Genomic DNA, 57,671 nt, shown 5'->3' on the forward strand with positions numbered 1-57,671 from the left:
CGCTCATGGTCTGTTCACCGCTGTTGGCGCCGGGCGCCAGCAGGCTGTCGAGCATGGAGAAGGCGCCGTTCATGCTCGGCGAGACGAGGATGTCGGTGATGCCATTGGCGTAATACACCGTGCGCCGCTCATTGGGGCGCGTGACCCAGTCCACCGCCTTGGGCTTGGGCAGGCTGTAGAAATAGGTGGTGGGCACGTCGAGGGCATGGCTGATGGCGGTGAGGTCGGCCACGGTTGGGCGTGACAGGCCGCGTTCAACCTGGGACAGAAAGCCCACGGAGCGCTCGATCTTTTGCGCCAGCTGCACAAGGGTGAGTTTCTTGTGTTTGCGCAGGTCGTGGATCAGGGCGGCGAGGGTGGCGAGTTCTTCTTGTTGGTTCATGAAATTAATGTCGATAAAATTCATGAAAAATTACAGGATAAATTTCATGCGGGCAACAAGTACCAGGGATCAATACCATCCTGTGGCGAGCAGGCTTGTCCTGCGTTGGGCTGGGCAGCAGCCCCAAAACCAGGCGCTGAGCCGTATCAGGTACACCGCGTTTTGCTGGATTGGGGGCGCTTCGCACCCCAACGCAGGACAAGCCTGCTCGCCACAACAAGCCTGCTCGCCACAGGGAATCTGCGTTTAACTGAACGGTATCAGGGCTGGGCTTGCCGCAAGAACATGGCCTGAATGATTCCACGCGGCTGAGGTCCGAATCTAGGTACGCGTCATTAATTGAAGGAGTACCCCCATGAAGTCCAGATCCCTAGTTGCCTGTGTTCTCGTTGCTGCAAGCCTGTCCACCGCCAGCTTTGTCGCCCAGGCCGGTGATACCCCCCAGGAAACCGTGCAGCCTTCCAGCATCAATGCCCGTGACTTGAAAGAGGGCGACCGTGCGCCGGATATCCTTATGCGCAAGGAGTCGGCCATAAAAGACTGGGAAAAACGTGGCCTCAAGAACCCAGGTGAAGACAACCAGTGGGCAAAGGCAGCCGACAAGTATGTGCTGCTCAAGACCACCAACGGCACCATTCTTGAGATCACCCCAGCGAAGAAATAATCGCGCGCAGCGTTCTGCATCAAGGTAACCGGCCGGCAGGGTCGCGTTACCTTCGTACAGATGAGGGGGTTTATCGTCGGGAGAGGGGGGGTTATCGGGGCGTGAGTGAGGGCCAATCGTCCAGCGTGAGCTTGCCCACGTTGTTGCTTTGCAGTTCGTAACGCAACTCTTCAACCATCCTGGCCACTTCCTCCGGGGTGTGCAGCCGGTTGGTGGTAATCCCGGTGACCACCAGGTCCACGCGGCCGGTTTCGGCGTCGTAGACCTTGAGCGTCAGAGACGCATCCCGGCACAGGGTGAACTCACAGGTTAACGGCAACAGGCCTTCCTCGATGCAATTGCGCAATTGAGAGACGGTGAGCATGCAGTTTCCTTCAGGGCATTCAATGCGGTCCCTTCAAGGTTATTGATCGCGCCCCTGCGCCAGAAGGCGAATTCGCACTAGTAGCACTAGTGCATTTGCATGCCTAAGGCTTGTTTTTCAGGCGCAATTCTCCGGCAAACAGCCCGCGCTCACGGGCCCAGACGATCGCCGCGCTGCGGCTGTGTACCCCCAGTTTGGAATACACCGTGGCCACGTGGTTGCGCACCGTGTTGGGTGCCAGCTTCAGGCGCGAGGCGATTTCCTTGTCGGCCAGGCCTTCGCAGATCAGCCCCAGCACATCGCGTTCGCGCGCGGTGAGGTCGGTGAAGGCCACGTTCGGCTGATTGGGACTGTTGACGCTTTTGGCGTTGGCCAGCTTCTCGATCAGGGTCTGACTGAACCACGAGGCATCCTGCATGACCTCTTCGATGGCCGCCACCAGTTCCAGCTCCGAGCGTTTGCGTTCAGTGATGTTCATCAATACCAGCAGGTAGCAGGGCACGTTTTCGATACTCACGGTGTCGGCGGACACCACGCAGTCGATCACTTCATTGCCCTTTTTGCGCACTTTCAACTCTTGCCCGTCGAGGTTGCCGGCTTTTTCCAAGGTGGCGAACAACTGCGCGCCGGCCGAGGCGCTGTCGATAAAGTCGATCTCTTCTATGGCTTTGCCGATCAGCTCTTCGCTGATGTAGCCGGTGATGTTCATGAACGCTTCGTTGACGTCCACCACCTGGCGGTTGTCGGCGTTGCACACCAGTGTCGGCACGGGCGTGAGGCGGAAGGATTTGGCGAAGCGTTCCTCGCTCTGGCGCAGGGCGATTTCTGCCTTGCGCCGTGGCTCCAGGTCCATGAAGGAAAACAGCATGCAGTCTTCCTCGTTCATGTCCAGCGGCTGCCCGGCGACGACTACCAGTTTGCTGCCGCCTTCGGGCAGTTTGAGTTCGGCCTGCATCTGCGGGATGGTCGCGCCTTCCCCCAGGCGTTGGATCGCCAGGTCCTTGCGCTCGGCCTGCTCCAGCACGTCCAGTTCATACACGGACTTGCCGATGACCTGGTCGCGGGTGTAGCCGGTCATTTCCAGAAAGCCCTGGTTGACCTTGATGTAGCGCAGGTCGCTCAGGCGGCAGATCACGGCGGGCGCCGGGTTGGCGTTGAAGGTTTTTTCGAAGCGCTGCTCGGCGCTGGCCCACTCGGTGGCGTCGCTGAGAATCAGCACCAGCAGTTCCGGCTCACCCTTGGCATCGGCGATCACCAGGCTGCGCAGGCGGTGCACCCAGGTTTTGTCCGGGTCGGCGGTGGACGTGACTTCGACCACCACGTCGCTGAATTCATCGCCTGCGGCGGCGCGGGCGAGGGGGTAGTTGTCCGCCTGCAGCGGGTGATTGTTTCGATAGCGCAGGGCAAAGCGTTCGGCGTATTGCAGGCCGTCGCTACCCAGCCCCATCACATCGCTGACGCCGTGCATGACCAATGCGGCTTCGTTGGCCCACAGAATGGTTTGGTCGACCTCGGCCAGGATCACGCCATCGGACAATCCCGAGATGATCTGCTGCAATTGGCGGCGGTTGGTTTCTTTGGCAAGAACGTCCTGTGTCATGGGCTCTCCGATGTTTAAGTGCATGAAACTACGACAGGGGAGGTTCGCGAACGTGCAGAAAAAATCATCCCGTGCAGGTGCGAATGCACCAGTCAATCTAGTGCAGATGGGCCGGGACTGAACGTATGTCGTTTCGCCACACTCACAACATCAAGGCACATTGCCTTGCTCCTATAACCTGTGAAGGACCTCTTGTATGACCACTGTCTATGAAACCAACCGTTCGTTGTTTCGCGTGTCCTGGAGCTCGGTATTGGCCGGTAGTGCAATTGCACTGGTGACCTATCTGGTCTTGAGCGTGCTCGGCACCGCAATCGGCGCCAGCGCCGTCAACCCGATGGAAGCGGGTAATCCGCTGAGTGGTTTCGGCACCGGTGCCGGGATCTGGCTGTTTGTTTCGACGCTGGTGGCCATCGCTGTTGGCGCATTCGTGGCCGGGCGTACCGCGCCGGATCGCGGCGGTCTGCACGGCGTGCTGACCTGGACCCTCACCACCCTGTTCACCACCTGGTTGCTGGCAGGCCTGGCCTCGAGCGTGGTCGGCACCGCTGGCAATGTAGTGGGCAAAGGCCTGTCGGCTGCCGGTAGCGGTATCGCCGCCGCCGCACCGGGCATCGGTGACAGCATCAAGCAGCAACTGAACGAGCAAGGCATCCAACTGGACTGGAATAGCCTGCAGGGTCAACTCGATACCTTGCTCAAGCAAACCGGCAAGCCTGAGTTGGACCCGTCCAACGTCGAGCAGAAAACCGACCAGGCCGCCGCTGATGGCAAGCAGTCTGCAACCGATGCCGCGAACAATCCTGCCCAGGCAGGCGATGAGTTGAAGCAGTGGTTCGAACGCGTCAAAGCGTCGGGCGAACCTGCACTGAACGCTGCCGACAAGGAAGCACTGGTCAATATCGTTGCCGCGCGCACTGGCAAGAGCAAGGCAGAAGCCACCCAGATCGTCGACAACTATGCCCAGGCTTATCAGCAAGCCATGCAGAAGGTTGAGCAGTTGAAGCAGCAAGCCGAACAGAAAGCTCGCGAAGCCGGTGAAGTGGCCGCCAAGCAACTGTCGCGCGCTGCCTGGAGCACCTTGGCGATGCTGTTGCTGGGCGCTGCCTTGAGCTTCTTCGTGGGCCGTTTCGCGCTGACCAGCCGTCGCGTGCCACTGGCCTGATCCAGCCAGCGCCCGCTCCACGTTTGTGGCGCGGGCGCTGGAGGCGCGATGAGCAGTCGGCATTCGCGTCAATGAGTGCGTAAAATGGGCGCCTTTCGCATATCACGCAAAGGTGCCCCTTGAGCGCAGGCAAAGCTGCCGGACTGTTGGTCCTCACCTCCCTACTGGCCGCGTGCGGCACTTCACCGCCGCGCAGTCCCAACGACCTGTGTGCCATCTTTCGCGAAAAGGACGACTGGTACGACGCCGCCAAGGTCACGCAAAAGCGCTGGGGCGTGCCCATCGAAATACCGTTCGCCATCATGTATCAGGAGTCGGGCTTTCGCCACGACGCCAAGACCCCGCGTAAATACCTGCTGTGGATCATCCCCTGGGGCCGCGTCTCCACCGCGTCCGGCTACTCCCAGGCCAAGGATGAAGTGTGGAACGACTACCGCAAAAGCACCGGCCGCAGCGGCGCCGATCGTGAAGACTTCGACGATGCCATCGACTTCGTCGGCTGGTACATGGACAAGACCTACACCATCAATGGCGTCTACAAATACGACGCCTACGGCCAATACTTGAACTACCACGAAGGGTGGGGCGGCTACCGTCAGCGCACCTACGCGGGCAAGCCGTGGCTGCTGCCGGTGGCGGGCAAGGTGCAGGCGCGTTCGCAGATGTATGCGCGACAGTACGCCGGGTGCAAGGATGACCTGGGGCGGGGGTGGTGGAGCCGATTCTGGCGGTGGTTATAGGCGGATGGCTTGATCGTTCCCACGCCGGTGCTGGCGTACTCGTCACACGTATTCGTCAATGAGGACCCCATGAACAACGACCAATTGCAGATTACCGACACACGACCGGGCACCGGCAAAGCCGTGGTCAAGGGCGCGCTGATCACTACCCAATACACCGGCACCCTGGAAGACGGCACGGTGTTCGATTCGTCCTGGCAGCGGGGCAAGCCATTCCAGTGCGTCATCGGCACCGGGCGTGTGATCAAGGGCTGGGACCAGGGCCTGATGGGCATGCAGGTGGGCGGCGTGCGCACCTTGTTCGTGCCTGCGCATCTGGCGTATGGCGAACGGTCGATGGGCGCGCACATCAAGCCCAACAGCAACCTGCGCTTTGAGATCGAGTTGCTGGAAGTGTTGACGCGCGACGATTGAGGTCGGTTGGCTGTGACAGCGGTTGTGGCGAGCAGGCTTGTCCTGCGTTGGGCTGCGAAGCGCCCCCAATCCAGCAAAACGCGGTGTACCTGACACCGCTCAGCGCCTGGTTTTGGGGCTGCTGCGCAGCCCAACGCAGGACAAGCCTGCTCGCCACAGGGAATCTGCGCTTAACTGAACGGCATTGGGACAAGCCTGCTCGCCACAGAGGTCTGCGGTTGATGTCGGATTCGGTGGTGCTGTCTTTACATTTCGTTTAACCAGCCCACCAGCGGCACCACCAGGAGCGTACTCAGTGCCATTGAAATCACATTGCCAATATACGGATGAAAATGTGTCGGCAATCGCGCTGCAATTGCACAGGCCAATGGCGGTGCGATCAGCGCGCCCAACAGCGCGCTGGAGCCGATGACCATCCAGCTGCCGCCATGGGTCAACACGGCCGCGGGCACTACCGATACCAGTGGTACATAGGTGGGGAACCAGCCGCGCTTGATCCACTGCTGCCTCCAGATCAGCACGCCCAGCGACGATGTCAGGGCTTGCGCGCCAAGCAGTGGCAGAACCAGGCCCGAGCCATAGGCCGGGCTGACTGGGTTCAGTGCATAAGCCAGCAACACGCCCGCAATCAGCCCAAGGCTGGCCCACTCATTGCCGAAGAACGGCGCTTCGGAAAAATCCGCCAATACCCGACGCGCGCTCCAGACCACGCCGTAGGTGGGCGGTTTGGCAGGGGTTGGTCGGGTCGGCGCGAGGTAGTCCGAGCGCACCAGCGAGGGCAGGTGACGGCAAAGTACAAACGCCACCACACTGCCCAGCGCCATGCCCAGCACGTTGCCGATCACCGCGGGCAGGCCCAGCGGCACACACATGAAGTTCACGATCAACAGGCACATCGGCGTTACCAGTAATGCTCCCATTACCGCCCCATTGATCGTCACTTTCCAGCCGCCGCCAAACATCAGCACCATGGCGGCCGGTAATGAAACAAACGCTGCGAATGTCGGTTGCCACGTCTGCGCCGTGACGCTCCAGCCCCATAGAAGATTGCTCAGCAGCAGGCCGAGCAGTGAGCTGGTCACCAGCCAGGGCCATACTCCGCTGCCGTAGCAAATCGAAAAGCCTTGCCAGGCCTTATCGCGCGTACTTGCCCACCAGGCCAGGTACGCGCCGGCCAGCAGGCCAAGGGAGGCCAGCTCATGCTTGTAGAAGGCGACTTCACTGATATCTCCCAGCACCCAGCGTAGCCAGGCAATCGGGTGAGGAAGGCTTTGCGTCATATCGCTGTAGTCTGGCCACGAGCCGCCGTAGCGGATGGCGACCCATAGCACGAGCAATGCGCTGATGAAAAACAGGCTGAGCGCCACGGTATCGGCCCGTAAGCGAGCGGCCCTGGACTTGGTTGATAACGTCTCCATGCTGTGCCCTCCGATCAGCGTGGAAGGGCAGGGTGTTGGGCATACCCGAGCATCTGACCGTAGAGGTCGCAGCGTCGGTCGCGCTGCAGGTCATTGAGGCTGTTCCAGATCGGCGCACTGCGGGCGCTGGTGATATCGATGTCGGCAAACAGTATTTCCTGGCGATTGGCCGAGGCTATGGCACCGATCGGCCAGCCATTGGTGCCGGCAATCAGCGAGCAGCCGAGGTAACGGGCGTCCCGTTCTTCGCCAATGCGGCTGGCGGCCGCGATAAATACGTTATTGACATGGGCGGCTGTCATCGTCAGGTACGACGCCATGCATTTGCCCGCCTCATCGAACAGCGGCGGCGGGGTCCACACTCAGTTGTTCAGGCTGCAAATGATGTCGGCGCCTTGCTGGCTGAGAATACGCGGCACCTCGGGAAACCAGATATCCCAGCAGATCAGCAAGCCGATGCGTCCGATGGGCGTTTCAAATACGGGAAAGCCCGTATTGCCTGGGGTGAACCACAGCTTTTCCCTGTTCCATAAATGGGCTTTGCGGTATTTACCGATGAACCCATCCGGGCCAAGCAGCACCGCAGTATTGAACAGCTGCGTACCGTCTATTTCGCTCAATCCGGCGACCAGATACACCTGATATCGACTGGCAAAATCCATCCAGGCCTTGACACTGGCACCTTCCGGGACTGCCTCGGCGTGATCGAAGGCGTCCTGGCGGCTGGTGAAGAAATAGCCACAATTGGACAGCTCTGGCAGCACAATCAGATTGGCGCCACCATTGGCGGCTTCGGTGGCCAACGTCAGGGTCTGACGCAGGTTGTTGGCGTGGTTGGCGGTGCCGACCTGGGGGGCAAACTGGATCACTGCTACGCGGGCGGGGCTTGCTGCTTCGCTCATGGGTGTTGCCTCTTATTGTTATACAACCGGAATGGTTGGGCGTTTATAAGAGGCGACAATGTGTTTATATAAAAGTCAGACAATTCCTATCGAGTTGTGGCTCGTTTCTTTCGATTTAACGCTCAACCCGATACTCAGGATAATCCTGCAGGGTGAAGCCGCCGTTGAAGGACGCTTGGGTCTTTGCGCATAGGTTGATCACCGTGTCTATCGCCCCCCTGAAGCACGGCTCCGTCCAGCCAGCATCTACCGAAAACGACTCACCGCACAGGTAGAGCCCTGAAGCGTGCGAGTAATCCCTGTTGTATTTCATCAGGCTCACCGCATCGTAGTAAGTGCCCGCGCGATAAAGCTTTGCGCAGCCAAGTGAGTGCTTGTCGTTCATCCAGCGCTGAACGACAGCCTGTTCACGCGCTATATAAGGAGAAATTTTTTGTTTTATGTTGGTCGATTTCAGAAGGATTCTGTCCAGCTCATCTATGCACTTTTCAACCAGCTCTTCATCGCTGAAAAATAATAATTTCGTGGCGTCGTCTTCCCAGGTGTAGCTGAGTAAAATGCAATCATAAGTGTAGTTGTTGTTATAGCGGTAAGTGTATATATCGTGTATCAGGCTGTCGGTTACGATGGTTTGCGGGATAGTTGTATTCTGCGAAAGAAATGATTTTTTAAGCGGCGCATAAACCTTGCAGCTGGTTTCCCAGTGAGCCGTTTTGTAGGCTGATATTATTTCGAAGGGAAGCATTTTCTGATTGAAATTTTCAAGTGTTATTTGTGTTTCTATTAGCCAGGAGGGCAGTGTCATGACGGCGGAGTCAACGTCGATGAATTCTTTTTTCACCCTCTCTGGATCGGCGACGTTCCAATCGTAGTAAACCCGTATTTTTCCGCTGTTCAACTTTTTTAGTTTTGTCACTGAGCTGCTGGTCAGTAAGCCTTGCCGATGGTCGATCAAATGCTCGTACAGCGATTGCCGAGTCTCGCCAGGCTTTATGAACAGTAATGATTCTGCCAGGGCCCCAAGGCCGATATAGCTGGGTTTACTGAACGGCAGGCCTCTTGAATCGACGGTCTTCAAGGCATTCAAATAAGGGGAATCTTTCGCGGTGCCGTCCTCATTCACGCGACCATGGATCAGCTGTAGATGACTGCTGAAACCGAATATTGCGGTGCGAAGCGGGTAAAGCGAACAGACGTCGTAAAACGCTCCCCAGCTGCCATCACCAATACCGATGGCATAAAAAATTGCCGACTCCTGAGCGTTCATACCCATCCCGCCAAAGTTGCCGGGGTCACCTTGCCTCCATGTATCGATGGCGGGCATTTTCACCAAATCCCGGAATGAAATACCTTCATATTTTTTGACAATGGCAGCCCACATGTCATCCCAGCGTTCTGCGCCATAATGCTCGGACACTGTTAAGGTCATGCGCTCAGCAAACATTTTCCATTTTGCGAAAACCGTGCTTAAGGCTGTTCCAGGGGGCGGTGTTTTTCCATCGGTGTTCTTCCATATAAGGAGGGTTGGCTCGTCACACCCTTCAACGCTGCCTTCCCTGAGGTAGATGCCCGTTGATCGAACTGCCGGGCTGCCCGGATTTGGGAAGTCTGAATGCACTAATTCGAAGGCGTCAGCGTAATAGGCCATGAGCGAGCGACCCTTTTTAGGGGGGGCATCTGAGGTGTTGAAGAATGGCATTCTCATTGCCCCCATTTCAAACGGGGGACGGCCATAGGTGCGTGTGTTGTTTTTCCCAAAAGCGGTAAGGTGTCTGCCGCCGATGCGTTGGGATTTTTCAATCACAGTGATGTTCGTAAAACCGCATCGATGTAATTCTCGTGCGGTTGTCAGACCGGTGATGCCTGCACCGATGATGCAGATTTTATGTTGAGTGTCCGTTGCTTGAGCGACACCGTTTTCCTGCTCTACCAAGGCGCGATAGTCAAAGCACAAATCCGGCGGGCCCGGGAAGGTTGCTCGCCACTTATTATCTGCGGAGCGTTTTTTTCGATGGGACTGCGAGGCGATGTCTGCTGGGTAATTGAAGTTGGAGCCGATGGTCATTCTGATATTCCCTGTTCAGTAGTGAGTCGCTGCTGAAGGGTGAGGGCGGGCGCTGCTGGACGGGAATAAGCCGGGAATGATTGTTGGATAGGGAATGTCGTGTTCTCGCGTAGGTCTTGCCAATGCTCTTCAGTTAAGCGCGGATTCCCTGTGGCGAGCAGGCTTGCCCTGCGTTGGGCTGCGCAGCAGCCCCATAACCAGGCGCCAGCCGTATCAGGTACACCGCGTTTTGCTGGATTGGGGGCGCTTCGCACCCCAACGCGGGGCAAGCCCGCTCGCCACAGCGCCAGGTCGGGGAGTCAGCGAGGGCTTTCATTGATCAGGGGCTTGAAAATCGGTTCCTGAACCCATCCTGAAGAATCTTCGTATTCACCCATTCGACACTTTTCTGCGGTTTACTCTGCTGGCACCGGGGCGTAAGCTTCGCGCGTTTTCATCAATAGCGGAGACCCTAAGTGGGTACTTGTTCGAGTGACAGTTGTCGGCCGGTCTTGTTAACCGGCACGTACTTGGCAAGGTAACGCGCATTCTTTTTCGATGCCGTTGTCTCGCCAAAAAAGCGAGAAGCGGCATCCCGGTAGCGGCCAGTTCTGGTCGTGCCTCGATCCTCTCTCATCGACGCTGACCAGCCACCCATTACCGTGGGAGGCTACGGACGCGCCTGCCTGTTACGGCAGGCGGGCCACGTCTGTCTGTGCCTGTGATACGGGCGCGGTGCAGAGGGCAGTACCTGCACGACGGGTTTTTACCTCGCGCAGGAGTAACACCATGAAACTCACTCTGCTCAAAGAGTTCTTCGCAGGCTTTCTGCGGACCCGCCATATCGCCCGGCATTTTCGCCGCCTGGCCATGCTCGAAACCGTGACCGACGCCAGCGTCAGCCGTGAAGTCCCGCCGACCCTGGCGCAAACCCTGGTGGCCGCCGCCAACAGTGACGCCGCGCAATTGCTCGGCACGCTGGGCAGCCATGCCGAAGGCCTGAGCAGCCAGGACGCCGACGCTCTGCGCGTGCAATACGGCCTCAATGAAGTCGAGCATGAGCAGCCGCTGCCATGGTGGGTGCATCTGTGGCACTGCTACAAAAACCCGTTCAACCTGCTGCTGACCCTGCTGGCGGTGATCTCGTGGCTGACCGAGGACATGAAAGCCGCCACGGTGATCTTCTCCATGGTGGTGCTCTCGACCCTGCTGCGCTTCTGGCAGGAGGCCAAGTCGAACAAGGCCGCTGACGCGCTCAAGGCAATGGTGAGCAATACCGCGACTGTGCTGCGCCGAGACGCCCCCAAGCGTATTGAACTGCCGATCAAGCAACTGGTGCCGGGCGACCTTATCGTGCTGTCGGCCGGCGACATGATCCCGGCCGACTGCCGCGTGCTCACGGCCAAGGACCTGTTCGTCAGCCAGGCGGCGATGACCGGTGAATCGATGCCGGTGGAGAAGTTCGTGCAGCAGCAGGACGCCGCGACGCGCAATCCGCTGGACCTGGAAAACATCCTGTTCATGGGCACCAACGTGGTGTCCGGCGCCGCCACCGCTGTGATCCTGGCGACCGGCAACAGCACCTATTTTGGCGCGCTGGCCCAACGCGTGACGGCGACCGACCGTGCTACCACATCGTTCCAGCATGGCGTGAACAAGGTCAGCTGGCTGCTGATCCGCTTCATGTTCGTGATGGCGCCGGCGGTGCTGTTCATCAATGGTTTCACTAAGGGCGACTGGACCGAAGCGCTGTTGTTCGCGCTGTCGATTGCCGTGGGACTGACCCCGGAAATGCTGCCGATGATCGTCACCTCCACCCTGGCCAAAGGGGCGGTGTTTCTGTCGCGCAAGAAGGTCATCGTCAAGCGCCTGGATGCGATCCAGAACTTCGGCGCCATGGACGTGCTGTGCACCGACAAGACCGGCACGCTCACCCAGGACAAGATTTTCCTGGCGCGCCATGTTGATGTGTGGGGCCAGGATTCCGACGACGTACTGGAAATGGCCTACCTCAACAGCTACTACCAGACCGGCCTGAAAAACCTGCTGGACGTGGCGGTGCTGGAGCACGTCGACGTGCACCGCGAGTTGAACGTGGGCACGGCCTTCCACAAGGTCGATGAAATTCCGTTCGACTTCAATCGCCGGCGCATGTCGGTGGTGGTCGCCGAGCAAGGCTTGCCGCACCTGTTGATCTGCAAGGGCGCCGTGGAGGAGATCCTGTCGGTGTGCACCAGTGTGCGTCACGGTGAGGTTAACGAAGCGCTGACCGACGAGCTGCTGGCACGCATTCGGCAGGTGACTGCGGCATTCAACGAAGAAGGCCTGCGTGTGGTGGCGGTTGCCGCGCAACCGATGGCGTCGGGTCGCGATACCTACAGCCTGGCGGATGAAAGCAACCTGACCCTGATCGGTTATGTCGCGTTCCTCGATCCACCCAAGGAAAGCACAGCGCCTGCGCTGAAGGCGCTCAAGGCCCACGGCGTCGCGGTCAAAGTGCTCACCGGTGACAACGAATTGGTCACCGCCAAGATCTGCCGCGAAGTGGGCCTGGAACAGCAAGGCCTGCTGATGGGCAATGACATCGAAGACATGACCGACGCCGAGCTGGCCAAGGCGGTTGAAACCACCAATGTATTTGCCCGGCTCACACCCAGCCACAAGGAGCGCATCGTGCGCCTGCTCAAGGCCAACGGGCATGTGGTCGGGTTCATGGGCGACGGCATCAATGACGCGCCGGCGCTGCGTACCGCCGATATCGGGATTTCGGTGGACAGCGCGGTGGACATTGCCAAGGAAGCGGCCGACATCATTCTGCTGGAAAAGAGCCTGATGATCCTCGAGGAGGGCGTGCTCGAAGGCCGTCGTACCTTCGCCAACATGCTCAAGTACATCAAGATGACCGCCAGTTCCAACTTCGGCAACGTGTTCTCGGTGCTGGTGGCCAGCGCGTTTATCCCGTTCCTGCCGATGCTGCCCATGCACCTGCTGGTACAGAACCTGCTCTACGATATTTCGCAGATCGCAATTCCGTTCGATAACGTCGACGAGGAAATGCTCGCCAAACCGCAACGCTGGCAGCCGGGGGACGTGGGGCGTTTCATGCTGTTCTTCGGGCCGATCAGTTCGATCTTCGACATCACCACGTTCGCCCTCATGTGGTACGTGTTCGATGCCAACACACCGGATCACCAGACCCTGTTCCAGTCCGGCTGGTTCGTGGTGGGGTTGCTGACCCAGACGCTGATCGTGCACATGATCCGTACCCCGAAAATTCCGTTCCTGCAAAGCCGTGCGGCGATGCCGTTGATGGTGATGACCGTGGTGATCATGGCAGTGGGGATTTTCCTGCCGATGGGGCCGTTGGCACATTACTTCAAGCTGCAGGCGCTTCCGTCGCTGTACTTCGTGTTCCTGCCGGTGATTCTGCTGGCGTACATGGCGCTGACCCAGGCAGTGAAGGGCTATTACATCCGCAAGTTTGGCTGGCAGTAAGACTTTATTGGCAGCACTGCCTGCCCCTGTGGGAGTTCGTTCTCACCGGGGCAGGGCGGTTTCAATCTGTGGCTGCAGACAGGGAGATTTTTTATGCAGGCAATCCATAACATCAACCTCGACTCGCTGATCGATACCCTGGTCAGTCTGACGGCGGCGTTCATCTTCGGCGGCCTGATTGGCTTTGAACGCCAGTACCGCCAGCGTACGGCGGGCCTGCGTACCAATGTGCTGGTGGCGGTGGGTGCGGCGATTTTTGTCGACATGGCCAGCCGGCTTGGTGGTGCGCAGGCGGCGGTGCGCGTGGTTGCCTATGTGGTCTCGGGCATCGGCTTTCTCGGGGCCGGCGTGATCATGCGCGAAGAAGGCAATGTGCGCGGGCTCAACACGGCGGCCACGCTGTGGGGCTCGGCCGCGGTGGGCGCCTGTGCCGGCGCCGACCTGATCCTGGAAGCGCTGTTGGGAACCCTGTTCGTGCTGGCAGCCAATACCTTGCTGCGGCCGATCGTCAATAACATCAACCGCCAACCGTTGGATGTGGTGTCCGCCGAGGTGACCAATATCCTCTACGTGATCGCGCGACGCAGCCAGCAACAGGCGGTGATGGTGTTGCTGGAAGCCGAGCTGGCGCGCTGCAACTACCCGGCCAGTGACATCGATGTGCGGCCATTCGGCAGCGAGGAAGTGGAGATCGAGGCCACCCTGGCCGCGACCTCGGTGGACGGTGACGAGCTGGACGCGCTGGTGGCGCGTATTTCCGGCTCGACCCTGGTGGTGCAGGCGTTCTGGAGCCCGAGTACCACCGACTGACGGGGCGCGCGCAACGCGCGTTCAGATTGCCACCTCATCAGGCGTTGCGAGGATAAGTCCTACGCCTGGTCAGGAATATCCCTTCGATCCAGGCGTTATTACGTTGCTAAGGTTGCGCCCTCACTGCTATCCGGCAGCGAAGATTCGGCTGTGCATATCCGAAAATGCTTTCAATCGAAGGGACCAGGCTTGACCCCGTGTTGAGTATGCGCAGTGCCGCTGGTCGGGACTGTCATTTCTCACAGGTACCTGCGTCCCGTGTGATGTGTGAGTGTACTTGCGTCTCAGGGGAGTGTTATGAGTAAAGCGTTAATCGTTGATGATCACCCGTTTATCCGCCAAACCGTCCGGTTCCTGCTCAAGCAGGAAGGCTTTACCGAAATCGACGAGGCGGGCAATGGCGCGGACGCGGTACAAAAGGCTCGGGAAGGTCGTCCGGACTTGATGATCCTCGACCTGGCCATTCCGAAACTGGGTGGGCTGGAGGTGATCAGTCGGGTCAAGGCACTGGGCTTGCCGTGCAAGATGCTGGTATTGACCGCATCCCTTGCGGAGTTTTTTTCTGCCCGCTGCATGCGCGCCGGCGCCATGGGGTTTGTGGCCAAGACCGGTGAGTTGGACGAGCTGCAAAAGGCAATCAAGGCTGTGATGTCCAATTACAGCTGCTTTCCCAGCTTGTCGAGCAGTTCGGTACGGCGTGACGACTTGCAATCCACCGAGCTGCAACTGGTGGAGTCGCTGTCGGATCGCGAGCTGGAAGTTTTGCGCATGCTCGCGCTGGGGCTGGGCAACAACCAGATTGCCGAGCAGATGCTGTTGAGCCACAAGACTATCAGTACCTACAAAACGCGCCTCAAGGAGAAGCTGCGTATGTCATCGGTGGTGCACATTGCAAAATTCGCCCAGCGCAATCAACTGATTTGACTGCCCATGAGGTTCGTCAGGATTCGCCCCTTTATCATGACCCTGTTGGTGGGTTGGCCGCCAATAGCGGCGACGGCAGCTGACGAACCACCCCCCCTGCGCTTGTTGGCGCATTCCAGTTTTCATGGTCCATCCCCGGTATTGAAAGAATCTGACTGGCGCTGGCTGCGTGAGCGGCGCACGTTGCTGATGGGAATTTCCGCCCCCGATTACGCCCCGTTTGACCTGACAAACAACAACGGTGAGTTCCAGGGGATCACTGCTGATTTTGCGGCGCTGATCAGCCAGGCCCTGAACGTGACCATCGAGGTCCGATCCTACGAAACCCGCGATGAAGTGATTGAAGCCCTCAAGCAGGGCACCGTGGACTTCATTGGTTCCGCCAATGGCTATGAAGCTGCAGACCCGCAACTGGTGATGTCGCGCGCCTACGCCAACGACCAGCCGACCCTGGTCACCCGCACGGGTGAGAGCCAGGCGATGAGCAGCGATCTTGCGGGAAAGCGCGTGGCGATGCTTTATCACTACTTGCCTCCCGAGAGGGTGCGCGGTTTTTACCCCGATGCGCGGTTGGAGCTGTTTTCCTCGACGTTCGAGGCGATCGGCGCGGTGGCGTTCGGCCGCGCCGATGTGTACCTGGGGGATGCCATCAGCACCAATTACCTGATCAATCGCAACCACTTGAACAACGTGCGCATGGCGGACTTTTCCACCCTGGAAGTCAACCCGTTTGCCTTTGCTCTGACGCGGGACAACAAGCAGTTGCTGCCGATTATCAACGCAGCGCTGGCGGCGATACCGGCCAGTGAACAAATGGAGATCCTGCGCCGCTGGAGTGGCGGTAACCTGGGGATCGTCGGCGCCGAGCGATTGCAATTGAGTGCCAGTGAGCAGCGTTGGCTGGAGAAAAATCCACGGGTCAAGATCGCGGTGCCCGAGCAGTTCATGCCGCTGTCCCTGATCGATGATCAGGGACAGTTCGAAGGGTTGAGCGCCGAGTTGCTGTCCCGTATCAGCTTGCGCACCGGGCTGAAATTCGATGCGGTGCCGGGCCGCTCGATACCGCGCCAGATCGACCAGGTGAGCGCGGGCGGGGCGGACATGCTGGCGGTGGTGACGCCCAGTGTCGAGGGTGCCGAAAAGGTGCGTTTCACCCGGCCCTACCTGACCAACCCGCTGGTGCTGGTGACCCGTGGCGAAGAGCGCAGCCCGCTGACGTTGGAGGACATGGTGGGTAAACGGCTGGCGCTGATCGGCGGCAGTGGCCTGCACGATACGATTGCACAGAATTTCCCGGGGATTCGGTTCGTGGACGTCGAAAATCCGGAACAGGCGCTGGCGCTGGTGGCCAATGGCGGCGCAGAGGGCGCGGTCAACTCGCTGCTCAGTGCGCGCTTTATGATCGCCCGGTCTTACCGCGACAGTTTGCGCGTCACCAGCACAATCGGCTCGGACCCGGTGCGTATCGCCTTTGGGGTCAACCGCAGCCAGTTGGAGCTGTTTTCGATCCTCGATAAAGCGCTGCTGAGTATCACGCCGCAGGAAATGGATGAAATCATCAGCCACTGGCGCAACGAGGTCATCATCGAGGACAGTTACTGGCTGCGTCATCGCAATGTGATCATGCAGGGATTTGGCCTGGCCGCGCTGCTGCTGGTGATCACCCTGGGCTGGGCGATTTATCTGCGCAGCCTCATCCGCAAGCGTGTGCAGGCCGAGCGTGCCTTGAGCGACCAGATGCGCTTTATGAGCGTATTGATCGACGGCACGCCGCACCCGATTTACGTGCGTGATCGCCAGGGACGATTGATGGCGTGCAACAACGCGTACCTGGATGTGTTCGGCTTCAGGCTCGAAGAGGTGATCGGCAAGACCGCCGTGGAAACTGACACCGGCAACCCGCCTCAGGCGCAACTGTTCCATGAGGATTACATGCGCCTGATGGCCAGCGGCGTACCGCAGATTCAAGACAGAATCCTCAAGGTGCCGGGCGACAAGGTCCTGACCATTTACCAATGGATGCTGCCGTACCGCGATGGCGATGACAATGTGGTGGGCATGATTGCCGGCTGGGTGGATGTAAGCGAACGGCAGCGCTTGCTCGGTCAGTTGCAGGAGGCCAAGGAAGATGCGGACGCCGCCAACCGTGCCAAGACCACGTTTCTGGCGACCATGAGTCACGAGATTCGCACGCCCATGAACGCGGTGATTGGCATGATTGAGCTGGCCCTGGCGAACGCCGAGCAGGGCCGCCCCGACCGCGATGCCCTGCAGGTGGCGTCGGTGGCATCACGCGGCATGCTGGAGTTGATCGGCGATATTCTGGACATTGCGAGAATCGAGTCCGGGCATCTTTCGCTGGCGCAGGAGCCCGCCAACGTGCATGAACTGCTGCTGTCAGTGGCGCGGGTGTTCGAAGGGCTTGCGCGCTCCAAGGGGCTGGCGCTGCAGGTGGAATTGGATCCGTTGATGGATTGCCCGGTGCTGGTTGATCCGTTGCGCTTTAAACAGGTGGTCTCCAACCTGTTGAGCAACGCGATCAAGTTCACGTCTCAGGGCCTGGTGCGGTTGGGAGGAAGCGTTTCGCCGGCCTGCGATGCAGACCAACTGGAGTTCAAGTTGTGGGTCGAAGACGCCGGTATCGGTATCAGCGCAGAAGACCAGCAGCGGCTGTTCAACCCATTTATCCAAGGCAGCAACAGCGAGCAGTCGCCGCGCAGTGGGTCCGGGCTGGGGCTGGTGATCAGTCGCAACCTGTGTGAAATGATGGGGGGCAAACTGCACCTGAGCAGCGTGCTCGGCAAGGGCACGCGGGTGGACTTGCTCGTGACGCTGGCCCGTACCGCGATATCGCCCGCCGAGCACCCGGCGATGGTCGCGCGCGCGCAACCGTTTCGGGCATTGGACATTCTGGTGGTGGATGACTATCCGGCCAACCGCGCGCTGCTGGCGCGGCAATTGAGCTTTCTGGGGCATCGGATCAGCACTGCCGAGGAAGGCAACCAAGGGTTCGAGCTGTGGAAAGCCGCGCCCCCGGATGTGGTCATCACCGATTGCAACATGCCGCTCAAGAACGGTTACGCACTGGCGCGTGATATTCGTGCGTATGAACGCGAACACGGCCGGGCGCCATGCCTGCTGCTTGGGTTTACCGCCAATGCGCAACCTGAAGAAACCGAACGCTGTCGCCAGGCCGGCATGGACGGTTGCCTGTTCAAGCCGGCGGGCCTCGAAGACTTGCGGTCGGCGTTGGCCACGCTCACCGATCAACCGTCGGCTGCTGAACCGGACCTCGTGGTGGATCTGAGCGCTCTGGTCTCGCTGACCGGGGATGATCGCGCCGCGCTTCTGGAACTTCTGGCACCGTTGCTCGACAGCCTGCAGGCTGACCGCGCGCTGCTTTCGATGCTGCACACTGAGCGCGACTTTCACGCATTGCATGATCTGGCTCACCGCGTCAAAGGCGGCGCGCGCATGGTCAGGGCCCAGGTGCTGATCGCGCACTGCGACACGTTGGAGACGGCTTGCCTGAGCCAGGAGCGCAGCGCCCTGGATGCGGCCGTACAGGCGGTAGGCGTGGCGATTGACGATCTGTACCGAGGCTTGAGTGGTTATTGCAATCAGCCTTGACGGCGTTTGATGGCCATTCGGTAAGTTTGGGACAACTCCTACGCGAAGGGGGAACAAGCCTGATTTTGTCTGCGGGATATGTCTGGAAAATGGGCGCTGCTCACTGACGAGCTCCGCCTGCGCAGGTACCCGACATGCCGAATAAAGCACTGACCATCCTGATTGCCGATGAACAGCACCTGCAACGACTGCACATCGAGAAAATGCTCAATCAGTTGGGGTATCACCGCATCCTGCCGGTGCAAACCTTCGAAGAAGTCCAGATCCTGACGGCCATTCCGGCCGAGCCCTTCGATGTATTGATCATCAATGCAGGGCTGGCGGCCCAGGCGAGGGGGCCGCACCCCCAGGCCCGTCATGTGTTGGTGTACGACCATCTGGACGTGGCATCAGCCGCCGGCACCACGCCGACATTGCTGGTTCGTTTGCCGGGTGCGCCGGACACGGTCAATCTCGAACACTTCATGGACATCATTGACCCGCCCGGCGCCTCTCGGGGCCTGCGGGTGTTGCCGTGGCTGCGGGAGTTGTCCCGCAAGCCGGCTGCCTGAGTTCAGTCCCACTCGGGTGCGATGCTCTTGGGGCTGGTCAAGCGATGGCCCCGTTCCAGGTTGGCAATTTGCGCCATGTCGTCCGCGCTCAAGGTCAACTGCAGGGCTTTCAGGTTGCTCTCCAGGTTGGCGCGCTTGGTTGACGATGGAATCACCGCATGGCCCAGTTGCATGGCCCATGCCAAAGCGACCTGCGCCGGGGTGGCTTGATGGCGTTCGGCTATTTGCTCGAGTACCGGGTCCTTGAGCACTTCGCCATAGGCCAGGGTCATGTACGAGGTGATCTGGATATCGTTGGCGTGGGCGAATTCCACCACCTTGCGGTTTTGCAGGTAGGGGTGCAGCTCGATCTGGTTGGTGGCGATATTTTCCGCGCCCACGGCGGCAATCGCCTGTTTCATCAGGTCGACCGTGAAGTTGGAGATGCCGATCTGGCGCGTCAGGCCCAGGCGCTTGGCTTCCAGCAGCTGGCCCATGAACTCGGCGAAGGGCACCTGGTTTTCCGGTGACGGCCAGTGGATCAGCGTCAGGTCCAGGTAATCGGTTTTGAGTTTGCGCAGGCTTTCCTGCAGGCTGGGAATCAAGTGGCCCTGGGCGAAGTTGGACACCCAGATCTTGCTGGTGATGAACAGCTCGTCACGCGGCACGCCGCTGTCGGCAATGGCTTGGCCAACCTCGGCTTCATTCTCGTAGATCTGCGCGGTGTCGATGGCGCGGTAGCCCAGTTCCAGACCAGTGCTGACCGAGTCGATCACCACCTGGCCTTTCAAACGGAAGGTGCCGAGGCCGAAGGCAGGGACTTTTTGGGTAGGGAGGGACATTAGAGACTCCTGAACGGGTGTGGACAATGGAGTCGAGTATCCGCGCGTCGTTCCGTTGGAAAAACCGCCGATGCCGCAAAGGACTGTTGAGCGAGCGTCACGAATGGTGGGGCGGCTCGATCAACGGCAGGAGGGGCAAGCCCCTCCTGCACTTCGATCTTTGTCGATCAGGCGAGTGTGCGGGGTACCCGCAAGCGCTCGGCCGCATTGCGCAGCAACTGCTCGGTGGCGGTCCAGCCCAGGCAGCCGTCGGTGACCGAGACGCCGTATTTCATCGACGCGCTCAACGGCTGGCAGCCCTCGAACAAATGGCTTTCGAGCATCATGCCGATCAGCGACGTGTCGCCCTGCAAGCGTTGCTCCAGCACCTCGTTGAACACGGCCGGCTGACGCAGCGGGTCCTTGCCGCTGTTGGCATGGCTGCAATCGACCATGATCCGCGCGGCCACCTTGGCGTTGGCGAGGTCTCGCTTTACCTGTTGCACATTCTGCGCATCGTAGTTCGGCCCGCGGTGACCGCCGCGCAACACCAGATGGGTGTCGGGGTTGCCCGGCGTCTGGATGATCGCCGGGTGGCCCTGGCTGTCCACACCGAAGTGGCGATGAGGGTGGGCGGCTGAACGCATCGCGTCACAGGCAATGGCGACGCCGCCGTCGGTGCCATTCTTGAAACCCACGGGCATGCCCAGGCCGCTGGCCATTTCGCGATGGATCTGCGATTCGGTGGTGCGCGCTCCAATTGCGACCCAACTGAGCAGGTCATCGAAGTAGCCGGCCGCCATGGGCTGCAGTAGCTCGGTCGCGACCGGCAGGCCCAGGCGCAGCATCTCGCGCATCAGCTCGCGCGACAGCGTGAGGCCGGCCGCCATGTCATCGCTGCCGTCCAGATGCGGGTCATAGGCCAGGCCTTTCCAGCCGATGGTGGTGCGGGGTTTCTCGACGTAGGCGCGGATCACCAGCAGCATCTGATCGCTGACATCCAGCGCAAGCTTCTTCAGGTTGCGGGCGTATTCCATGGCCGATTCCGGATCGTGGATCGAACAAGGGCCGACAATCACCAGCAAGCGTGAGTCTTCGCCATTGAGGATGGCGCGCACGGCTTGGCGATGGGCGTGGATCTGTTCATTCAGGAACGGGCTGAGGGGCAACTGGTGCTTGAGCTCAAGTGCGCTGGGCAGGCGTCGGATCAGGGTTTCATTGGCGCAGGTCAAGGCGTGGAGGGGCAGGGCGGCGACGGAGGAGTTCATATTCAGGGCTTCCTGGGCAAGCGGCGGGCTATTCCCGCGCACTTGGCCTACTGGGGTGTTCGACAATTGGCCGGATTGGCTACGTGTGTGGATTTGCCACCAGCGGGTGACCGATCGGAGGCGGCAGGCTGTCCCGAGCGGAGCTGGCTAAATCGCCATGCAGTGCAAGTGTCGTAACGGTAATAAGTGGCGTGGTTCATGGCTTGATTCCTTGTGTGTGCTTGCAAAGTTGGTAAGGGCTGAAAAAACAAAACCCCCGGTCGGGGAGCCGACCGGGGGTTAGATTTCTCTGGCAGGCGACCCCTTGAACAGTGGGCGCCGATTTCAGGTATCAGGCGCGCCAGTGGCTGAACCAATACCCAAAATAAAAGCTGACCCGTGCGCTCAAACCGTTCACGCGGGCAGCCACGACCGAGCGCTGGGCGCTGGCGGCAGGGCAGACCTGAATGTGGGTGAGTGGCAGCATGGTTGCTCTCCAGAATGATGGTGCCGAGCTTACTAGAGGCGCCCCGACAGATTCAATCAGTAATTTCTATTGCCCGTAGGTACTTACGGCTATGGGGTGAGTGCCGATATGCTGGTCACCTGTTGATGATTGATCGGATGCGACCATGACTGTCCTTACTCTTGCTGCTGCTCAATTCATTTCCGTTGCTGGCGATGTGCCCGAGAATATCCAACGGCATGTGGCTTTCATGCGCGAGGCGGCTGAACAAGGCGTGCAATTGCTGGTATTTCCCGAACTGTCGTTGACCGGATATGAGCCTTCGTTGGCGGCCGGACTGGCAATTGCTCCGGAAGACGCATTGCTGTCACCGTTGCGCGAAATGGCGCGTGAACTTCAGATAACGGCGGTGGTGGGCATGCCGATTCGATTGACCCCGCATGGAGGTGTGTTGATCGGCGCGCTGGTGCTGGGCGCTGATGGGGGCCTTGCGCTCTACACCAAGCAGCACCTACACCCAGGCGAAGATGTGGCTTTTGTTGCAGGGCAGGGTGGTGCCGCTCTGGAACGGGGGAACGACCGAGTCGCGCTGGCGGTATGCGCAGACTTTTCCCACGCCAGTCATCCGCTTGCTGCAGCGCAGTCAGGCGCCAATGTATATGCCGCCAGTGTGCTGATCAGCGAAAGAGGGTACGCGGGTGACAGTGCTCTGCTTCAGGGCTATGCCCGCAAATACAAACTGCTGGTGTTGATGGCCAACCATGGCGGCCCTTCGGGTGGCTGGGCCTGTGCCGGGCGCAGCGCAGTCTGGATAGCGGATGGCAGCTTACTGGCGGCTGCGACTGGCATCGGCGAGGCACTGGTAATTGCCCATCGCGATGGCGCCCAGTGGACTGGCCGTGTGGTGGCGCTGTAAATGGCCTTTTATCTCCGAGCAGCCACGCAGCAGGATTTGGCCTTTGCCCGCACGCTGACCCACGAAGCCATGAGCGATTACTACCAGCAATACGGCTTGCTGTGGTCTGACAGAGGCTTCGATACGGCTTGGGCCGACCGGGAAAACTGGCTCATTTGCCGGGACGCCGATGTTCTGGGTTTTATCAGCCTGAGCCGCGATAGCCGAGCGCTCTATATCCGCGAGCTGCATATGACCGAGGGCTGTCGCGGGCTGGGTGCGGGAAGCTGGGTGCTGCAACAGATGGCGTTAAAAGCGCAGGCGTCAGGTCTGTTGCGGTTGACCGTGTTCAAGACCAACCCGGCGAGCAGGCTCTATCAGCGCATGGGCTTCAGCATTGTCGGTGAGGAGAATTGTTTCTGGCGAATGGAGCAGGTCTGCAGCGCAAGCTAACCATGCGTCAAATTCTAATAAGCGCATACTGGCCTCAGGAGCCGACTTCCTGATCTTCGTTCTGGCCATCAGCCTCAGCAAGGATGATCCCTTCCTTCATGCCCAAAAGGACCGCTACCTTATGGGCTTCTCCACGCCGCCCTTTTTTGCGCCCAGCGAGCACTTGATAGGTGGTTGCCGGGTCCACGCCATGTTCGCGGGCGAAGGCTTGCACAGACTTTCCTTGATGTTCCAGCCAGGCCTTGGCTTGTGCAGCAGTGCGGATTCCGGGCATAGTTTAAAACCGTTCAAGTTTGTTTAACGAAGAGATGAGTGTGTCACCTCTTGGGGTGTGCCAGATTAGGATAATACATCCAAATGAGTGGAATCGGTTCGCGTTTAAGGCAAGAAAGAGAGCGACTTGGCCTGTCGCAAAAAATTTTTGGTGAAATCGGCGGCGTGGAGGCCAATGCACAAGGCAAATATGAGAGTGGCGGTCGAGCACCCAAGGCCGACTATCTGTCTCGTGTGGCCGAAAAAGGCGTAGATGTGCTGTACGTGCTTACTGGCATCGCGACGCCGATTCAACTGGAAAACCTGAGTCACATTGAGGAAAAAGTGCTGGGCGACTACCGCGCGATGTTGAAGGAGGACCAGGATGCGATCCGCCGCCTCACGTCTACCCTGGCCGAGCACTCCATTGCAGTGAAAGGTAAATCCAGGCCGCCGATTCAGGATTCCTGACTGTTTACCCAGAAAATGCGCCGTTCGTCATGAGACGAACGGACCTGCTGCACCAAAAAATCATCTATGACACGAGCAACTAGGTCTGTGCCTTGGTTTTTTGCTAAGGTGTCCAGCAATGTATAAAGACCATTTCGCGAGGTGTCTGCTTGATTAGGGTGCTAGTAGTCGATGACCATGATCTCGTTCGTACAGGCATTACACGAATGCTGGCTGACATCGACGGCCTGCAAGTAGTTGGTCAGGCCGAGTCAGGAGAAGAATCCCTGATCAAGGCGCGGGAGTTGAAACCCGATGTGGTGTTGATGGACGTCAAGATGCCCGGAATCGGCGGGCTTGGCGCCACCACCAAACTGCTGCGCAGCCATCCGGACATCAAGGTCGTGGTGGTCACCGTGTGCGAGGAAGATCCGTTTCCCACCCGCCTGTTGCAGGCCGGTGCCGCCGGTTACCTGACCAAGGGCGCAGGCTTGGCTGAAATGGTACAGGCCATTCGCCTGGTCTTTGCCGGGCAACGCTATATCAGCCCGCAGATTGCCCAGCAGTTGGCCATCAAGTCTTTTCAGCCCACCAGTGATTCGCCCTTCGATGCGCTCTCGGAGCGGGAAATCCAGATTGCCCTGATGATCGTCGGCTGCCAGAAGGTACAGACGATTTCGGACAAGCTGTGCCTCTCACCCAAGACCGTCAACACCTACCGTTATCGCATTTTCGAGAAGCTCGCCATCAGCAGTGATGTTGAATTGACCCTGCTTGCGGTGCGTCACGGCATGGTGGACGCCAGCGCCTGACATGACCACACCGTTTGATGCCAGTGCCTTCCTCTCGACCTGCAGTGGCCGCCCCGGCGTGTACCGCATGTTCGACAGCGAGGCGCGCCTGCTGTATGTGGGCAAAGCCAAGAACCTGAAGAACCGTCTGTCGAGTTATTTTCGCAAGACCGGCCTGGCGACCAAGACCGCCGCGCTGGTGGCGCGTATCGCCCAGGTCGAAACCACCATTACCGCCAATGAAACCGAGGCGCTACTGCTTGAGCAGACGCTAATCAAGGAATGGCGGCCGCCCTACAACATCCTGCTGCGTGACGATAAATCCTACCCCTACGTATTTTTATCCGACGGCGCCTTTCCGCGCCTGAGCATTCACCGTGGGGCCAAGAAGCAAAAGGGCAAGTACTTCGGGCCCTATCCCAGCGCCGGCGCAATTCGTGAAAGCCTGAGCCTCTTGCAAAAGACCTTTTTTGTGCGCCAGTGCGAAGACAGTTTTTACAGGAACCGTACCCGGCCGTGCCTGCAATTTCAGATCAAGCGTTGCAAGGCGCCTTGTGTGAGCCTGGTCGAGCCTGCGGAATACGCTGAGGATGTGCGCCACTCAGTGATGTTCCTCGAAGGGCGCAGCAATGCCCTCACCGATGAACTCTCCGGCGCCATGGAGCAGGCGGCCAGCACCCTGGATTTTGAGAAGGCCGCGGAACTGCGCGACCAGATTTCGCTGTTGCGTCGCGTGCAGGACCAGCAAAGCATGGAAGGTGGCACCGGCGATGTCGATGTGATCGCCGCCTTCGTCAACCCCGGCGGCGCTTGTGTGCACTTAATCAACGTTCGCGGTGGCCGGGTGCTGGGCAGCAAGAACTTCTTTCCGCAAACCGGTATCGACGAAGACGTGGCCGAAGTCATGGCCGCATTTCTGGGCCAGTATTACGTGAGCAGCCCCGAGCGGGATCTGCCCTCGGAGCTGATCGTCAACGTGGTGCACGAAGACTTCCCCACGCTGATCGAAGCAATTCACGAGCTGCGCGGTCGCGAGCTGGACATCAGCCACCGCGTACGCGGCACCCGTGCCCGCTGGCAGCAATTGGCTGTGACCAACGCCGAACAGGCACTCAGCGCGCGCCTTGCCAATCGACAGCACGTCGCCGCACGGTTTGAAGCGCTGGCCGAAGTGCTCAAGCTCGAGGAACCACCGCAGCGCCTGGAATGCTACGACATCAGTCACTCCAGCGGCGAAGCCACCGTGGCCTCTTGCGTGGTCTTCGGGCCGGAAGGGCCGATCAAATCCGATTATCGACGCTACAACATTGAAGGCGTGACGGCCGGCGATGACTACGCAGCCATGCACCAGGCCCTCATGCGCCGCTTCAGCAAGTTGAAGGAAGGCGAGGGCAAGCTGCCTGATATCCTCTTGGTGGACGGCGGCAAGGGCCAGCTGTCCATGGCCCGCGATGTGCTCAACGAACTGGCGGTGCCGGACCTGATTCTGCTCGGTGTAGCGAAGGGGACGACGCGCAAGGCCGGTTTCGAGACGCTGTACTTGAATGACGCCGCCCACGAGTTCACCTTGAAGGGCGATTCACCAGCACTGCATCTGATTCAGCAGATCCGCGACGAAGCCCACCGATTCGCCATTACCGGCCACCGCGCTCGTCGCGGTAAAACCCGGCGAACCTCAACCCTGGAAGGGGTGGCAGGGGTAGGTCCGACGCGCCGACGCGACCTGCTTAAACATTTTGGTGGCTTGCAGGAGCTGTCCCGTGCCAGCATTGACGAAATAGCCAAAGCACCCGGTATCAGTAAAAAGCTCGCTGAGCTGATTTATGCAAACCTGCACAGCGAATAGAATGCCTTTCCACCTCGTAGCCAGTTGTGCCGATGAATATCCCTAATCTGATCACCGTACTACGCGTCCTGCTTATCCCGATTTTCATTTTATTGTTCTATTTGCCCTACGAATGGAGCTATGCGGCATCGAGTTCCGTGTTCGCTTTCGCCGCCGCCACCGACTGGCTCGACGGCTACCTGGCCCGTCGGCTGGAGCAGAGCACGCCGTTCGGCGCGTTTCTCGACCCTGTGGCCGACAAGCTCATGGTAGCCGTTGCCCTGGTATTGCTGGTGCAGGAACACGGCAACCTGTGGCTGACGCTGCCGGCTGCGGTCATCATCGGTCGCGAGATCGTGGTATCGGCCCTGCGCGAGTGGATGGCCGAAATCGGCGCCCGCGCTCATGTTGCCGTTTCCAATATGGGCAAGTGGAAAACCGCTGCCCAGATGCTTGCGCTGGTCATCCTGCTCGCCAACCCGTCGGACTTCTCCTTCTGGGTTCTGACAGGCTACGCCTTGCTGCTGATCGCCGCCGGTCTGACCCTGTGGTCCATGCTCCAATACCTGCGCGCCGCCTGGCCGCATCTGCGCACTACCGTCGAAAAGAAATAAAACTTTTTTGAATCAAGGTGTTGACGATCGCCGAGGATTCTATAGAATGCGCGTCACCAAGCGGGAATAGCTCAGTTGGTAGAGCACGACCTTGCCAAGGTCGGGGTCGCGAGTTCGAGTCTCGTTTCCCGCTCCATATATCGATCTACAGAGTTCCATGGAAGTCTGTAAGTCATTGAAAATAGACGCTTCGGCGTCTTTTTTCGTTCCGCCAGCATCCACCGGAAGCCACGGGTATCCGGACGTTTTTAGTCCAGAATCTAGTCCATGAACATGGCGGGCTTCGAGATCGGATTGTTGCAGGAGCCCGACGAGTCATTTGCTGAACATCTAGCCCTGAATTTCACCTTCAGGAGGCTAGAAGCATGGCTCTTTCAGATGCTGCCGTCCGGCAGGCCAAGCCCACCGGCAAAGACTACACCCTCGGCGATATTGACGGCCTGTCCCTGGCGGTGACGGCCTCGGGCGGGCGTTCGTGGCACTTCCGTTATTGCTGGGGCGGCAAACAAAAGCGCATGTCGTTGGGCACCTATCCGCAAGTCAGCTTGCGTGAGGCGCGGATCTGATGGGTTACGGAATGTTTATTCTTTCAAGGTGTTTGTGGCATCCAGGAAAATGCTGGTGGGCATTTACAGGCGCGATGCTCAGTCATAGAGCGGTTTGTATGCTTGTCCTACGCGCAGTGAAGGAATTTTCTGAATCTTTATGGAGGGGCGTTTTGTTCAATTGGTTTTCCAGGAGGCACTGGAGGTTGATCGTTGTGGTAATGCGGGAAAAGCGCTGTGAGCCATGGGCGCCATGGCGGACGATAGCGGTCTCATGAACACGATGAAGCGCTGCAGCCGCTGGCTGAGAACACCAATCCCGCGTCGGCGATGGTCAAGATAACGCTCACCGCCGACTCTCGAAATTCGCGCGTAACAGCTTCGTACTCAAATCCTCCCAGTGCTCGACGAAGGCTGCCCGAGCCGTCTCGAAATCCCGGCTGCGCAAGCACTCTATCAAGTGCTCGTGGTCGGCGACGATATCCTTGGGGTCTTCATAGCAGGGTTGTTGCAGCACCAGCAGCAATTCGATTTCGCTCTCCAGCATGGCGTAGCTTCGCTGCAATCGCGGGCTGCCGCTGGCACGGATAATTGCCCGGTGAAAGTCGCCATCGGCCATTACCACTTCTGAACGGGGTGCATCCGCCGAGGTTTGCCGCAACTTTTCCACGGCATCCAGTGCGTCGGGTGGGATCACGCCGCTCAGAATAATCATGCGCACCGCTTCGGTTTCCAGCACTCCCCGCAACCTGGCGATGTCCACGATTTCGTTTGGCCCGAACTCGGGTATGCAAAAGCCGCGATGCGGTACCTTCAGCAGCAAGCCGAATGACACAAGCAACTGGGCAGCGCTGCGGAACGTGTTGCGGGCGACTTCGTATTCCTCCGCCATTTTGATGTCCCGCAGAAACTCACCTGGCTCGAAATCACCGTTCAGGATCCTGGCTTTGAGCTTGGCAGCCAACACCTCTACCGCCGACAGGGTGGCGGTGGACGTTTCGATGTGCGTGTTAAGAAAATTCATTTTATGCAAGACCAGGGTGGAGGCTCGGCTGAAGGCGATTCTAATACGTGATGGGGATAGCGCACCAGTGAGGTCATGGGCGGATCGGATAATTGTTCAACAATTACTAAATCCATAAAAATATTAATTTAATTATTTCTGTTTAAATACAATTAGTTATAGGTTTTGCGAGTCGTTATTTCAGGGCATTCGTATTTTTACCCCTTTAAAATTAAAAAGTTGTAGCACAATATTGCTCCATCGAAGGCTGCTGCACATCGCCTTCCAAGGCCTGGAGTTCAGCGATGCAAAAGATGCGAAAGGGTGTGGATACGGACGGCCTTGCGGCATTGCAGAGCGATCTGGCGGCCCCTTTTACCCCGATTTCGTTAGAGGAGGGCGGCCGGATTCTGCAGGATCATTTCGGGATCAACGCCGCTCTGACGCGCTTTTCGACCGAAAAAGACGACACATTCCGCTGTGACACGGCTGACGGAACATCCTGCGTTCTTAAAATCTCCAACCCCCGGGAAGTGCCGGTTGAGCTCTCGCTGCAAATCGAAGTCATGCGTCACATAGGGTATGTGGCTCCTGAGCTTCCGGTTCCCAGGGTGCATCAGTCGTTGCAGGGGGAGTACCTGACGCCCATTGCGGCGGCCAATGGCGATGTCCGGCACGTGAGGCTGATGAGTTTTCTGCCGGGCATGCCCCTGGATAAAACCTGTGCGAACGCTGAAGTTCGCGAGCACATCGGCGAAATGCTTGCACGCCTCAGGTTGGCCACTGCCGGCTTTGCCCACCCGGGCGAGTCGCGAACAGTGTGCTGGGATGTTCAGCATCTGGGCACGCTTGAGCCCTTGATGCGCTACGTGCCCGAGCTCGCGCTTCGGCAGTTGCTGGGAAACGCACTCAATCGGTTCCTGGACATCGAGGGCCTGATTGGCGGTTGTCGCAAGCAGGTGCTGCATAACGACTTCAATGCCTCAAACATCGTCATTGATCCGCACAACCCGAAGTCTGTCAGCGGCATTATCGATTTCGGTGACACCGTCAAAACGGCCATTGCCATTGATGTTTCCACCGCAATGATGAACCAGCTGGGCGTGGTGGGCGCAGGCAACGACGTGGATATCTTCGCCCCGGCAAACGATGTGCTGAGAGGGTATCTGCGTGTCGCCGATCTGACCGCCGAAGAACTCTCCCTTATCCCCCATCTGGTCATGGCGCGCCTGGTCACCAGGGCGTTACTGACGACCTGGAGATCGCAGCTTTTTCCGCACAACAGCGCCTACATCCTCAGGAATGCTGCGCCAGGCCTGGCTCAGCTTGACTGGATACTTCGCCATTCACCGTCACACCTGTCAGAGCTTCTGCTGTCCTTCGCCGATTGATTCGTCCTTGTGAGTGAGGATTCAAATGAGTAATTCAAAAATCGAGGCTGTCCGTGGTGATATGCCCAATGGCTTCAACCCGGCCCATACCGAACACCTGGACGCTGCGGCGCGTGAGCATATACAGCGGCGCTCCAACCTGCTGGGGCCGGGCTATCGGTTGTTCTATAACGAGCCGGTAGGCGTTGTCCGCGCCAAGGGTGCCTACCTTTACGACAAGGACGGTAACGAGTACCTGGACGCCTACAATAATGTGGTGTCGGTAGGGCATTGCCATCCGCGCGTTGTCGCTGCAATCACCCAGCAAATGACGACCTTGTGCAGCCACACCCGGTACATGCAGGAAGGGATTCTTGATTATGCCGAGCAGCTGCGCGCTACCGCAGGCGGCGAGATGGCGGCCGACGGTCAGATGATGTTTACCTGCAGCGGTTCGGAAGCCAACGATCTGGCCATCCGCATTGCACGCCATCACACCGGGCATACCGGGGTCATCGTCACCTCCGAGGCGTACCACGGCAATTCGGCAACAGTGGCCGCCTTTTCGCCGTCGCTGGGGGCCAATGCCAAACTCGACCCCTATGTGCGACGCGTGCCCGCACCGGATTCCTACCGTATCCCGCGTGAAGCATTGGGTCGTTATATGGCCGACCAGGTCAGTGCACAGATTCAGGATATTCAGCGCCATGGCGGCGGGGTCGCTGCCTTCATTGCCGACTGCCTGTTTTCGTCCGATGGCCTGTTCTGTGACCCGGTGGACGTGTTCGGGCCGATTGCCGACGTGGTGCGCAAGGCCGGCGGCCTGTTTATCGCCGATGAGGTTCAGTCGGGATTTGGTCGTAGCGGCACGCATTTTTGGGGCCATCAGCGCCACGGCGTGGCACCGGACATCATCACCATGGGCAAACCCATGGGTAACGGCTACCCCGTTGCCGGGTTGATGGTGCGCCCGCAGGTGGTTGAAAGCTTTGGGCGTGACATGCGTTATTTCAACACCTTTGGCGGTAACAGCGTGGCCATTGCCGCCGCCCAGGCCACCCTCGACGTCATCCAGCAAGAGCAGCTCATGCTCAACGCCAACCGCATCGGCGGACTGATCCTGGCAGGTCTCAGAGACCTGGCCGCGCGCTATGAGCAGATTGGCGATGTACGCGGCACGGGCATGTACTTCGCCGTTGAGTTGGTCACAGACCGGAGCAGCAAAACCCCCGATATGAAAACCGCACTGCGGCTGGTCAACCATTTACGTGAAAAGCGTGTGCTCATCTCCGCCACGGGACCCGACGCCAGCATCCTCAAAATTCGCCCACCCCTGATCTGGACTGACAGGGAGGTGGGGCGGCTGCTTGACGCTCTGGAGAGCGCGTTCGCTGCGTTGTAAAAAGCGCACGCCGGCTGCCTCGGCAAAGTCTGCCGGAGCAGGCCTCTCAAACAGTGTTTTGTACCAGTTAAACGTTACTTTCAATCGGTTTGCAGGGCGTCGTGGTGTTCCAATAAATCCATCACAAACCGCCGTGTGCACCGAGTAAAGGCTTGACCCGTTGCGACCTCATTACTCATTCAGGACTGCATTCATGAGCTTTCTTCGCCCCAAGTACATTACTTTCGACTGCTACGGCACGTTGACCAATTTCAAAACCGCCGCCTTGACCCGCGAGTTTTTCGCCGATCGCGTCCCCATCGAGCGGATGGATCAGTTCATCAAAGACTTCGCTGCCCATCGGCTGGACCAGGTGATGGGCGACTGGCGTCCCTATGACGAGATTCTCAAGACGGCCCTGGCGCACACGTGCAAGCGCTGGGGCATTGAATATCGCGACGAAGGCCAGCTGTACTACGACGCCGTGCCGACCTGGGGCCCACACGCCGACGTACCCGCAGGGCTGGCCAAGATTGCCGACAAGATCCCCTTGGTGATTTTTTCCAACGCCATGGACGAGCAGATCATGCACAACGTCGACAAACTCGGTGCCCCCTTCCATAAGGTCTTTACCGCCCAGCAGGCGCAGGCCTATAAGCCACGCCTGGCTGCATTCGAATTCATGCTCGATAACTTGGGCTGCGGGCCGGAGGACGTGTTGCATGTGTCCTCGAGTTTTCGCTACGACCTGATGTCTGCCCATGACATGAAGATCAAGCACAAGGCATTCGTTGCCCGTGGCCATGAACAGCCGGCGAACGCTGCCTTTGGCTACCACCAGATCCCGGATATTGGCGGGCTGCCTGGCCTGGTCGGACTCTAGCCCATGAAAACCCTGCATGCCGCATCAGCGGACCCTCAATTGATGCCCTTGCGCGCAGATCATCTGCCGCAGGCGGTCGATCTGTCACGCGCCTTGGCGTGGCCGTACCGTGAGGCTGACTGGCGCTTTGCCTTTGAGCTCGGCGCCGGTCTCGCCGTGGAGGCCGAGGGCCGACTGGTGGGCACTGCACTGTGGTGGCCGCAAGGCGAAAGCCACGCCACGGTAGGCATGATCATTGTGTCGTCAGCCATGCAGGGCAAGGGCATTGGGCGCGCGCTGATGGACGGTCTGCTGCAGCGCACCGGTGAGCGAACGCTGATACTCAACTCCACTCAAGAGGGCCTGGCGCTGTATACCCGGCTGGGGTTCATCGCCCATGGGCAGATTTATCAGCATCAGGCGTTGCTGGAGCAGGCGTCTCAGTTTGCCGCCCATGATGGCGCGCATGTCAGGGTCATGCAGGTCGAGGATGAGCCGTCGGTGCGACAGCTGGACCGGGCTGCCACCGGCAGGGATCGCAGCGCATTGTTAAGTCACTTGTTCGACATCGGCATCCTCCTCGTCGTTGATTACGGTGATGGCGTGGCGGCTTATGCCTGCGCGCGCGAATGGGGCCGTGGCGTGGTGATCGGTCCGGTGATCGCCAGTGGGCCAGCGGCAGTGCCGGATGCCAAAGCGCTAATCGCCGCACTCGCGCAGGCTCATCGAGATCGTTTCATTCGCATCGACGTGACCGAAGACAGCGGCTTGTCACCCTGGTTGAGCGAAAACGGCTTGCCCTGCGTGGGTCATGCGAAACCCATGGTGCGCACCACGCACACTTTCCCGAACACGGCTGAAACGGATGCGCATTTGTTTGCCCTGTCCAACCAGTCGATTGGCTGACCCCGGTAACTGCTGCAAAGCCTGCATGGCGCGAATGGCTCACTTACCCTCAGAGGATGGATGTTGCGTATGAAGATGATGCCCTATTGGCTGGATACCGCTCCCAGGTTTGCCGCGGGTGAACGTGACGCGCCCAGTGGTGAGGTTGACGTGGCAATCGTTGGTGCCGGGTTTACCGGCCTGTCTGCTGCTATCGCGCTGGCCAAAAAGGGCGCAAAAGTTGCGGTGTTCGAGGCCGGTCTGGTCGGCAACGCAGCCTCCGGACGCAATGGCGGGATGTGTAACAACGGCTTTGCGCAGGACTACCATGCGTTATCGACCGCTATTGGCCGCGAGCGCGCGAACCTGCTGTACCGCGCCTTTGACGCCGGCGTCAGTAAAGTGGAGTCACTGATCACAGAGGAGAACATTGACTGCAGCTTCAAGCGCGTCGGCAAGCTAAAACTGGCGGCAAAGCCTGAGCACTTCGACAAGCTGGCCCGATCCCAGGCGCTCATGGAACAGGAGTGCGACCCCGATACCTCCATGCTGACGCGCGAGCAGTTGAGCGGCGAAGTCGGTACCGACCGTTATTTTGGCGGCCTGCTCTTCGGTAAAAGTGCCGGCATGCATGTGGGTCGCTATGGTCAGGGGCTCGCCGAGGCTGCCGCCCTGCGTGGCGTGCGCATCTACGAGCAGGCGCCGGTGCTTGGCCTGTCGCGTCAGACAGGCACCGTGCATCAGGTGAAGACGCCACGCGGCGAGGTGCGTGCCAAGCAGGTGCTGCTGGCGACCGGCACGTCGGCGGTGGGGCCGCTTTCCTGGTTTCGCCGACGCATTGTGCCGGTGGGGGCTTTTATCATTGTCACCGAGCCCTTGTCCGCCGAGTTGCTCGACCGCCTGGTGCCGAGCCGGCGCATGTACACCGATACGAAAAACTTCGTTAACTACTTTCGCATCACGCCCGACAATCGTTTGTTGTTCGGTGGACGTGCGCGCTTTGCCACGTCCAACCCTGCCTCCGATGCGAAAAGCGGCGTCATCCTGCAAAAAGCGCTGATCGATATCTTCCCTGAGCTGAGCGGTACGCGCATTGACTACTGCTGGGGAGGCATGGTGGACATGACCCGCGACCGGCTGCCCCGCGCCGGTGAGCACGACGGGTTGTTCTATTCCATGGGTTACAGCGGCCACGGCACGCATATGGCGACCTACATGGGCGCGATCATGGCCGAGGTGCTCGATGGCCGCGCCGACCTCAATCCATGGCGGGACTTCAACTGGCCTGCCATTCCCGGTCACTTCGGCAACCCATGGTTTCTGCCCTTGGTGGGGGCCTATTACCGGTTTCAGGATCTGGTGCGCTAAGCCGCGACCTGGATTGTTGCACGCTGCACGCTAGTTACATTGATGTTGGCATCACCGTCGTTCGCGTTTGAAAGGACGTTCCGCTCCGTCGGAACACGCCGTTTTTCTCATTTTTCGACAGGTACAACTGTAATGACCGACACCGAAATCGACTCCCAACTGATCAGTGGCCAGGAAAGTCTGCGCGTCTTCGAAAGTCTGAATCGTGATGTCTCTCGACGCAGAACGCTGCAGATGCTGGGACTCGCCGGTGTCGCCGCCGCCGGGGCCGGTAGCCTGTTCGGCGCCGCCGGCAAGCTGTTCGCCGATGAGGCAGCAGCCCCGGTCAAAGGCAAGCCCGGTGGACGGATCCGCGTCGCCGGCATGAACAGCTCCACCGCCGACACCCTCGACCCCGCCAAGGGCTCCGGCTCTACCGACTACACGCGCCATTACATGTTCTATAACGGGCTGACGCGTTTCGACAGCCACATGGTGCCGCAGCTGGAGTTGGCCGAGCGCTTTGAGACAACCGATGCCACGCTCTGGGTGATCACCCTGAGAAAAGAGGTGACCTTCCACAACGGCAAGCCTCTTACCGCGGCCGACGTGGTGTTTTCGTTGTTGCGGCACAAAGACCCTATCTCGGGCTCCAAAGTTTTGTCGCTGGCAGAGCAGTTCAGCGAGATCAAGGCGGTCGGTCAGAACGAAGTGCAGATCCGCCTCAGTGGCCCGAACGCCGAGCTGATGTCGATTCTTGCGGTGTCGCACTTCCTGATCGTGCCCGAAGGCACCACCGACTTTAACCTGGGGATCGGCACGGGGCCGTTCAAGGTCAAGGAGTTCAAGCCCGGCGTGCGCTCGATTGCCGTGCGCAATACCCAATACTGGAAACCGGGTTTGCCCTACCTGGATGAAATCGAATTCATCGGCATTGCCGACGAGCCTTCAAGGATCAACGCGTTGCTTTCGGGCGATGTGCATATCACCAACGAAGTCGACCCGCGCTCCACCGTACGCATCAAGGCCAGCAACACGCATAAAGTCATTTCATCACCGTCGGGCAACTACACCGACCTGATCATCCGGCAGGATCAACTGCCAGGTCAGAATCCGGACTTCACCCTGGCGATGAAATACCTGCTGGACCGAGAGCAGGTCGTATCCGCCGTGTTCAGGGGCTTCGCCGTGGTCGGCAACGATCATCCGATTGCGCCCGGCGCGCGTTACTTCAATACCGCGCTGCCGCAACGCGCCTACGACCCGGAAAAAGCCAAATTCCTGCTGAAGAAAGCCGGCATGGAGAGCATCACCATGCCGCTGTTCGCATCGCCCGCAGCCACCGGCTCGGTAGAGATGGCGGTGCTGCTGCAACAGTCGGCGAAACAGGCCGGGCTCAAGCTCGACGTCAACCGCATGCCAAGTGATGGTTACTGGAGCAACCACTGGGCCAAGCACCCGCTGACGTTCGGCAACATCAACCCACGGCCGAACGCCGACGTGATGTTTTCGCAGTTCTTCAAGTCGAACGCCCCATGGAACGAGTCCGCCTGGAAGAACGAGCAATTCGACCAGTTACTGCTGCTGGCCCGTGCCGAAACCGACGACGCCAAACGCGGCAACATGTACGCGGACATGCAGACACTGGTGCACGATCATTGCGGCATTGGCGTACCGGTGTTCATCAGCAACATTGACGGTGTCGACCAGCGCGTCAAAGGCTATGGCGCCAATCCGCTGGGCGGCTTCATGGGCTATATGTTCGCCGAGCAAGTCTGGCTGGATGCCTGATCGCGGCAGCGATATCTGTATAACCGCTGTGCGTGATCGCCTGTGGCGATTGAGATGGCTGCGGGCGTGACCCTGAACGTCGACTCGGCGCCGTCCAGGAAGCGGTAATCCGATAGTGCATCTGGGCTGATCGAGCATGAAAAGATGCGCCGACCAGATACCCACTATGGAGCGCAGAGATGAGTTGTGAAGAGTCGAACAATCGGGAAAATGCACGCGGCATTGATGTCTCGCGCTGGCAGGGCAACGTCGACTGGGGGCGTGTGGCGGGCGCCGGTATCACCCATGCGATAGCGAAAATGACCGAGGGCGGCGACTACACCGATCCCAAATTTGTCGAGAACTTCCAGGGAATGAAGGCGAACGGCTTGAAGGCCGGGATTTACCACTATTTCCGTGCGTTGAGCAGCACGCCCTGTGAGCAACTGGCCAATATCAAGGCGCGCCTTGCCGAGGTGGACTTCAAGCTCGGGCAGGACATTTTGGCCATTGATGTCGAGACCAATCGCAACGAAGGCGCCACTGCGGATCAGATGGCAGATGCCCTGTACCAGTTGGTTACGCTTGTTCGGGTTTCGCTGCTGGAGGGAGCTTATCCGCATATTTATGCCTCGCCCAACATCTGGAACAACCACGTGGCCTGGCACAGATACGACTTTAGCGAATGCCCGCTGTGGATCGCCAACTGGAACGTCGCCGAACCTACAGTTCCGCCAACATGGAGCAAGCAGGGCAAGAGCTGGCAGTGGTGGCAGCACAGCAGCAAAGGGCAGGTTGACGGGATCCATGGGGCAGTGGATCTGAATTGGGTCAGGCTTTGATCGCAAGCAGCACAACGGCGCTTATGTGGGCCGTTGTCTGCTGCGCGAAGATTAGCGCCTGTTGCCCTCCTTGCCAGCGCTCTATCGACCGCTAAGCAGCAGGCCTGACCCGAAAGGCCAGAAACACCGGGCCTGCAGGGAAGGTGCTGATTTCCAGTTCGTCCAGCGGATTGAGCGTGTTCATACGGCTGCCGGCATTGCTGTAAAGCGTATGATCGCCCGCGGCGGCGAGGTTTATCTTGCCGGCGGCGGCCTGGATCAGCGTCACCTTGAACCCTTCGGTCACTTCCTCACCTATCGTCAGGGTGACGTCGGTGTTGCTGATGACCAGAATCGATTTGCCTGAATCGGCCATGGTCAGGGAGCGGCTGCCGGTGATCGAGGTATTGGTGTGCACGTGGCCACCGGCGTGGTAGGTCACCATCCTGGGGTCGGCGAACACGCGGGCGAAGGCGCCCACGTAATTGACGCTGGCGCGCATGTCATCAAATTGTTCGACCACATAGGTGCCGATGCTGCCGGCGGTATCGGCATCGGAGTCAAACACCCATTTGCGACCGACCATCAGCCCGATCTGGGTGTTGGTGCGTACGCCCGTGCGCAGTTCTTCGAGATACAGCGTACCGATCTGGCCGCCGCCGTTGCCCTGCACATAGGTAAGCCGCGCAATGGAGTGGCTGTTGCCCGTCGGGCTGCCCTGGGAGGTGTCGACCCGATAGTCGACACAGTCCGCCGAGAGGATGGTGGTGGTGGTGTTGGCGTTGGGGGCCCAGGTGAACTCCAGCACCCTGCCGGCCTTGGCCTGTTCCAGTGAGACGGTGGTCTGCGATGTGGTGCTGGAGCCTGACTGCTTCAGATCGTCGGTCATGATACTTATCCTTAAGTGAGGTGTTTTTTACTGTTCATTCATACAGTAGTCGTAGTGTGGTCATCGCGCGAGGTGAGGCGACGAACTGCACGGATGAGCCGCAGTTGCCCGCAACACTGGCACGCTGACGGAACTTCAACGGTGCAACCGTCCTCCACAGGGAATACTTCACAACCCGCCGCCAGAGCCGCCCATGACCCAATCCCCCAGTCGCTCCAAACCGTCCCTGCGCCGGGCCATTACCGGTCCGATGCTGTTTCTGTTCATCCTGGGTGACGTGCTCGGCGCCGGTGTCTATGCGCTGGCCGGCACCATTGCGGGGGAGGTGGGCGGGGCGATCTGGGTGCCGCTGCTGGTGGCGCTGTTTTTTGCCATGCTCACGGCCGGCTCCTACGCGGAACTGGTGACCAAGTACCCGCACGCGGGCGCCGCGTCGGTGTTCGCCGAGAAGGCCTTCAAGTCGCCGCTGATTTCCTTTCTGGTGGGCTTCAGCATGCTCGCCGCAGCGGTGACCAGCGCCGCCGGGCTTTCGCTGGCGTTTGCCGGCGACTACCTGGCAGCGTTCATCAATATCTCGCCGCATCTGGCTGCGTTGATTTTTCTGCTGGTGATTGCGTTGCTCAATGCGCGCGGCATCAAGGAGTCGCTGGGCGCCAACATGCTCATGACGGCGATTGAACTGTCCGGGCTATTGCTGGTGGTGGTCGCGGCCGCCTGGTGTTTCCAGTCGGGCGAAGCCAACCTGGGCCGCGCCTTCGAGTTCAAGCCCGGCATCAACCCGATGCTTGCCGTGCTTGGCGCGGCGCTGCTGGCGTTCTACTCGTTCGTTGGCTTTGAGACATCGGCCAACCTCGCCGAAGAAATCCGTGACGTGCGCAAGGTCTATCCGCGTGCGCTGTTCGGCGCGCTGATGACGGCCGGCATCGTTTACATGGCGGTAGGTGTCGCCGCGTCCACCGTGCTGCCGATGGACAGGCTGATGGCAACCTCGGCGCCGTTGCTGGAAGTGGTGCGCGCGTCAGGCTTGAACATCCCGCCCAAACTGTTTGCGTTCATTGCCCTGGTGGCGGTGGCCAACGGCGCGCTGTTGACCATGATCATGGCCAGCCGCCTGACCTACGGCATGGCGCGCCTGGGCCTGCTGCCCGAACCGCTGTCGCGGGTGCTGCCCAAGCGGCGTACGCCGTGGGTGGCAATCATCGCCAGCAGCCTGGTGGCTATCGCACTGACGTTGACCGGCACCCTGGCGGCGCTGGCGCAGACGGTGGTGCTGTTGCTGCTCTTTGTGTTTCTGAGCACTAATCTGGCGGTGCTGGTGCTGCGCCGTGACACCCTCGACGTCGACCACTTCCGCGTGCCCACCTGGGTGCCGGTGTTGGCGATCGTGTCGTGCCTGCTTCTGCTCAGCCAGCAGAGCCTCGACACCTGGTTGCGGGGCGGGGCGCTGCTGCTGTTGGGCATGCTGTTGTACGGCTGCAACCGGCTGGCGGCCCGGCCTAAAGCTTGAACTGGCGGGTCAACTGATTGAGGTCGGTCGCCAGCTTGGTCAGCTCGGCCGTGGCAATCGCCGTCTGGTTCGAACCTTCGGAAGCTTCGCTGGACAGGTCGCGGATACTCACCAGGTTGCGATCCACTTCCCGCGCGACCTGGGCCTGTTCCTCGGCGGCGGTGGCGATCATCATGTTGCGCTCGTTGATCTGGCTCAGCGAGTCGGTGATGTCGCCCAGCACTTTACCGGCACCGTTGGCCATTTCCAGGGTTTGACTGGCCTGAGCGCTGGTCTGGTTCATCGACGACACCGCATTGCCCGTGCCCGCTTGGATCGAGCTGACCATCTGCTCGATTTCCTGGGTGGATTTCTGCGTGCGATGGGCCAGCGCCCTGACTTCATCGGCCACCACCGCGAAGCCACGACCGGCTTCACCGGCGCGCGCGGCTTCAATGGCGGCGTTCAAGGCCAGCAAGTTGGTTTGCTCGGCAATCGCCCGGATCACGTCCAGCACCTTGCTGATGTCATTGGCCATGGTTGCCAGCGCTTGCACTTCACCGGAGGTGGACTGCACGTTGGCGACCATCAGATTAATGGCAGCGACGGTGTCGTTTACCTGATTACGCCCGGCGATGGCGGCCGAGCTGGAGTGCGCGGTCAGCTCGGAGGTGGTGGCCGCGTTGCCGGCGACTTCTTCCACGGCGGCGGTCATTTCGGTCACCGCGGTGGCCGCCATTTCGATTTCATGGTTCTGCCGCTGGATCGTGCGCGAAGCGCCCTCGGTCACGGCATGCATTTCTTCGGAAGTGGCCGCCAGTTGCGTGGAGGAGTCGCCGATCAGCGCCAGGGCATCACGCAGATTGGACTGCATGGTGGCAATGGCTTTTGACAGCTGCGCCGCTTCGTCGGAGCCCTCCACATCAATGCGCTGGCTTAAGTCATTGGCGGCGATGCGTTGGGCCATCAGCAGGGATTGATTGATCGGCGCTGTGAGGCTGCGGGTATAAAGCCAGGCCAACAGTAATGACGCGGTTACCGACAGGAGCATGAACACGCCGACGATCAGCAGTGTTTGCTGATAAACGTCATCGGCGTCTTGTCCGGCTTTTTTCGCCTTGTCCTGGTTAATGCTGATAAGGTTTTTCAGCGCGGTTTCGACTTTGTCTGCCGCTTCTTTCATGGGCCCGTTGGAGATGGCGACTGCACCTTCCAATTGTTGTGCGCTAACTAAAGAGAGGTAATTGTCCTGGGTTTTAAAGTAATCAACTTGAAACTCGCGCAACCTTGCAAACGCTTCCTGACCTCGAGGCGTGACAATAAAGTTTTTCAGGGATTGTGAATATTGATCGATCAACTGCCGCGATTGCTGGATATCGCTGATGGCCTTGGTACGCCGCTCCTGAGGCTCGATCGGATTGCGAACCCTGGCGTTGTTGCCCCGGATGGTGACAAACTCGCGATCCAGTTGGCCCAATAGTTGTACGCTGGGCAATACGTTGGTTTCGACATACTTCTCTGCTGTTTTAAGCAGCCCGGCCTGCCTGAGAGCGAGTACTCCCATCGCAATAATGATCAAGCAGAAAAAACCGAAACAAACAGCCGAACGCGGCGCGAGATTTAGTTTACGTAAAAACATGTTAATTCCTCAGGTGTGGGCGCTTGCACCCGTGGAATTAATATCGACACGGTTGTTCGAAACTTTACGTACTCACGCAATTATAGTTTCGTTAGTTTATATTTTTAATTAGTCAATAATAATTAGATGTCCAATTGTTTCGGTATTCCCCGGCGTCATTCCTGCACCCATTGCACGCTGTCAAACACAAAGCCCGGGCTCAGAAAACCCTGGCCGGTTTTGCCTGATGCAACGCCAATCTCCAGTGTATTGAGCCCCGCATGCAACGCCGCCGCCGGAACACTGACGTCGAACACCGTGTTGTTGCCCCGATAAGTCCCACGGGTAATGCCACGGCTGTCAGGCTGGCTGGATGCCTGGGGCACAGGCGCTGTCCACTGCTGGTTGACGCTCACCGTGGGACGCCCGCCAGCTTGGGCCAGTGAGATGAACAGGCGCAGGCGGTAGGCGCGCAGCTCGTTGGCGGCCAGTACGAACTGGATGCGCGTGGGGCTGTTGACGTCGCGCCACTGCGTGGCGGGGAAGGCGTCGGGCCTGCTGGTGCCGACGCTGTAGGTGACGGGCGCCCATGGCGTCATGCGTGTATCGCTGGGGTGCGCAGAGGCCAGCAGATGGGCATTGAGAAACCCGGCAGGTGTGCCATCGGGTGTGCCGATCTGCCATTTCACCTGGCCGGCCAGAGCATGAGCCTGCACGCGCGCGCGCGTGGTTGCGCCCGCGTTGATATCCACCGTGCTCTGCGCCACCTCAAGCTCACCCTGATAAAGCGTCAGGCGGTAATGCCCCGGCCGAACCCCCGTCAACGCAAACCGCCCGCTGCCGTCGGCCCGCGCCCAGTATTGGGCGTTGGCATTGCTCAAGCCCACCACCGCTGGCAGTCCATAGGCCACGCCGCCCACCTGGCCGACAACGGCGCCGCGTTCTGTGCTACCCACAAAGCCGGCCAGCCCCAGACGGTTGTCGACGAACCCCAGGTCGGTCAATGCCGCGTCGGGCGCGTCACCGTCGGTGAACAGCAGCCCGTAGACACCGTGCAGGCCGCCGCGATAAGGCTCGGTCTGGGTATGGTTGGAGAACATGTAGTTGTACAGCTCGTGGGTGATCGGGGTTTTCTGCGTGGCGATGTCCTTGAAGAACGGGCCGCCCGCGCTCAGCTCGCGGTTGCCCATCATCATGTACACCGCCACCCCCGGGCCTTTGACGCCGTGCAGCGGGTCATCGATCATCGCTTGCGCCGAATAGAACTTGGAACTGGTGCGCCCATCGGCGAGCAAAAACACATCCTTGCCTTCGATGGCCGTGCCGACATTGGAATCGGTGCCACGCTCGGCCTTGGGCAGCTTGTTGACATTCAGCCGCGCCACAAAGCGCAGCTCGCCCACCGGCAGCAAGGCCGGCGCATAGGTCGCCATGTAGATCGCCGCGCGTCCTTTTTTGGCCAGGTAGTAGTGGATCAGCTCACCCGCCCGCGCGCTGATCACAATCACATCGCCCACGGTGTGCGCCTCCACCTGTGCGCTGCCGAGTCCAGAAGCAATCTGCGAGGCCTTGGGTTCGGTGGTCTGCAGTTCGTTGCCGCGATAGCGCATCGAGACCAGGTCGCCGTTGCGCGTGTCCACGCTGAAAACCAGGTTGGCGTCGGTGTCGACCACGATGCGCGCGTCACTGCGGGTAAAGCCGAAACCGGCGGCGTGAGCCTGAATCGCCAGGGTGCACAGCACGATCAGCATGAGACGTCGCATCAGCTTTTCTCCAGAGTCATATGGCCGGCGCCGGCATCGCGGGGCACCTGCAGGCGTACCCTGTCGGGCGGCTGCGGCGCCACAAGGTACTGGCGGTATTGACTGAACGCTTGCAGGGCCGCCGCGTCCTGAGGGCGATAATCATCGCCACTCTGGCACTGCTGGTTCGGCACACAGGGCCGGCCGATGGCGGCCTGGCAAGTGTTATCGGCGGCGGGGGCGAAGAGGGCGAAGGCGGTGCCGGGCTGGCGGGTGTCGTTGAACAGCGGGTGGGACACGTCATCGAAGACATTGCCTTCCACCAGCAGATGGGCGCTGGTGGTGCGCGACATGATCGCGCCCTGATACGTCAGGTGGGCGAACACATTGTTGACCAGCTGCGCACGCACCTCGGCACCGCCCATGCCGCCGGCATGAGGCGCACGCCCCGAGGTGTCGTGCACGTAGTTGCCCGCCAGCGTCAGGGTGTCGTGGTGACCGAGAAACAGCCAGACCCAGTAGTGGTGACCGTCACAGGTCGCCGAATAGGGCGTGCGGCCGTCGAATTCGTTGTTGGAAATCGTCACATGGGTGGCGCTGCCCCAGCCGCTCACGATCATCTGCCGGCCGATCCGCGCGAAGGTGTCGTGGTCGATCCACACGCCATCGGCATCGTCCAGCGTCAGCGCATCACCGCCCCAGACCACTCGCGGGTTGATGTCCGAAAGCGTCAGGTTACGCACGATGACATTGTGCGCGCCGCCGCCAATCAACAAGCCCATGCCCTGGATCCCGGCATGGGCGCCCACGCCCAGCAGCGTTTTGTTCGAGCCGACCTTCAGACGCTGCAGGCCGGCCTTGTCATAGCTCACCGTGGCCGGCGGTTTGGACTGGCAAAAATGGTTGGCGCCGTCGATGGCCCACTGGCCGCCGCCTTTGGGGCAGGCGTTGGCCATGCAGCCGGCCTCGGTTACCCGGGCGCTGCCATCGGTGACCACTGAGCCGCGAAAATCGAAAGTATGGTCAAGGGCGATCACGCGCGGCGTGGTGTCGGTGCAGTTGCCTCGCGCATCGAAGCGGTCACACAGAGCGTTTTTCAACTCGGCCGGGGTGGCGGGGTGCACGGCGACAGCCTGTCCGCCGCCGCTGACTCCTTGGGCAAAACCCTGAGGCGTCGCAGCGGCGTGGCACAGCGGCACCGCCAGCAAACACAGGCAGAGCACAAACGAATTTCGACGCATCATCGGCATGTTCCTGAGTGGCCTACCGCAGGCCGGCCATCATCCAAATACCCGGGGGGATTTATCAAATGGTTTGAAACCGATTGCGATGTTCTTCAGCTGTTGTTCAGTTGCGGGCAAACTGGCGCTGTGGCGAGCGGGTTTTTTGTGCTGAACAGACTTGTCGTGGCGAGCAGGCTTGCCCAATGCCGTTCAGTTAAGCGCAGATTCCCTGTGGCGAGCAGGCTTGTCCTGCGTTGGGCTGCGCAGCAGCCCCAAAACCGCACTCCGCGCGGTGTCAGGTACACCGCATGTTCCTTGACTGGGGGCGCTTCGCACCCCAACGCGGGGCAAGCCCGCTCGCCACACCAAGCCCGCTCGCCACAAAAAGCCTGCTCCCTACAACAGCCCGATTGCCACAACGCCCGCCTCACGGCACCAGTTCAGCCTTGCTCAAACCATACTCCCCCAGCGAATACAGCAGGGTCCCATACCCCAACTGATCGTACCCGCCGCTGTTGGGGCCATAATCGCCGCCACCGCCCTCGGGCTGGACCTTTTGCACGAACGCTTTCACATAGGGGGCATTCAGGCCCTTGAGCACCACGTAGTGGTTGTAGAGCAATTCCCAGATCGGACGGACTTCGCCACGCTTGTCGGGCGAGATCACCTTCTGCTTGAACGCGCTGTTGGTAAACGTGGTGAACGGCACCTCATGGTTCAGGTTGTACTTGGCCACATACTCGGCGCCTTGCAGCACGCGGTTGTTCTGGTAGCCGAACAGGTCGTCGCCCTGGCTCCAGGCCATCTGGCAGAAGCTGCCGAGCAGGGCGATGTCGAGCATGGTGTGGGCCTGGTCGCGGCCGCTTTCCTGGACCTGGCCCAGGCCCTCGGGGTAGAGCTTCCACACCGCGTGTTCGATGGCGCCGTTGCCGGCCCCGTGCTTGAAGTAGTCGACGGCTTCGTTATAGAGATCGCGCCGGTCGGTCAGCACGCCGATGGCCAGGATCGAGTTCATGTTGGCCAGGTCCCAGTTGGCCCAGTGGTGATCCGGCAGCATGCCGTCCTGGTGCACCAGGAAGTCATGGTTGATGGGGTAGAACACCGTGAGCATCATGTGTTGGAACCGATGAAAGTCTTCAGCCTTCCACTTCGGGTAGCCGCGCAGGATTTCCCCCGCATTGGCCAACTGGTAACCGTACAAGCCTGCCGCCAGGGACCTGCCGTTTTCGCCCTCGATGCCGGTGAGGGTGGACGCCCACTGGTCGAGGATACTCACGGCCTTGGCGGCATAGGCCGTATCACCCGAGATCTGCCAGCGCAGGGCCAGGGCATAGGCCGCGGCGGCATCGTTGAACAGTTTGTTGTAGTTGTTCGGGCCGTTCGCCGTGCGATAAACCACCGGCACCGGGTTGGCTTGCCAGGTCAGTGAGGCATGCTTGTTGTCGATCAACTTCTGCCAGCCCTCCAGCCAGGGATGGTTACGGTTGACGATTTTTTCGCGGATGCGCATGAAGTCCTGCTGGGTTTGCAGCAGGCCTGGATGCACGAACGCGCCGGTGTGGAGGGTGGAGGCGGGGGCGCCGAGACTCACCGACAGCGCGCCGAGCAGCACGGCCCCTTTGGATAATTGCTGGATACCGCGCGTTGCCTTGAGCAGAACGTTCATCGTGTTGTCGTCTCCGTGGTTGGAATGCTGCGCTGTGTGAACAGCGCTACGTAAAGCACCGGGATCAGTCCCAGCGTGACCAGGGTGCCGAGCGCCAGGCCGCCCATCAGGGTGATTGCCATGCCTTCCCATAGCGGCCCGGCAAACAGCATCAGCGGGACGAGCCCGATGATGCAGGTCAGTTTGGTCATGACGATGGGGCGCAGGCGTTTGACGGCGGCATTCACCACCGCGTCGTGCACCGCCAGGCCGTCATGCAGTTCCGCTTCGATGCGTTCGAGCAGCAGCACCGCGTTGTTCACGATAATCCCCGCCAGTGACAGCAGACCGAAGGTGGCCATGAAGCCGAACGGGTAGCCGGTAATCAGCAACGCGACCGCCATGCCGATCAGCACGAAGGGGATCGCCGACACCACGATCAGCACTTTGCGCAGCGAATTGAATTGCCAGACAAACAGCAACAGCATGGCCACCAGCGCATGGGGCAGGTATTGCAGGAGCGCCTGGTTGGCCTCCGCCGAATCTTCAATCTCACCGCCCAGCTCAATCCGGTAGCCGGGCGGCAGGCGCAGGGCGGCCACTTGCGGCGCAAGCCGTTCGACGAGGGAGGTGGCCGTCAAGCCAGGGTTCTGCCCGACCACGGTGATTGCCCGCTCCTGATTGCGACGCACCAGGGTAGACGGCTCGCTGGACGCACGAATCTGTGCAATCGCCGTCAACGGCACGGGCGTCGAGCCATCGGCCGGATACACCAGAATGCCGCGCAGGTCGGGCGCGGCCCCGCCCACCGGCGCCGGCTCGCGCACCACCAGCGGCACGCGGGTTTCACCGTCCTGCAGGGACGAAACCTGGAGGCCGCCAAAGTGCAGCTGCAGGGCCTGGGCGATGGCCTGGGTGTCCACGCCAGCACGACGCGCGCCGGGCTGATCGACCTCGACGGTGTAGCGTGTGAGCCGCGTGCTCCAGTCGTTGCGCACGTCCAGGGTGCCCGGCACCTGCCGCAGGGCGGCTTCGATCTGCGCGGCGAGGGTACGCAATACGTTTTCATCCGGGCCGATGATGCGATAGATCGCCACGCCAGCCTCGGTGGTGCCCAGGGAGAATCGCTTGGGCTCGGCGCGCAGCTCCGGGTGTTGCTTGAGCAGGTAGCGGCGCACGTTGGCGATCACCGCGTCGATGTCGCTGCCGGCCTTGACGCTGACGGTGAAGTACGCGGTTTCCGGCGCTGGCAGCGGTGGGTTGAGGCCCAGCACGATGCGCGGCCCGCCGTCGCCGACGTAGCCGATGCTGTCGACCACCGCCGGCTCCTTGCTCAGCCACAGGCTGATCTCGCGCACGCTTTGCAAGGTGTTGCGCGAACCGCTGCCCGGCTCCAGGGTGATCGGCACCTGAAACTGCAAGCGGTCCGACGGCGGCAAAAAGTCATAGGGCACGCGCATCAGCTCGAACACAGCGGCGGCCAGCAGCACCAGCATTGCCATCAGGAACAGCAGCTTGTGCCGCAACACCCGGCTGATCACGGCGCGATAGCCACGGTAAAAGCCGCTGTCGTAAGCCGCGTCCGCGGCCTCGTCGTGCGCGGCCCTGCTGAAATACAGGCACAGCAGCGGCGTTACCGTGATGCTCAGCAGCCACGAGCCGAGCAGCGTCAGCGCCAGCACGATGGCCAGCGAGCGCAGGTATTCGTTGGTGCTGGTCTGGCCCAGAAAGAACGGCGAGAACGCCAGCACGATCACCAGCGAGGACGTCAGCAACGGAATCGTCAGGGTGCGCCCGGCCTCCACGCAGGTCTGACGCCGCGCCTCGCCGGCATGCAGGCGGCGTTCGATGTCCTCGGCGATCACGATGCCGTTGTCCACCAGCAAACCGAGGGCGAGGATGATGGCCGCCATCGACACCGTCTGCAGTTCGACCCCGAGCAGGCGCATGGCAATCAAGGTGCCGAGAATGGTCAACGGCACAATGGCGCCCACCACCAGCCCGGTGCGCCAGCCGAGAAACAGCATCACCACCGCCATTACGATGACCACTGTCTCGATCATCACGTGTTTCATCTTGCTCATCTGCTGAGCGACCACATCCGCCTGGAACGTCACCACGTGGGTGGCGAACCCCAGCGGCAATTGCTGTTCCAGTTGGGCCAGGCGACTGCGCAGCGCGGCGCCGAACTGCTGGATGTTCTGCCCGGCAGCCATGGACACCGCCAGCACCACCGCGTCCTGGCCCTGATAGATCGCGGCAGTCTGCGGCGGGTCGACGGCCATCACCGACACCTGGGCGATGGTGCCCAGCGCGACCGACCGCGTACTGCCGGCGGCGCCCGGCAACTGGATCGGCAACTGGCGCAGTTGCTCCACGCCGAGCAGTTCGCCAGTGACCGTGAGGGTGGTGCTCTGCCCGCCGATCTCGGCGACGCCGCCGGGCGCCAGCACGTTCTGTTGCTGCAACTGCTGGAACAGCTGCTGCGGCGACAGGCCCAACCCCGCAAGGCGCTGCGGGTTGAAGTCGATGGACAGTTGCTGCTCTTGCACGCCGTGCAATGTCACCTGGCCGATGCCGGGCAAGCCGCCCAATTGGTCGCGCAGGCGTTTGAGCGGCCCGCGCATCTCGCTCATGCTGTAGCCGGGCGCGGTGACGGCAATGGAGGCCACGGCGACGCGGCCGAAATTGTCATCCACAAAGGGGCCCTGGGTGCCGGGCGGAAAACCCGCGCCGGCCTCGCTCGCCTTGTTGCGCACCTGCTGCCACAGCACGCCGAGGTCCTTGATGTCGTCGCGGGCGGTCACCTGGATGACCACGCTGCCGGGGTGGATCGTGGTGACGATGGTTTTGATCTGCGGCAATTCACGCAGTTTTTCTTCGGTGGGCCGCGCCAGCAGTTCTTCCACGCGCTCGCTGGGCAGCCCGGGAAACTGGATGCTCACCAGCGCATCGCGGATGGTCACCGACGGTTCCTCCTGGGTGGGGAAACCGAGGAAAGTGGCCACCCCCGCCAGCAGAATCAGCAGGGCGCTGAATAACGTCAGGCGGCTGCCATTCAAGGCATGCAGGGTCAGGTTGCTCATTGGGTGACGCTCAAGCGGCTGGAAGATTGCAGCAGGTTGACGGGCTGGCCGTCATCGAGAAATGCAACGCCGGTGGTCACCACCTGTTCGCCTTCCGCAAGGCCCGCGTCGATGGCAACGCGACCCTGGTCGATCAGGCCGATGCGGATGTCGCGCAGCGCGACCTTGCCGTGGGCTGCGTCATACACGAATACCTGCACCCGCCCGGGGTCGGCGCCGATGCGCAGCGCCTGGGTCGCAATGCTCAGCGGCTGCGGGGCGCCGCTGACCAACTTCACCGTGAGGTTCACGCCGCTGGGCAGCGCGAGGTCGCTGGCGAGCAGGCGAAAGCGTGCGCTTTGCACCACACCGTTCTGCGCGCGCATCGACAGGCCCTCCAGCACCAGCGGCAGGCTGGAGCCGGGCGCACTCGGGTCGGTGGCGACGGCGCGGTCTCCCGGTTTGAGGCCGATGGCCTGTTCCACCGGGATGGGTACGATGACCTGCGCGGCATCGGTGGCCTCCAGCTCCATCACCACCTGGCCCGGCGACAGCTCGCTGTACAACTGCGCCGTGCGCGCCACGATGCGACCGTTGAACGGCGCAATGAGCTGGCCCTGGCGCTGATCGCGGCGCAGCAGATCCAGCGCCGTTTCATCCGCCGCCTGTTGCGCGACGGCCGCTTGCCAGGCCGTTTTGGCTTGCTCCACGGCGCTGGCCGCGACGCTGCCCTGGGCAAACAGCTGTTGCTGGCGCAGCCGGTTGCGCTTGCGTTCGCCGGTCTGCGCGACGCTGGCGAACAGGGTGGCCTGGGCCTGTTTCAGGCGCAGTTGCACCACCGTGCTGTCCAGGCTCGCCAGGACCTGGCCCTGTTTCACGGCATCGCCCACGTCGGCATTCAACGCCACCAGGCGTCCCGCGCTTTCGAAGGCCAGCTCGGCGCGCTGGCGCTGGCGCACCACGCCGGTCAGCGGCAGGCCGTCGGCGTCTGCTGCCTGCACGCGAGCGACTTTCACCGACCTCAAGGCTGGCTCCGGCAGCGGTTCTTCCCGTGAACAGGCCGCCATTGCCAGGCAGGTCAGGCCCAGCAACAGGTAATGGCCCCAGAGGCGAAGCGGGGAGGTGATCACGTTCATGGGGAAACCCTGTTTGCGGAGGAGGCCAACGGTGCGCCCGACAGCGCGCGATACAGCGCCAGGCGGTTGAACGACACGGAGTAGGCGGCGCTGCGCAGCTGGAGCGTGGACTCGGCTAGGCGAATCGCGGCGACCGGCTGCTCCATCTGCGCGGCCGCGCCGACGGCAATCTGCTGCTCGACACGCCTTGCCTGCGCTGCCGTCAGGGCCGCCAGCTCGACCTGCGTGGCGGCATCGGCCAGCGCTTGTCGACGCTGGCTCAACAGGTCGGCGATGTCGCGGAAGGCGTCTTGCACGGTTTTTTCGTACTGGGCGACGGCCGCTTGTTGGCGCACCTGGGCCAAGTCAAGGTTGGCCTGGTTGCGCCCGCCGTCGAACAGCGGCAGATTCAGTTGCGGCGTGAACAGCCAGGCGCCACTGCCGGAGGCGAACAGGCTGCTCAAGTGCGGGCTGGCGATGCCGGCACCGGTGCTCAGGGTGATCGACGGAAAGAACGCCGCACGCGCGGCACCGATGTTCGCATTGGCGGCGCGCAGCGCCTCTTCGCATTGGCGCACATCCAGGCGCTGCAACAGCCGTTGCGAGGGCAAGTCGACCAGCCACGGCGGGGTGCCCAGGTCCACCGAGGGATCGAGGGTGGCCTGCGTCGAAGGTGCAACCTGATAGCCGCTGACCCACGACAGCGCCTGCACCGCGCGTTCATGCTCGGCGCGCGCATCCTGCGCTTGCAGCACGGCGCGGTGCACCTGCAGGCGCTGCGTGTCGACCGTGGCCTGGGCCACCAAGCCTGCCTGTTGCTGCCCGTCGAGCAGGTGCAGCAGCTGGTTCTGGTGATCGAGGATGGACTGGGTGTCGAGCTGGATGCCGGCCTGCAAACGTTCCTGCAAATACAACCGCGCCACCTCAACGATCAAGGCCTTGCGCGCGGCCAGGGCGCCGTAGCGTGTGGCCAGGTAATCATGCCGGGCCGCGTCGGACAGGTTGCGGACACGGCCGAAAAAGTCTAGTTCGAAGTCCGAAATGCCCACGGACGCCACCGCGATGTCCTGCCCGTAGCGCTCGTCGGCGGCCTCGTCGTGCAGGTGCTGGCGGTTGCGTTGCAGCCCCAGGCCGACGGTGGGCAGGCGCGCTGCTCGGGACATGCCGTATTCGGCGCGCGCCTGTTCGACGCGCAAGATCGCCAGGCGCAGGTCGCGGTTGTAGGCCAGCGCTTGCTCAACCCGATAGGGCAACTGCGCCGACGCATCCAGTCCGGCCAGCAGCTGTGTTTCTTCGTCGGACAGCGGCTCCACGGCGGTTTGCGCGGTGGGCGCCGAGGCTGCTACCGGTGTGTGTGTCCAACTGCCCGGCACCGGCAGCGCCGGCGTCTGATACGCGGGCGCCAGTGAACAGCCGCTCAGCACGCTGCTCAGCAGCAAAACCGCACAGAGGCGTTCAGGCAGCTTGATAGGCTTGGACAGCGGTGCGGTGGTCGGCATAGCATCGGTTCGCGAAAGTCGGTGTAGGGCGATACTGACAGCGGACTTTCAATAAACCGTTCGTGAATTATCAAGGTTTCATCAAGAGGCTTCTTTGTGTCAGGAAAACGTATCCTCATTGTCGAAGACGACGCCGACAGCGCCAATATTCTCGAAGCCTACCTGCGCCGCGACGGCTTTGAAGTGGCCCTGGCCGAGGATGGTCGACGCGCGCTCGAACTGCACAAAAGCTGGCAACCGGACCTGATACTGCTCGACGTGATGCTGCCGTACCTGAGCGGCACCGACGTGTTGTCCGCCGTGCGCCGCAGCAGCGACACGCCGGTGATCATGGTCACGGCCATGGGCGACGAACCGGAAAAACTCGGCGCCCTGCGCTATGGCGCCGACGACTACGTGGTCAAGCCCTACAGCCCGCGCGAGGTGGTGGCGCGGGTGCATGCGGTGCTGCGCCGTACCGGCGCCAGCCAGCCGCTGGAGCAGGTGTTGCGCCATCAGAACCTGCGGGTGGACCTGGGCGCCTTCACCGCCGCGATAGAACAGCGCGATGCGCCGCCACAGTGGCTGGACCTGACGCCCACCGAATTCAAGTTGCTGGCGACCCTGCTCAAGACCCCATCCAAGGCCTTCACCCGCGACGAGCTGCTGGAAATCTGCCTGCCCGACAGCGAGGCGCTGGCCCGCGTGGTCGATGCCCACGTGCATAACCTGCGGCGCAAGCTGGAAAGCCATGGCATCGCCGGCGTGCTGGTGACGGTGCGCGCCATTGGCTATCGGTTCCGGTAATCGCCATGACCCAGACCTCTCGCGTCAACGACAAGCCCCTGTGGCGCTGGGTGGGCATGCGCATGAGCCTGCTGGCGATTGGCGCTGTGGTGGTGATTGCGCTGTGCATGTGGATCAACTTCTGGGTGTCGGACTGGTATTTTATCCAGCACCTGCCGCCCGACGCGCGCGAGGAGTTGCTGCAACTGCGCGCCGAGCCGCAACTCAACGAGGTGCGCTTGCGTCAGCTGGTGGCTGAATATTACCCGGTGGAGTTCTTCCAGCCGGACATCGCCAATCGCGACTGGTTGATTCTTGCCGGCCTGGTGCTGGCGACCATTCCGGTGATCATTTTCTTTGGGCTGTGGTTTTCGCGGCCCTTGTCCAGCCAGTTCTCGGCGATTGCCCAGGGGGCGCAACGGGTCGCCGGTGGGGATTTTCTGACGCGCCTGCCGATCCAGCCGCACACGCCGGACGAGCTGCGGCGCCTGATCGGCGACTTCAACAGCATGACCACCCAGTTGCAGCGCTACGAGCGCGATGTGCGCGAGTCCAGCGCGGTGATCGCCCACGAACTGCGCACCCCGCTGAACGCCGCCATGGGCCGTGTCCAGGGCATGCTCGATGAAGTGTTCCCCAGCGATGCGGTGCAACTGAGCATGGTCAAGCGCCAGCTCGATCAATTGCGCAAACTGGTGGATGACCTGCACCTGTTGTCGATGGCCAGGGCCGGCCGGTTGGTGCTCGAACGCAGCGATTTCTCGCTGGCGGCGCTGGTGAGCGAACGCCTGGCGTGGTTCCAGCCGCAACTGGACGAGGCCGCCATCGCGACCCAGGTCAACATTGCCCGGGCGCTGTCGATCAACGCCGATCGCGACCGTCTGGGCCAGGTGCTCAATATCCTCATCGACAACCTGCTGCGCTACGCGGCCAGTGGCGGCGAGTTGACCATCACCGCGCGGCAGGTCCAGGCGCACATCGTGATCGAGATCGGAGATCGAGGGCCGGGCATCGAAGCCGAGCACCTGGACAGCGTATTCGATCGATTCTGGCGCGCGGAGCACTCCCGCGCACGTTACTCGGGCGGCAGCGGGCTGGGCCTGTCCATCGCCCGCGCGATCTGCCAGGCCCATCGCGGGTCGATCACCGCCAGCCACCGCGATGGGGGCGGCACGCTGATCAGGGCGGAGTTTGTGCTGTAGCGAGCGACATCTATCTATGTGTAGATAACTATTTAAATATAGGTAAATATACCGTCGGTGGCGCTCATCCGAGCGCCTGCGCAGCATCGACGGAGCACGGGCATGGCGAATGAACATCAACGACTGCAGCGCATTCTTCTCACCAATGACGACGGCATCGATGCCCCCGGCCTCAAGGTGCTGGAGCGTATCGCCTGGCAACTGGCGGATGAAGTCTGGGTGGTCGCGCCATTGCTCGACCAGAGCGGCACTTCCCACTCCGTGAGTCTGCACGCGCCGTTGCGCATGAGCTCCCACGGCGTGCGGCGGTTCGCTGTCACCGGCACGCCGGGTGATTGCATTGCGCTGGCGCTGGGGCATCTGCTCAGCCACGACAAGCCGGACCTGATCCTGTCAGGCGTCAATCGAGGGGCCAACCTGGGCACGGAAACCGTATTCTCCGGCACCGTTGGCGCAGCGATGACGGCTCTGTTGTTCGGCATTCCGTCCATCGCCTTGAGCCAAGGCTTCACCGACCGCAGCGCGGTGCCGTGGGACAACGCGCTCCACCATGGGCCGCAGGTGATTGCGCAACTGATGGCCATGGGATGGCCGCGCGAGGTGTGCCTGAACGTGAATTTCCCCGGCTGCGCGCCCGAGGCGGTGCTGCCGCTGAAAATCACCCGTCAGGGCAGGGGCCGTCTGCAAGGCTTGAGTGTGCGCTCGGCCCATGACCCGCGCGGCCTGCAATACCACTGGCTACAACTGCAACGGCATGCCGAAGCCGATGCGCCGGGCACGGAAACGTTCGAGCATGTGGCCAGGCATATCACCGCCACACCGTTGCGGTTCGAGCGCACTGACACCGGGGCGAGCATGCTGGCGCAGCGATTGATTCAGGACTGCGCGGAACCGCTGTAACGGCTGAGCTTTTCCATCAGCAGCCCGGCGGCCTCCAACTGCTCGCGTTCACTGACGCTCAGGCAGGCTTGCACCGCCTCGGCCAGCCATTCGTCCCGGCGTGCACGGCTGGCCTGCAACACCTCGCGACCTGCTGCCGACAAGCCGATCCAGCTGCGTCTGCGGTCCTCGGTGTCGGGTGTGCGGGTGATCAGGTCCCGCGCCTCAAGATCCTTCAGCAGGGCCGCCAGGTTGGACGAGCGTATATTTTCCGCCTCGGCGATTTTCGAGGGCGTGGCCATGCCGTCCATGTGATCGATTGCGCTCAACACCAACATCTGCGACCACGTCTCGGGATGATTCTGCGCTTGCTGGCGCAAGCGTTTGTTCAAGTGCGTGAAGCGCCCGCGAAATAACGAAATATCCATGCAACGACACCTTGGAAAAAACCTGGGTGATTGTAGCCAAATCGGCCGCAGGGCGTTGGGGTTTGGCCGTGCTCTTTGGATGACTTAATGATGAGTTATAACGCGCGTTATATACGGATGATTATGCGTAGTTGCTCAAGGCCATCAACTTGCCATGTATTAAGTGGTGGCCTTTGACTCCTTAAATAATTATTCATAATCCAAGTTTCAAGTTCTGTGTTAAACCTTGTTTCGCACTAGTAACGCTCTTCGCCTGAATGCCATTTATCATTCGAAGTGCACGTGCGACTTGAATTCACTTATCGCTTGTCACTTAAGCGTCAGTAAAAGGACATCAACATGAAACCTGCGAATCACACACCCACACGCTGGACCCGGGCTGATGCGCTGAAAGTCAATGAAAATGACCCGACTACCACGCAACCGTTAGTGCGGCCTGACTTCCCCGTCATGAGTGACACCGTGTTTATCTGGGACACCATGCCCCTGCGCGACCTCGACGGCGCGGTGGTTTCCGTCGATGGCTGGTCGGTGATCTTCACGCTTACCGCTGACCGCCGCCCCCACGACCCGCAGTTCATCAATGCCGACGGGCGCTATGACATCAAGCGTGACTGGGAGGATCGACACGGGCACGCGCGCATCTGCTACTGGTATTCACGCACCGGCAAGGACTGGATTTTCGGCGGCCGTGTGATGGCTGAAGGCGTGTCGCCCACCACGCGAGAATGGGCAGGCACGCCTATTCTGTTAAATAACAACGGTGATATCGATCTGTATTACACCTGCGTTACGCCCGGCGCGACGATTGCCAAGGTAAAGGGCCAGATCGTGACAAGTGAAGACGGCGTGCAACTTATAAACTTCAATACAGTGACGTCGTTATTTTCGGCGGACGGCACTTACTATCAAACCGAATCACAAAATGCGACCTGGAACTTTCGTGACCCCAGCCCGTTTATCGATCCCAACGACGGCAAGTTATATATGGTGTTCGAGGGTAATGTCGCGGGCGAGCGCGGTACCCATGCGGTCGGCCCGGAAGAAGTGGGTCTGGTCCCGCCAGGGCACGAAGATGTCGGCGGCGCGCGTTATCAAGTGGGCTGCATCGGCATCGCCGTGGCCAAGGACCTGAGCGGCGAGGAATGGGAAATACTGCCGCCCCTGGTGACGGCCGTCGGCGTCAATGACCAGACCGAGCGCCCGCACTATGTGTTTCAGGACAATAAATATTACCTGTTCACCATCAGCCACAAGTTCACCTACGCCGACGGCGTGACCGGCCCGGATGGCGTGTACGGCTTTGTCAGCGAACACCTGTTCGGCCCGTACCGTCCGATGAACGCCTCCGGGCTGGTGCTGGGCAATCCACCCGCGCAGCCGTTTCAGACTTACTCACATTGCGTGATGCCCAATGGTCTGGTGACCTCGTTCATCGACAGCGTGCCCACCGAGAACGGCGACTTCCGCATCGGCGGCACCGAAGCGCCCACGGTCAGAATCGAGCTGCACGGCGACCGCTCGTTTGTGCGCGAGGCCTATGACTACGGCTATATTCCGCCGATGCGCGATGTCGTACTGAGCTAAGGCCGCAGGCCGCTTGCCTGCGCCTGGCAGGCAAGCGGCTTGATCGTTCAGTGACCTTCCAACCGAAAAAAATGAACCCCCGCGCGTCCTTCAGAACCTAAATGAACATGACCTGAAGGAGGTGCACCATGCAAAACACCTATCTGTGGATTTTCCTGGCCGTTATCGCGCTGTTGCTCGACCTGTGGGTGATCAACAGCGTCTGGCGCAGCGACAAGGCGTCGGGCAGCAAGGCCGGCTGGACGGCGTTGGTGGTGCTGCTGCCATTCGTCGGCGCGGCCATCTGGGGCGTCGCCGGCCCGCGCGGCGTGGCCAAGGCGCCGTCCTCGTCGGAACACAGCAAGGGCTGACCCCATGGCGCGGCCCGACCACAGCGACCTGCACAACCGCCACTACCCGGTCGAGGAAGACATGGCCCTGCAACGCCGGGTCTGGCGCTTTGAGCGCATCGGCTGGTACGCGCTGTTGCTGTTGATCGGCCTGAGCTTGGCCGGCCTGTTTTCCAAGGGCCCCTTGAGCAATGCCCAGGCACGCAGTGCCGATGGGCACCTGTGGGTCGAATACCAGCGCTTCATGCGCAATGGCGCCTCCGATGCGCTGATCATCCACCTGCAGGGCAAACCCGGTAAGCCCCTTGAAGTGGCGATCGAGGGGGAGCTGCTCAACGGTTTCAACGTTGAAATGCTGCAGCCTCAACCGCTCAAGGCCAGCACGGCGGGCGAGGGCGTCAGGCTGTGGGCGCTCAGCGACACCGATGGGCGGGCCGCGCTGCATGTGACCCTGCGCAGCGACGGCGTGGGCCGTTTTGCCACACGCGTGACATTGGCGAACGGCGCGTCGGTGCAGTTCTCACAATTTATTTATCCCTGAGGGGGCATCATGGATTCGGTGCTGCGCGCAGCCGCGATCTACCTGGTGTTGATGGTGCTGTTCAAGATCGCCGGCAGGCGCTCGCTGGCCGAACTCACCACCTTTGACCTGGTGCTGCTGATGGTCATCGGCGAAGCCACCCAGCAGGCGCTGCTGGGCGATGATTTTTCGCTGACCAATGCACTGCTGGTCATCGCCACGTTAATCACCATCGACATCGGGTTGTCCCTGATCAAGCAACGCTCGCGGTGGTTTTCGCGGTTGCTTGATGGCGGGCCGACCATCGTGGTCGAGAACGGTCAACTGCTGCACGAACGGCTCAAGCGGGCGCGCCTGGACGAAGGCGATATTCTGGAAGCCGCGCGTTCCGCCCAGGGCATCGTTGAGATCAGGCAGATCAAGTTCGCCATTCTTGAGCGCAATGGCAAACTGTCGGTGATCCCCTATGAATAACGCTATCGATGCGAGCGACACAGCTTTTCAATTACCTTGATCAGCGCGTCGTGGGCCACCGGTTTGCTGACATGGGTATCAAAGCCCGACTCGGCGGTTTTCTTCTGATCGTTGCCGGCACCGTAGCCGGTCAGGGCGATGGCTGGCACCCGCCGCAGATGGCCGATCGTGCGCAGCTTTTGCATCAGCTCATGGCCATTCATCTTCGGCATGCCGATGTCTGAAATGATCAGGTCGTAACGGGTGTCGCGCGCCGTTTCCAGGGCGACCAGCGGCTCACTGAACGCGCTGACCTGGGCACCTTCCATGTCCAGCAGCATGTTCA

51 protein-coding genes, 1 tRNA gene and 2 pseudogenes (2 of these 54 only partly in view) are annotated in these 57,671 nt (G+C 60.6%); 33 read left to right on the forward strand and 21 right to left on the reverse strand.

The features are described from left to right. Positions 1-382, reverse strand: partial view of a helix-turn-helix domain-containing protein gene (locus H045_RS06335; RefSeq protein WP_015371767.1) — the 5' portion only. 176 nt of this gene lie to the left of the window's left edge; only the first 382 of its 558 coding nucleotides appear in the window; its start codon is at positions 380-382; its stop codon lies off the left edge, out of view. Between H045_RS06335 and H045_RS25015 the strand changes: the two genes are divergently transcribed. Both H045_RS25015 and H045_RS06340 read left to right on the forward strand, forming a co-directional pair. Continuing rightward, positions 371-676, forward strand: a complete 306-nt coding sequence (locus tag H045_RS25015) for a hypothetical protein (protein ID WP_157225355.1) — start codon at positions 371-373, stop codon at positions 674-676. The two genes, H045_RS06335 and H045_RS25015, sit on opposite strands and share 12 nt — an antisense overlap. A 61-nt stretch (positions 677-737) precedes the next feature. Beyond that, positions 738-1,046: an RcnB family protein gene (locus H045_RS06340; RefSeq protein ID WP_003232805.1), complete on the forward strand. Its 309-nt coding sequence runs from the start codon at positions 738-740 to the stop codon at positions 1,044-1,046. Positions 1,047-1,137: 91 nt separating this feature from the next. Here the strand turns inward: H045_RS06340 and H045_RS06345 are convergent, their stop codons facing one another. Together H045_RS06345 and H045_RS06350 are read right to left on the reverse strand one after the other, a co-directional pair. Further along, positions 1,138-1,410: a DUF1652 domain-containing protein gene (locus H045_RS06345; protein WP_003232802.1), complete on the reverse strand. Its 273-nt coding sequence runs from the start codon at positions 1,408-1,410 to the stop codon at positions 1,138-1,140. Positions 1,411-1,513: 103 nt separating this feature from the next. After that, the gene (locus H045_RS06350; RefSeq protein ID WP_003232801.1) at positions 1,514-3,010 is read right to left on the reverse strand and encodes a helix-turn-helix transcriptional regulator; all 1,497 of its coding nucleotides are present in this window, start codon (positions 3,008-3,010) and stop codon (positions 1,514-1,516) included. A 196-nt stretch (positions 3,011-3,206) separates the two neighbouring features. Between H045_RS06350 and H045_RS06355 the strand changes: the two genes are divergently transcribed. The 3 genes from H045_RS06355 (at position 3,207) to H045_RS06365 (ending at position 5,329) form a co-directional block, all read left to right on the forward strand. Continuing rightward, entirely contained in the window at positions 3,207-4,175 is a 969-nt protein-coding gene (locus tag H045_RS06355) for a hypothetical protein (RefSeq protein WP_003232798.1), read from the forward strand. A gap of 119 nt (positions 4,176-4,294) precedes the next feature. Then, positions 4,295-4,915 carry a transglycosylase SLT domain-containing protein gene (locus H045_RS06360; RefSeq protein WP_015371768.1) on the forward strand — a complete coding sequence of 207 codons (621 nt, stop codon included), beginning with the start codon at positions 4,295-4,297 and terminating at the stop codon, positions 4,913-4,915. 69 nt (positions 4,916-4,984) lie between these two features. Beyond that, positions 4,985-5,329 carry an FKBP-type peptidyl-prolyl cis-trans isomerase gene (locus tag H045_RS06365; protein WP_003232796.1) on the forward strand — a complete coding sequence of 115 codons (345 nt, stop codon included), beginning with the start codon at positions 4,985-4,987 and terminating at the stop codon, positions 5,327-5,329. Positions 5,330-5,574: 245 nt separating this feature from the next. Here H045_RS06365 and H045_RS06370 read toward each other — a convergent pair whose 3' ends face one another. From H045_RS06370 to H045_RS06380, 3 genes and pseudogenes are all read right to left on the reverse strand, one after another. Then, positions 5,575-6,747: a hypothetical protein gene (locus H045_RS06370; RefSeq protein ID WP_015371769.1), complete on the reverse strand. Its 1,173-nt coding sequence runs from the start codon at positions 6,745-6,747 to the stop codon at positions 5,575-5,577. A gap of 14 nt (positions 6,748-6,761) precedes the next feature. Continuing rightward, positions 6,762-7,649, reverse strand: a pseudogene (locus tag H045_RS06375) (nitrilase family protein). Between the two features lie 115 nt (positions 7,650-7,764). Beyond that, entirely contained in the window at positions 7,765-9,714 is a 1,950-nt protein-coding gene (locus tag H045_RS06380) for a flavin monoamine oxidase family protein (RefSeq protein WP_015371770.1), read from the reverse strand. Between the two features lie 768 nt (positions 9,715-10,482). Here H045_RS06380 and mgtA point away from each other — a divergent pair. The 5 genes from mgtA to H045_RS06405 all read left to right on the forward strand — a co-directional run bounded on the left by mgtA (position 10,483) and on the right by H045_RS06405 (position 19,103). Further along, the gene (gene mgtA, locus H045_RS06385; RefSeq protein WP_003232788.1) at positions 10,483-13,188 is read left to right on the forward strand and encodes a magnesium-translocating P-type ATPase; all 2,706 of its coding nucleotides are present in this window, start codon (positions 10,483-10,485) and stop codon (positions 13,186-13,188) included. Between the two features lie 93 nt (positions 13,189-13,281). After that, positions 13,282-13,998: an MgtC/SapB family protein gene (locus H045_RS06390; protein ID WP_015371771.1), complete on the forward strand. Its 717-nt coding sequence runs from the start codon at positions 13,282-13,284 to the stop codon at positions 13,996-13,998. 297 nt (positions 13,999-14,295) lie between these two features. Further along, entirely contained in the window at positions 14,296-14,922 is a 627-nt protein-coding gene (locus H045_RS06395; RefSeq protein ID WP_003232786.1) for a response regulator transcription factor, read from the forward strand. A gap of 36 nt (positions 14,923-14,958) precedes the next feature. Next, entirely contained in the window at positions 14,959-18,552 is a 3,594-nt protein-coding gene (locus tag H045_RS06400) for a transporter substrate-binding domain-containing protein (RefSeq protein ID WP_015371772.1), read from the forward strand. A gap of 134 nt (positions 18,553-18,686) precedes the next feature. Beyond that, positions 18,687-19,103: an ANTAR domain-containing protein gene (locus tag H045_RS06405; protein WP_003232784.1), complete on the forward strand. Its 417-nt coding sequence runs from the start codon at positions 18,687-18,689 to the stop codon at positions 19,101-19,103. A gap of 2 nt (positions 19,104-19,105) precedes the next feature. On the opposite strand, the gene dkgB is transcribed toward H045_RS06405, so the two are convergent. From dkgB to H045_RS25610, 3 genes are all read right to left on the reverse strand, one after another. Then, positions 19,106-19,924, reverse strand: coding sequence for a 2,5-didehydrogluconate reductase DkgB (gene dkgB, locus H045_RS06410; RefSeq protein ID WP_015371773.1), 819 nt, complete (start codon positions 19,922-19,924; stop codon positions 19,106-19,108). A gap of 167 nt (positions 19,925-20,091) precedes the next feature. Continuing rightward, positions 20,092-21,171, reverse strand: coding sequence for a 3-deoxy-7-phosphoheptulonate synthase (locus H045_RS06415; RefSeq protein ID WP_015371774.1), 1,080 nt, complete (start codon positions 21,169-21,171; stop codon positions 20,092-20,094). Positions 21,172-21,502: 331 nt separating this feature from the next. Then, complete coding sequence (locus H045_RS25610) at positions 21,503-21,637, reverse strand: hypothetical protein (RefSeq protein ID WP_256094246.1); 135 nt, start codon at positions 21,635-21,637, stop codon at positions 21,503-21,505. A 145-nt stretch (positions 21,638-21,782) separates the two neighbouring features. Between H045_RS25610 and H045_RS06420 the strand changes: the two genes are divergently transcribed. After that, entirely contained in the window at positions 21,783-22,532 is a 750-nt protein-coding gene (locus H045_RS06420; protein ID WP_041931449.1) for a carbon-nitrogen hydrolase family protein, read from the forward strand. Continuing rightward, positions 22,533-22,964 (forward strand): GNAT family N-acetyltransferase, encoded by a 432-nt coding sequence (locus H045_RS06425; RefSeq protein ID WP_003232779.1) that lies wholly within the window; start codon positions 22,533-22,535, stop codon positions 22,962-22,964. 34 nt (positions 22,965-22,998) lie between these two features. Here the strand turns inward: H045_RS06425 and H045_RS06430 are convergent, their stop codons facing one another. Further along, on the reverse strand, positions 22,999-23,238 hold the full coding sequence (locus H045_RS06430; RefSeq protein ID WP_003232777.1) for a DNA-binding protein: 240 nt from the start codon (positions 23,236-23,238) through the stop codon (positions 22,999-23,001). 83 nt (positions 23,239-23,321) lie between these two features. Here H045_RS06430 and H045_RS06435 point away from each other — a divergent pair, with 83 nt between their 5' ends. From H045_RS06435 to H045_RS06460, 6 genes and pseudogenes are all read left to right on the forward strand, one after another. After that, entirely contained in the window at positions 23,322-23,687 is a 366-nt protein-coding gene (locus H045_RS06435) for a helix-turn-helix domain-containing protein (RefSeq protein WP_015371776.1), read from the forward strand. A gap of 149 nt (positions 23,688-23,836) precedes the next feature. Then, positions 23,837-24,478: a response regulator transcription factor GacA gene (gene gacA / locus H045_RS06440; protein WP_003190387.1), complete on the forward strand. Its 642-nt coding sequence runs from the start codon at positions 23,837-23,839 to the stop codon at positions 24,476-24,478. A gap of 1 nt (position 24,479) precedes the next feature. Continuing rightward, the gene (uvrC, locus tag H045_RS06445; protein ID WP_015371777.1) at positions 24,480-26,303 is read left to right on the forward strand and encodes an excinuclease ABC subunit UvrC; all 1,824 of its coding nucleotides are present in this window, start codon (positions 24,480-24,482) and stop codon (positions 26,301-26,303) included. A gap of 32 nt (positions 26,304-26,335) precedes the next feature. Then, positions 26,336-26,896, forward strand: a complete 561-nt coding sequence (gene pgsA / locus H045_RS06450) for a CDP-diacylglycerol--glycerol-3-phosphate 3-phosphatidyltransferase (protein ID WP_003232771.1) — start codon at positions 26,336-26,338, stop codon at positions 26,894-26,896. Between the two features lie 60 nt (positions 26,897-26,956). After that, positions 26,957-27,032, forward strand: a tRNA-Gly gene (locus H045_RS06455). Between the two features lie 229 nt (positions 27,033-27,261). Continuing rightward, positions 27,262-27,456, forward strand: a pseudogene (locus tag H045_RS06460) (Arm DNA-binding domain-containing protein); the annotation flags it as partial. Positions 27,457-27,787: 331 nt separating this feature from the next. Here H045_RS06460 and H045_RS06465 read toward each other — a convergent pair. Further along, the gene (locus H045_RS06465) at positions 27,788-28,465 is read right to left on the reverse strand and encodes a GntR family transcriptional regulator (protein ID WP_003235722.1); all 678 of its coding nucleotides are present in this window, start codon (positions 28,463-28,465) and stop codon (positions 27,788-27,790) included. Positions 28,466-28,749: 284 nt separating this feature from the next. On the opposite strand from H045_RS06465, the gene H045_RS06470 reads away from it, so the two are divergent. The 7 genes from H045_RS06470 to H045_RS06500 all read left to right on the forward strand — a co-directional run bounded on the left by H045_RS06470 (position 28,750) and on the right by H045_RS06500 (position 36,901). Further along, a complete protein-coding gene (locus H045_RS06470) occupies positions 28,750-29,835 on the forward strand; it encodes a phosphotransferase (RefSeq protein WP_015371779.1) in 1,086 nt (361 codons plus the stop codon). A gap of 25 nt (positions 29,836-29,860) precedes the next feature. After that, a complete protein-coding gene (locus H045_RS06475; protein WP_041931450.1) occupies positions 29,861-31,216 on the forward strand; it encodes an aspartate aminotransferase family protein in 1,356 nt (451 codons plus the stop codon). Between the two features lie 193 nt (positions 31,217-31,409). After that, positions 31,410-32,078: a haloacid dehalogenase type II gene (locus H045_RS06480; protein WP_015371781.1), complete on the forward strand. Its 669-nt coding sequence runs from the start codon at positions 31,410-31,412 to the stop codon at positions 32,076-32,078. 3 nt (positions 32,079-32,081) lie between these two features. Then, on the forward strand, positions 32,082-32,963 hold the full coding sequence (locus H045_RS06485; protein ID WP_015371782.1) for a GNAT family N-acetyltransferase: 882 nt from the start codon (positions 32,082-32,084) through the stop codon (positions 32,961-32,963). 69 nt (positions 32,964-33,032) lie between these two features. Next, a complete protein-coding gene (locus H045_RS06490) occupies positions 33,033-34,310 on the forward strand; it encodes an NAD(P)/FAD-dependent oxidoreductase (protein ID WP_015371783.1) in 1,278 nt (425 codons plus the stop codon). A 132-nt stretch (positions 34,311-34,442) separates the two neighbouring features. Then, a complete protein-coding gene (locus H045_RS06495) occupies positions 34,443-36,080 on the forward strand; it encodes an ABC transporter substrate-binding protein (protein ID WP_015371784.1) in 1,638 nt (545 codons plus the stop codon). Positions 36,081-36,259: 179 nt separating this feature from the next. After that, positions 36,260-36,901 carry a glycoside hydrolase family 25 protein gene (locus H045_RS06500; RefSeq protein ID WP_015371785.1) on the forward strand — a complete coding sequence of 214 codons (642 nt, stop codon included), beginning with the start codon at positions 36,260-36,262 and terminating at the stop codon, positions 36,899-36,901. Positions 36,902-36,992: 91 nt separating this feature from the next. On the opposite strand, the gene H045_RS06505 is transcribed toward H045_RS06500, so the two are convergent. Then, entirely contained in the window at positions 36,993-37,769 is a 777-nt protein-coding gene (locus H045_RS06505; RefSeq protein ID WP_003235705.1) for a hypothetical protein, read from the reverse strand. A gap of 193 nt (positions 37,770-37,962) precedes the next feature. On the opposite strand from H045_RS06505, the gene H045_RS06510 reads away from it, so the two are divergent. Further along, a complete protein-coding gene (locus H045_RS06510) occupies positions 37,963-39,276 on the forward strand; it encodes an APC family permease (protein ID WP_015371786.1) in 1,314 nt (437 codons plus the stop codon). Here the strand turns inward: H045_RS06510 and H045_RS06515 are convergent. The 7 genes from H045_RS06515 to H045_RS06545 all read right to left on the reverse strand — a co-directional run bounded on the left by H045_RS06515 (position 39,266) and on the right by H045_RS06545 (position 51,162). Continuing rightward, the gene (locus tag H045_RS06515; protein ID WP_422394199.1) at positions 39,266-40,819 is read right to left on the reverse strand and encodes a methyl-accepting chemotaxis protein; all 1,554 of its coding nucleotides are present in this window, start codon (positions 40,817-40,819) and stop codon (positions 39,266-39,268) included. The two genes, H045_RS06510 and H045_RS06515, sit on opposite strands and share 11 nt — an antisense overlap. 230 nt (positions 40,820-41,049) lie before the next feature. Continuing rightward, a complete protein-coding gene (locus H045_RS06520) occupies positions 41,050-42,636 on the reverse strand; it encodes a rhamnogalacturonan lyase B N-terminal domain-containing protein (protein ID WP_015371788.1) in 1,587 nt (528 codons plus the stop codon). After that, positions 42,636-43,859: a pectate lyase family protein gene (locus H045_RS06525; protein ID WP_003235697.1), complete on the reverse strand. Its 1,224-nt coding sequence runs from the start codon at positions 43,857-43,859 to the stop codon at positions 42,636-42,638. Before H045_RS06525 ends, H045_RS06520 begins: the two co-directional genes overlap by 1 nt. A 406-nt stretch (positions 43,860-44,265) precedes the next feature. Next, complete coding sequence (locus tag H045_RS06530; RefSeq protein WP_015371789.1) at positions 44,266-45,504, reverse strand: alginate lyase family protein; 1,239 nt, start codon at positions 45,502-45,504, stop codon at positions 44,266-44,268. Further along, on the reverse strand, positions 45,501-48,569 hold the full coding sequence (locus tag H045_RS06535) for an efflux RND transporter permease subunit (RefSeq protein ID WP_015371790.1): 3,069 nt from the start codon (positions 48,567-48,569) through the stop codon (positions 45,501-45,503). The genes H045_RS06530 and H045_RS06535 overlap by 4 nt, the downstream gene beginning before the upstream one ends. Further along, complete coding sequence (locus H045_RS06540) at positions 48,566-49,684, reverse strand: efflux RND transporter periplasmic adaptor subunit (RefSeq protein WP_015371791.1); 1,119 nt, start codon at positions 49,682-49,684, stop codon at positions 48,566-48,568. Before H045_RS06540 ends, H045_RS06535 begins: the two co-directional genes overlap by 4 nt. Beyond that, positions 49,681-51,162: an efflux transporter outer membrane subunit gene (locus H045_RS06545; RefSeq protein ID WP_015371792.1), complete on the reverse strand. Its 1,482-nt coding sequence runs from the start codon at positions 51,160-51,162 to the stop codon at positions 49,681-49,683. Before H045_RS06545 ends, H045_RS06540 begins: the two co-directional genes overlap by 4 nt. Before the next feature lie 96 nt (positions 51,163-51,258). On the opposite strand from H045_RS06545, the gene H045_RS06550 reads away from it, so the two are divergent. From H045_RS06550 to surE, 3 genes are all read left to right on the forward strand, one after another. After that, positions 51,259-51,948, forward strand: a complete 690-nt coding sequence (locus tag H045_RS06550; RefSeq protein WP_003235686.1) for a response regulator — start codon at positions 51,259-51,261, stop codon at positions 51,946-51,948. Positions 51,949-51,953: 5 nt separating this feature from the next. After that, positions 51,954-53,129, forward strand: a complete 1,176-nt coding sequence (locus tag H045_RS06555) for a sensor histidine kinase (protein ID WP_015371793.1) — start codon at positions 51,954-51,956, stop codon at positions 53,127-53,129. 102 nt (positions 53,130-53,231) lie between these two features. After that, positions 53,232-54,029: a 5'/3'-nucleotidase SurE gene (gene surE, locus H045_RS06560; protein ID WP_003235683.1), complete on the forward strand. Its 798-nt coding sequence runs from the start codon at positions 53,232-53,234 to the stop codon at positions 54,027-54,029. Here surE and H045_RS06565 read toward each other — a convergent pair. After that, positions 54,005-54,436, reverse strand: a complete 432-nt coding sequence (locus H045_RS06565; RefSeq protein WP_015371794.1) for a MarR family winged helix-turn-helix transcriptional regulator — start codon at positions 54,434-54,436, stop codon at positions 54,005-54,007. The two genes, surE and H045_RS06565, sit on opposite strands and share 25 nt — an antisense overlap. A gap of 339 nt (positions 54,437-54,775) precedes the next feature. Here H045_RS06565 and H045_RS06570 point away from each other — a divergent pair, with 339 nt between their 5' ends. The 4 genes from H045_RS06570 (at position 54,776) to H045_RS06585 (ending at position 57,346) form a co-directional block, all read left to right on the forward strand. Further along, complete coding sequence (locus tag H045_RS06570) at positions 54,776-56,023, forward strand: glycoside hydrolase family 68 protein (RefSeq protein WP_003235678.1); 1,248 nt, start codon at positions 54,776-54,778, stop codon at positions 56,021-56,023. Positions 56,024-56,151: 128 nt separating this feature from the next. Beyond that, the gene (locus H045_RS06575; RefSeq protein WP_015371795.1) at positions 56,152-56,373 is read left to right on the forward strand and encodes a PLD nuclease N-terminal domain-containing protein; all 222 of its coding nucleotides are present in this window, start codon (positions 56,152-56,154) and stop codon (positions 56,371-56,373) included. A gap of 4 nt (positions 56,374-56,377) precedes the next feature. Further along, on the forward strand, positions 56,378-56,893 hold the full coding sequence (locus H045_RS06580) for a hypothetical protein (protein ID WP_015371796.1): 516 nt from the start codon (positions 56,378-56,380) through the stop codon (positions 56,891-56,893). 9 nt (positions 56,894-56,902) lie between these two features. Then, positions 56,903-57,346 carry a DUF421 domain-containing protein gene (locus H045_RS06585; RefSeq protein ID WP_015371797.1) on the forward strand — a complete coding sequence of 148 codons (444 nt, stop codon included), beginning with the start codon at positions 56,903-56,905 and terminating at the stop codon, positions 57,344-57,346. 2 nt (positions 57,347-57,348) lie between these two features. On the opposite strand, the gene H045_RS06590 is transcribed toward H045_RS06585, so the two are convergent. Continuing rightward, positions 57,349-57,671, reverse strand: the final stretch of a protein-coding gene (locus H045_RS06590; protein ID WP_015371798.1) for a CheR family methyltransferase. It continues 3,820 nt past the right edge of the window; the window shows 323 of its 4,143 coding nt (coding positions 3,821-4,143); its start codon lies off the right edge, out of view; it ends in the stop codon at positions 57,349-57,351.

Origin of the sequence: Pseudomonas poae RE*1-1-14 (genome assembly GCF_000336465.1) — a bacterium.
GTDB classification, from domain to species: Bacteria; Pseudomonadota; Gammaproteobacteria; order Pseudomonadales; family Pseudomonadaceae; genus Aquipseudomonas; species Aquipseudomonas poae.

Bases quoted from the DNA above. Each gene is read 5' to 3' on its own strand.
- H045_RS06340 (WP_003232805.1), top strand. From the start codon at position 738: ATGAAGTCCAGATCCCTAGTTGCCTGTGTTCTCGTTGCTGCAAGCCTG.
- H045_RS06345 (WP_003232802.1), bottom strand. From the start codon at position 1,410: ATGCTCACCGTCTCTCAATTGCGCAATTGCATCGAGGAAGGCCTGTTG.
- H045_RS06350 (WP_003232801.1), bottom strand. From the start codon at position 3,010: ATGACACAGGACGTTCTTGCCAAAGAAACCAACCGCCGCCAATTGCAG.
- H045_RS06355 (WP_003232798.1), top strand. From the start codon at position 3,207: ATGACCACTGTCTATGAAACCAACCGTTCGTTGTTTCGCGTGTCCTGG.
- H045_RS06365 (WP_003232796.1), top strand. From the start codon at position 4,985: ATGAACAACGACCAATTGCAGATTACCGACACACGACCGGGCACCGGC.
- H045_RS06370 (WP_015371769.1), bottom strand. From the start codon at position 6,747: ATGGAGACGTTATCAACCAAGTCCAGGGCCGCTCGCTTACGGGCCGAT.
- H045_RS06380 (WP_015371770.1), bottom strand. From the start codon at position 9,714: ATGACCATCGGCTCCAACTTCAATTACCCAGCAGACATCGCCTCGCAG.
- mgtA (WP_003232788.1), top strand. From the start codon at position 10,483: ATGAAACTCACTCTGCTCAAAGAGTTCTTCGCAGGCTTTCTGCGGACC.
- H045_RS06390 (WP_015371771.1), top strand. From the start codon at position 13,282: ATGCAGGCAATCCATAACATCAACCTCGACTCGCTGATCGATACCCTG.
- H045_RS06395 (WP_003232786.1), top strand. From the start codon at position 14,296: ATGAGTAAAGCGTTAATCGTTGATGATCACCCGTTTATCCGCCAAACC.
- H045_RS06400 (WP_015371772.1), top strand. From the start codon at position 14,959: ATGACCCTGTTGGTGGGTTGGCCGCCAATAGCGGCGACGGCAGCTGAC.
- H045_RS06405 (WP_003232784.1), top strand. From the start codon at position 18,687: ATGCCGAATAAAGCACTGACCATCCTGATTGCCGATGAACAGCACCTG.
- dkgB (WP_015371773.1), bottom strand. From the start codon at position 19,924: ATGTCCCTCCCTACCCAAAAAGTCCCTGCCTTCGGCCTCGGCACCTTC.
- H045_RS06415 (WP_015371774.1), bottom strand. From the start codon at position 21,171: ATGAACTCCTCCGTCGCCGCCCTGCCCCTCCACGCCTTGACCTGCGCC.
- H045_RS25610 (WP_256094246.1), bottom strand. From the start codon at position 21,637: ATGCTGCCACTCACCCACATTCAGGTCTGCCCTGCCGCCAGCGCCCAG.
- H045_RS06420 (WP_041931449.1), top strand. From the start codon at position 21,783: ATGACTGTCCTTACTCTTGCTGCTGCTCAATTCATTTCCGTTGCTGGC.
- H045_RS06425 (WP_003232779.1), top strand. From the start codon at position 22,533: ATGGCCTTTTATCTCCGAGCAGCCACGCAGCAGGATTTGGCCTTTGCC.
- H045_RS06430 (WP_003232777.1), bottom strand. From the start codon at position 23,238: ATGCCCGGAATCCGCACTGCTGCACAAGCCAAGGCCTGGCTGGAACAT.
- H045_RS06435 (WP_015371776.1), top strand. From the start codon at position 23,322: ATGAGTGGAATCGGTTCGCGTTTAAGGCAAGAAAGAGAGCGACTTGGC.
- uvrC (WP_015371777.1), top strand. From the start codon at position 24,480: ATGACCACACCGTTTGATGCCAGTGCCTTCCTCTCGACCTGCAGTGGC.
- pgsA (WP_003232771.1), top strand. From the start codon at position 26,336: ATGAATATCCCTAATCTGATCACCGTACTACGCGTCCTGCTTATCCCG.
- H045_RS06465 (WP_003235722.1), bottom strand. From the start codon at position 28,465: ATGAATTTTCTTAACACGCACATCGAAACGTCCACCGCCACCCTGTCG.
- H045_RS06470 (WP_015371779.1), top strand. From the start codon at position 28,750: ATGCAAAAGATGCGAAAGGGTGTGGATACGGACGGCCTTGCGGCATTG.
- H045_RS06475 (WP_041931450.1), top strand. From the start codon at position 29,861: ATGAGTAATTCAAAAATCGAGGCTGTCCGTGGTGATATGCCCAATGGC.
- H045_RS06480 (WP_015371781.1), top strand. From the start codon at position 31,410: ATGAGCTTTCTTCGCCCCAAGTACATTACTTTCGACTGCTACGGCACG.
- H045_RS06485 (WP_015371782.1), top strand. From the start codon at position 32,082: ATGAAAACCCTGCATGCCGCATCAGCGGACCCTCAATTGATGCCCTTG.
- H045_RS06490 (WP_015371783.1), top strand. From the start codon at position 33,033: ATGAAGATGATGCCCTATTGGCTGGATACCGCTCCCAGGTTTGCCGCG.
- H045_RS06495 (WP_015371784.1), top strand. From the start codon at position 34,443: ATGACCGACACCGAAATCGACTCCCAACTGATCAGTGGCCAGGAAAGT.
- H045_RS06500 (WP_015371785.1), top strand. From the start codon at position 36,260: ATGAGTTGTGAAGAGTCGAACAATCGGGAAAATGCACGCGGCATTGAT.
- H045_RS06505 (WP_003235705.1), bottom strand. From the start codon at position 37,769: ATGACCGACGATCTGAAGCAGTCAGGCTCCAGCACCACATCGCAGACC.
- H045_RS06510 (WP_015371786.1), top strand. From the start codon at position 37,963: ATGACCCAATCCCCCAGTCGCTCCAAACCGTCCCTGCGCCGGGCCATT.
- H045_RS06515 (WP_422394199.1), bottom strand. From the start codon at position 40,819: ATGGGAGTACTCGCTCTCAGGCAGGCCGGGCTGCTTAAAACAGCAGAG.
- H045_RS06520 (WP_015371788.1), bottom strand. From the start codon at position 42,636: ATGCGACGTCTCATGCTGATCGTGCTGTGCACCCTGGCGATTCAGGCT.
- H045_RS06525 (WP_003235697.1), bottom strand. From the start codon at position 43,859: ATGATGCGTCGAAATTCGTTTGTGCTCTGCCTGTGTTTGCTGGCGGTG.
- H045_RS06530 (WP_015371789.1), bottom strand. From the start codon at position 45,504: ATGAACGTTCTGCTCAAGGCAACGCGCGGTATCCAGCAATTATCCAAA.
- H045_RS06535 (WP_015371790.1), bottom strand. From the start codon at position 48,569: ATGAGCAACCTGACCCTGCATGCCTTGAATGGCAGCCGCCTGACGTTA.
- H045_RS06540 (WP_015371791.1), bottom strand. From the start codon at position 49,684: ATGAACGTGATCACCTCCCCGCTTCGCCTCTGGGGCCATTACCTGTTG.
- H045_RS06545 (WP_015371792.1), bottom strand. From the start codon at position 51,162: ATGCCGACCACCGCACCGCTGTCCAAGCCTATCAAGCTGCCTGAACGC.
- H045_RS06555 (WP_015371793.1), top strand. From the start codon at position 51,954: ATGACCCAGACCTCTCGCGTCAACGACAAGCCCCTGTGGCGCTGGGTG.
- surE (WP_003235683.1), top strand. From the start codon at position 53,232: ATGGCGAATGAACATCAACGACTGCAGCGCATTCTTCTCACCAATGAC.
- H045_RS06565 (WP_015371794.1), bottom strand. From the start codon at position 54,436: ATGGATATTTCGTTATTTCGCGGGCGCTTCACGCACTTGAACAAACGC.
- H045_RS06570 (WP_003235678.1), top strand. From the start codon at position 54,776: ATGAAACCTGCGAATCACACACCCACACGCTGGACCCGGGCTGATGCG.
- H045_RS06575 (WP_015371795.1), top strand. From the start codon at position 56,152: ATGCAAAACACCTATCTGTGGATTTTCCTGGCCGTTATCGCGCTGTTG.
- H045_RS06580 (WP_015371796.1), top strand. From the start codon at position 56,378: ATGGCGCGGCCCGACCACAGCGACCTGCACAACCGCCACTACCCGGTC.
- H045_RS06585 (WP_015371797.1), top strand. From the start codon at position 56,903: ATGGATTCGGTGCTGCGCGCAGCCGCGATCTACCTGGTGTTGATGGTG.